This window comes from Dapis brunnea BLCC-M229, assembly GCF_050015995.1.
In the GTDB taxonomy this organism is placed as follows: Bacteria; Cyanobacteriota; Cyanobacteriia; order Cyanobacteriales; family Microcoleaceae; genus Trichodesmium.
Window position 1 is genome coordinate 1 of sequence record NZ_JBNHEP010000313.1, and the last position, 57,671, is coordinate 57,671.

A 57,671-nucleotide genomic window follows, 5' to 3' on the forward strand; every position below is an offset into this window, starting at 1 on the left:
TTTTAATTATTGTGACCTACGCAATAGTCGGAAAATTCCACTACTCATCCCCTCGCCAGGGTGCTTCAGAAAATGATTTAATTAGGGTTTGCTGAAAAAAGCAGAGTGTCGTCTGTTTGGGGAGACAGAGAAAGTAGGAGGAATAATTGTACCTTTATCTTTACTCAGCTTGTCTACCCAAAGTCCTAACTTTTTGGTTACTCAAGCTAAAAAGTTTGCACTTTTTTTACCTCCAAAAAAGCTCAAACCTTTACTTGTCAATGCTTTTAGATTTAATCAGCAAACCATAGTTAGGCAAAATAGGAATTATAGAGCAGTCCGTAAATGTCTATAATTTTTATTGAAATTAAAAAAGACCTCTAGTTCCAAATTGTAGGCAAGCTTAACTTGTCACTCGTTTCCTACCTGTAGTTTGCCGTTGACAACGGATGTACATTCATCGAATAGTTCATAAGTAATATTATTAGGGTTTTTAGGACTGCAAATAACTACCTTTTGTAGATTTTCTTGAGCTAAAGTTCGATCTATATGAGCAACTTCAAGACAAAGAAAAAATAGAAAACTGCCATGCAAGTTAACACGATAAATTGTGCTTTACGAAGAAACATTTTATCAAAATAATTGAGTCTAAAACCCCGCTTTTTAAGGCGAAATATTTTTGGAGAGTTGCTCAAATCCCAGTTACAAAAATAACTTCTGACTGTCAGATGTGTGTCTTACATTCTGTTGGCGAAGCCTTTCCGCAGGAAATGGGAACCTCAGAATTACACACTCGCTTCTGACTTCTGACTTCTGACTTCATTAACTCCTTGTTATTTATTCAATAATTTTACTTAGTATAACAAGCATATCTCCCTACTCCCTTTATAACAGTTTGCACACACGCCCCAGAGAGCAGACTTTCCTCCATTACCAAAAAATCAAGGTATAAAGCATCTCCATTCACGGATAAAAAAATTCCTTTAGCTAATCCTCTTACTTATAAATAAAAGAAGAGGTAATAATTAATTATTAATTATTATTAATTATTAATTGTTGAACTACTCCCCAAAATACTTTCAAAATTCGCCAAAATTACCTTAGCTGCTTGCTTACCAGAAATAGTTGCCCCCTCCATACTGTCAATATAATCTTGTTGAGTATAACTACCCGCCAGAAAAAAATTAGGCACTGGAGTCTGTTGGTTTGGGCGATATGGATCCATACCAGGAGCTTCCCGATATAAAGACTGAGCTAATTTCACCACACTATACCAAGTCATATTTAATTCCCGCGACGAAGGAAACAACTCATGGACTTGTTTTAAAACATGGTCAGCGATCGCCTCATTATTCTCCTTAATAAAAGGATCGCCAGGCGTCAATACCAACTGTAATAAAGAACCCTCCCCTTGACGATAATAATCTCCCGGACTTGTCAATGCCAAATCAGCAAAACACGAAAAATCAGCATCTGGAGTATAAAGTAAATTATCAAGACCAACAGCACGATCTAATTGTTGACGTTCGTTTTTATCATGTAGCTCCGTCACCCAACCATCAAATCTTAACTGTACCGTTGCCACAGGTACCGCATCTAACTTATAAATATTGTCAAACTCCGGCCATTTTCGCCAAGCTTCAGGTAGAATCCGCTTAATACCTGGTACATCGCAGGCAAAAACATAAGCATCAGCAACAATAGTTTCTTCTGTATCCCCATTAGCAACAACTATTCCACTAACAAGAGTTTCTCCATCATTCTCAGAAAACTGAATTTCCCTAACTTGTCGTCTAGTAAAAATTTTAGTACCCCGTTCCTCCAAATAATCAATAATAGGTTTGTGGAGATACTCATAAGGAGAACCTTCCAACATCCGCAACACAGACGCTTCAGTTTTTGCAGCAAATAATTGGAATATTGTCAACATACATCGAGCAGAAATATTATCCGCATCAATAAACCCCAGAGCATAAGCAATAGGGTTCCACATCCGTTTGATACTTCCATTAGATCCACCTTGGCCACGAAACCAATCTCCAAAACTTACCTTATCCAAATCTCGAATAGTCTTCATTGCCCCATCAAAATCTATCAACCCTCTGACTATAGGACTGGTGCCTAGGGCAATTGCATTTTGTAGTTTATCTTGTACAGATAGCTGAGATGTGGTAAAGAAAGCTTTTAATCCATTAAAAGGCGCTCCAGTCAGGAAGCGAAAATCTAGGGAACCTGTTTTGCCTCCTTTATTAATAAAATTGTGAGTATGTTCCTTGAGGCGAAGGTTTTCCAAAGCTCCCACTTTTTTCATTAACTCAAAAAGTTGGTAGTAACAGCCAAAGAAAACATGCAAACCCATTTCTACATGGTTTCCATTTCCATCTACCCAACTACCTACTTTTCCTCCAACAAAGGGACGAGATTCAAATATTTCCACTTGATGTCCAGCATCAGCTAATTCTACAGCCGTGGCCATTCCTGCTAAACCTGCCCCTGCGATCGCTACTCGCATTTTTTACTTCCTTACTAAGTTTTTTTACAATTTTTAATAATTCTACCAATTAGGAAACCCTTTTGAGGTTGGAGAAAGTAATTTGCTCTGAAGAAATAGGGAGTAGGGAGTAGGGAGTAGGAAGTAGTTAGGAAAAATGGGAATTATAGAGCAATACGGTTCAGACTAAGACCAAAACTTATGGGGTGTAGAGAAACTATACAACCTTTGTAGAAAAATTTGTCACATAATAATTGTGTATCAGTCATCTTAGGAGTTTCTTACTCCCCACACTTCCCACACTTCCCACACTTCCCACACTCCCTATTCCCTATTCCCTATTCCCTATTCCCCATTAATAAGATACTGGCATCAACTTTAACGGCCCAATTCCCAATTCTTGAGATGACAGGAATCTCATTTCAAACAAAGCCATCATATCCTTAAATTCAGGTTGACCACGGGAAGCACCTGTAATACCTCTAGCAATAATCAAACCACACCAACCACCAGTCGCAATGCAACGCTCATCCCATTTTTGTCTAGCTTCCTGGTGTACGGGGTCATTTTGCATAAATTCACCAAATAAATGCAATACACCATCATAAGTTTTCAATATACCCAAATCGTAAGTTTTTTCCTCCAGAGGGTCTTCACCTGGATTAAATCCTATACCATGAAGTCCCTGAGCTTCTTCTAAATCTGCTATCAACTTAGTTGCTTTTGGCAAAGAAGTTTGAATTAAAATTATTGGTAGACCTTCTCCTGATAGTTCAATATCTTCCTCTGCTGCCTGATATTGTTTAGTATTATCCCTTAAATATTCCACCGTCTCCCAAGGTACTACTCCCAAACTTAAGAAAGAATTTTGTGGAACCAAATCATCTTTAAGCATGGGCATTTCAATTTCTAATTCTTCATCTCCTTCCGAATCAGACTCCACAGCTATTTCATATAATTCTTCTGCTACTTCTGGCATAGTTGTTACTTTAATTGAGACCACTCGATCTGATTTAGGTATAGGAATGCGGTAGCGACTACTAATGCTAGGGAACTTATTACCTGTCATTTTCTTGCGGGAAGCTCGCAAAAAGCGATGTAATGCTTCTAAAGTAACTAATGTCGTAAGTGCTTCCTCTTCATAGAGAACTGACCTTAAACCTTCCAAAGGATGTAAATTACCAAAATTTGCCTGAATTTCTGATACTGATAAATTTTCTAGGTTTGTATTCCCATTGTCATTATCCTCATCATCTTCCTGAAAACTATCGTAAGTAATAAAAAGGCAGTCTTGCCCTAGAAAAGCTTCTTCTAAATTTTCATAAGATTTTTCATAAGTTACTCTTTCTCTAAACCTTTTGAGAGAATCTAAAGAACGATACAACAAAATTCCATAGTCCATGCCCAATTTACCCAAAACACAGACATATAGATTTTCAATATCCCATTGATTAAGTTCTATAGAGATGATTTGATGCTCTCCTAATATTTCCCAGGGGGCATCATCCCAAATTTGATCTGCTTTTTCCACTAAAGCTTCTGCATATTCAGGAGGTAACTGAGGCGGACGATTATCTGATACTTCCTGTAATCCCCGAAATATTTCATCAATTAGAGGTAAATCTGGTACATAATCAATTGCAATTCCTAAGTTTTGTAAGACACCCCTGAGAAAAAATTGAATTTCTCGGTCTTTGACTACTATCTTTTGTGGCCTAATTGCTGGAGCTGGACTTTGAGGATTTTCCATAGCCCGCAGTAATGTCCTCACAATTGCTTCTGGGCCTGTATCTGGCGTTACCATATCCATTGCTCTGACCATTCCATGGGAGCCATCTACCCAGATAATACATTCGTTTGTTGTTTCCGACTCTAATTCTGGATTAGAGCTGGACTCTGAATATATAGGACGGCGATCGCCTTCCCACACACTAGGAACTTGTTGTAATTTTTGTAACCTACGAATTGTTGAAGGATTGAGAGCTACCATAGACTAAGCCTGTGAAAGTGAAGCAACCAGTGGATCTTTTTTCCTTTGACCTTAAACCATATTTCGATCAATGTATTTTTACATACATTTTTCTGGAACGGCCTTGCTAGGATGAGGAGAATCGTCTCTTTGACTATCTGAAAGATTGCTAGGAGCAAGTGGGCGATATAATCATACAAAAGTTTTTAGACTTACCATATATTTATACCCATCTTTGAATGATTCTACCATTATTAAGGAGAGTCTTTAAACAACTATAGATAAATATAATCAGTATATGGGATGTTTCTTGGACTAAATATTTATTGCTCGTAATTATAATCAGAAGTCAGGTACAAAATTATTAGTTCTTGGTTTTAGGGTAAAGATAAAATAAAAGCAGAAAAATTATATTATTTTAAGTTATTGTTCTGTAAATCTCAGCTTTTAAACCACAAAATTCCTAATCTTGAACAAAAAATTTTGATTGATGATAATTATTTAAGGTAGTTATAAGTTCGATTTTCAGAAATATATATAAAATATATGTAAGTAGTTATAAATAACTATTAGACAGCTATAGCAGTATAAGGAGCTAGAAACAAATGACACAAGCTACTCAGTCTCAACAAAAAGGGATTATGATGAGCGAATCTGCTGTGAAGCAGGTTCTATCTCTGAGAGAAAAACAAGGAAAAGACCTTTGCCTGCGAGTAGGGGTACGTCAAGGTGGATGTTCTGGAATGTCTTATATGATGGATTTTGCCGATCCTAGCACAATTAGAGATGATGATGAAGTTTTTGATTATGATGGATTTAAAGTAGTTTGCGATCGTAAAAGTATCCTTTATCTCTATGGTTTAATGCTTGACTATAGTGACGCTTTGATTGGCGGTGGGTTCCAATTTACTAATCCTAATGCAACTCAAACCTGTGGTTGTGGTAATTCCTTTTCAGCTTAATATTAATTAAATTAAACTACATCTTTGAAAAACTAGAGAGATGTGGTATATTATCCATCTGGATTAGTAGGGGTACAGTATTTACTGTGCCCCTAAATATTGTTGTGTAAATTGATTTTCTTAGTGTCCAATCTTCAACTTGACTTTTTGTGATTAATTTTTTCAAGTAGAAAACCTGGAATATTATGACCAAGAAATAAGGTATCAAACCTTCCCTTGGAAAGGGATAAAAAGCAGAGCTTCCCCTAGGGTGGGATGGCAAGGAAACCTCACCATCCCTAGACCAAGAGAAAGGAAATTTCTGATTTTATTGCCTCCTAATTCAGTAGGAGATACTGATAACTGATAATTGATAACTAATAACTGAAATGACTCAAACACCCGAAGAATTATATAAAGAAGGATTAGAAAGATATAAAGCTGGAGAAGACCCAAAGAATTTAATTCCATTATTTAAAGAAATTACTAACCGCTCTCCTAAAAGTAGTAGTAGTTGGATTAGTTTATCGTGGTTATATCTATTAGAGCAAAAACCTAAATCAGCCCACAAAGCAGCTAAGACAGGAGTTAAACTTAATCCAGACGATCCACAGGGCAGAATTAATTTAGCTTTAGCAATGCTGGAAATAGGAGAAAAAGGTGTTAGACCTCATATAGATAGAGCACAGCAAATGATTATGGCTGACTCAGATTGGCTCGAAGAAATTAAAAATAATATTAAAGATGGTTTTGATAGAAGAGCTGAATGGCCTAGCCTTAGTAGAGTTAAAAGTTGGTTATTTGATGTTTAGACCAATTTTTTGGATAAATCAAATAATTGACAAATGTATAGTCGTTAAAAAACTTAATGATTCATATAAAAACTTTACGATAAACCAGAAAAAATCATGTTATGATTTTTAGAACTTCAGAGATTACTTAATCACCATCAAGTATAAAATCCCTAAGAGCTGAATGGCTCTACTAACTATCTAGATCATAATTGCTCAAAAACTTGAAAAATGCTAATTTGGCAGAAAATTTCAAGTTCAAACTCAAACAAGAAGATTGACTTAAAATATTAAGTATAAAACTTAAATTCTAAGTCAATCAATATTCTATAAAAGTCAGACTAACTAAGGAAAATTATTTGCACAATTCTAGGTGAAGATGAAGTGTATTGGTAATATTCTATGAAAACCGAAAAAAATTGCTCAAAGTCAAAAAAACTGACTAGGCAAGAACAAAAGTAGGTTAACTAAACACAAATCAGTCAAAAATGTTTTTTTAGGATGTGAGGTTGATATTAAAGTAAGCCTAGGGATGCTCAACCAGTTTTTTAGTAGTTAGTAAGCTGAGTTAGAAGACTAAACAGTCTCTTGTATAAATCTCGATTAAGAGAGTCAAACCTAATTTTAGATAATGCTAAGGAGTTGAAGTACAATGACATTTAATAACCAAGTTAATAACCTAGATGACGTTAATGTAAAGCCTGACACTCGTAACCATAAAGGATTTTTTGTTCAGGAAGGCGATTATAAACTGATGAGTATTGATGAGTCTGGTTGGGCTTTAATTTGTCTAGATGATGCAGTATGTCATTATGTAGATCCAGATAACTTGCAAGAAACAAAAGAATTAATCGAAGAATCGGCAACTGTTCAGAAATAAAAGTTTGAACTACCTATAGATTTATTGAAAAATGATTTGGGCAAGCTGCCGTCACAATTATGGCAGCTTGACTCTTTATTAACAAATTTGACAAATTTCAAGAAGCCAAAATATTTTTTAGAGCAGACTTAACAGTAGGATACTGATACTCAAAACCAGAAGCTTGAGTTTGTTTTGGTAAAACTTTTTGACCTTCCAATACAACTACAGCACCATCTCCCAATAACAATTCAATGGCAAAATCAGGCACGGGTAACCAAGAAGGTCGATTTAAAGCTGCTCCTAAATCTTGACAAAATTCTCCCATTCGTACAGGATTAGGAGAAGTAGCATTAAATATTCCTTGAATTTCTGGATGGCGTAGAGAATGCAAAATCAAACCAACTAGGTCATCAATGTGTACCCAAGAAAACCATTGCCTACCACTACCAATAGGCCCGCCAGCGAATAACTGGAAGGGAGTCAACATTTTCGAGACAGTACCCCCCGTACCTAATACAATACCAATCCGTAAAATAACCAACCTTACCCCTACATCTTTTACAGGTTGGGCTGCAGCTTCCCAAGCTCGACACACTTGAGCCAGAAAATCATTGCCACTATTGCTAGTTTCATCAAAAGTTGCCGTTTCACTCGTGCCATAATAACCAATAGCTGACCCACTAACCAATACCGATGGTTTAGAATTAGCTTGGGCGATCGCCTCAACCAATTTTTCAGTAGTTAGCTTGCGACTATCCATAATTTCTTGCTTCCGACTAGCATTCCAACGCTCATCAGCAATACCAGCACCTGCCAGATTAACTACACCGTCGCAGCCATCTATAGATTTTTGCCAAGCACCAGACTGTTTTGGCTCGTAGGCAACTATTTCTAAATTAGGATAAGCTGAGTCAGGAAAAATTCGTTTTGCTTTTTTTGTGTTGCGGGTTAAAACTAATATTTGTTCACCCTCCGAATGTAGACGCTCCACTAAGCGACTGCCAACAAACCCTGTTGCTCCTGTAATAGCTACTTTCATTGCTCAAAAATCTATTTACGATATTTTTATCTTTATATAGTAGGTTACAGCGCTTTTGAGATAGATGACTTCACGTCACAATCAAAACCTTGTAGGGACGTTCCATGGAACATCCCTACTGTGGTCTACCTAAAAAAACGCTGTAAAGGCCAGGGAAATCTAAGAAAAACCCAGATAATGCAGGGTTTCTATTTTTCAACCAAACCTACTAAGATGTCTAGACTAAAATTGTGGGTAAAACCTAACCCCCCAACCCCACAACTATCCCCCCTTACCCCACGAGTGAAAGCTATGCTTTATAAACATCTTTCTTAACATAAAACTTAGACATTAGAAAAAGGTTATGTTTATTACCATTCAATGGATATTTCGGGAGAGTAAACGTATTTAATTAGAGGCTAAACTCCCCCCACCTCCCCATCTCCCCACCTTTACAGGGGTAGGTTTTTAACAAAGGAGCGATCGCTCCCTTTAATTCAGTATAAAATTCTCAAAACAATGTACTTTTTTATACAATAAATACCTATAAACTCCCCCCTCCTCCTCCTCTTCCCCCTCTCCCCACACTTCTTTTAGATCAAAGGTAAAAAACCTACCCCTGTGAAGGGAATATTCTCCCCTCTCGGAGCAGGAGAGGGTTCGGGGAAGAGGTCTTCATTGACTCGCTCTTTACCCAGATTTGAAAGCTAGACACGCAAGTAATAGCGTGTCCAAACTAATATTGTGTAATACCTCTCGTCTCCTCTTTCCTTGCAGGAGAGGGCTTGGGGGAGAGGTCTTCATTGACTCGCTCTTTACCCACATTTGAAAGCTAGATGCGCTACTATCCAGTCTGCAAAATTAATTTAACATTTATCAGCAGAGAACAGGAAACAGAAAAAATAAATAGGTAGTAATAATGAAGATAGTTTTGCTCAAGTAGCAGGAAATTATTTCACATATATAGTTTGAAACTATTTGTGACATCTCTCAAGTGTATTGGTATTCTACCATTTTGAAAAAATAATGTTACGAATAATAAAGGCGATAAAAAGACTTTACAGGAGATATCCTTTTGACAAAAAAGGTGATTTCAGACCTAAAAAATGGTATTAAAACCATTCATTCTGACTCCTGTAGGGGCGAATGGCCATTCGCCCCTACGACTCCTGACTCCTAAAAAATCCCTTAGCTATTTGTAGCAAACATTTATTAAATTGGTATTACTTCATAAATACTAGGTAACAAAAAAAGATATATGAAAAAATCAAATTTTTTAATTGGTGGTGCAGCCCTCATTGCAGCAGGCAGTATTGCTACATATCTTTACTTTAAAAATATAGCAATCAAGGTGTCTAGTCCTCTCAACAGTGCTCAAGTTGTGCCAGAATCTGCAATTATGGCCACTTTTTTCCATCCTAATCAAGAAGCTATAACTAAATTACAACAATTTGGTACTCCTGAAGCAAGAAACTTGATTAGTCAGAGTTATGCAGAATTTCAGCAAGAAAATTTAGCTGAGACTAATATTGATTGGGAAAAAGACATTAAACCTTGGTTGGGAGGAGTAATGTTGGCTTTTGTACCTGGTGAGGAGGGGCAAGATAACGAACCTGTAAATCTTTTGATGGTAGTGGGAATTAAAAATAAATTAAATGCTTTGAGATTTGTTACTAAGTTGAAAGGGGAAGATGAGAGCAAGGTAATAAAGAGAGAATATCAGGGGGTGACTATTCGAGAAGTTACTGATGAGACTGGGAAAACTTTTAATTTAGCAATTTTGGGAGATTATTTGGCGATCGCTCCCATAGCAGCAGCAGTAGAAGATGCTATTGATACATTTCAGGGTAAGAGTATTTCTCTGAGTAAAAATGCTACTGAGACTTTACAGCAGAGTGCGGGAGTTGAGAATACTATTGCTAGTATTTTTATTCCTAACTATAGTCAGTTTATCACAGAATTTGCGGATGATTTGCCGGAGAATCAAAAGTTTTCTGCTGCTAGTTTGGAGCAGTTTGAGCAAATAAATTCTATGGTGATGGGAATAGGGGTTGATGATGCAGGTGTGAGGTTGCGAGCGGTGACTAAGTTGGTTTCTCCATTGCCTCCAGAGCAGACTCAACCTGTGTCGGGTGAGATTTTGCAACGGTTTCCGGTGGAGACAATGATGTTTATCAGTGGCATGGGTATTAGTCAAAGTTGGTCGCAGCTTGTGACTCAAGCGCAGGAAAATGAAGATTTACAAGATTATTTGGATATGGTGAGGAAGACTTTTGAGGAAGTAGGTTTGGATGTGGATCGAGAAGTGTTTAGTTGGATGGATGGAGAATTTGCTCTTGGTTTGATTGCATCAAATCAGGGAATATTAGCCACAACTGGAGTTGGTGGGGCAATGGTTTTCGAGACGAGCGATCGCTCTGCTGCTGAGGTAACATTGAAAAAGTTAAATCAAATGGCGATTAAAAATGGGGGTGTGGCGGTTAAGGAGAAACAGATGGGAGCGCAGTCGTTGACGGAATGGCAGATGGTTGGTATTGGTACATTTTTTGGATATGGCTGGTTGGATGATAATGCTTTGTTTGTGGGGGTAGGAAAACCGTTAATAGAGGTGATAATGAGTATTCCTGATGATGGTTTGATTGATAGTGAAGGTTTTGAGGCAATTTTGGGGTCTTTGCCCAAGTCGAATCAGGGTTATTTTTATTTGGATATGCAGCAGGCGATGGTTTGGGTGAATCGTTATCCGTTTGTAAATGTGGTGATACCATCGGAGGTAAAGACGATTTTAGATTCTATTCGAGGTATTGGGGTGACCGGGAGTTGGTCAGATGAGTTGACGAATGAGATGGAGATGTTGTTGGCTTTGTAGGAGGATATTTTTCGGGTGCGTAACGCTCGACTTTGTTCCGCTAACATACCCTACTAGACTAACTGTCACCTTTCAATATTGGATTGCCCATCGTATTCAACAATTAATAATTTTCATGTCGGCCACAGCCGAAACAATTAATTAAGACCAATTTGAAAAAAGAATGCTATCCCGATATCATGTCTGGATGAACAGTTATAAATAATTAGGGAGTTCTTAGAAGTTAGGAGGCGCTTAGGTGCGGAGTCAAGATAAATCAAGGATTTGAATAAAAAGTTTGCTATATATCCTTGTCATGAGAAGATGGGGAGATGGCAATCAAATATCGCATTATTATTGATAAATGGTATATCATATCATGTATCTTTGAATACCCACAATAAAAAATTGAGGGAACAGGGAACACTTAACTGGGAACAGGGAGAAATTTATCAGAGAAAAGATTTTTATTATGGCTAATTAATGAAACTTGATATCAGCCCATCATCCCTATTGTTGCTGTCTTTGGCACCACAGAATAAGGCTGCGTTGATCGCCTGAGGACCGTCTTGAGCCTGCGAAACGAAAAGCGTCTCCAAAATGTAGATTTTGCCGTCCAGGCAGATGGCGCTTAGGGTGGTTATTTTACTGCCCTGTTGTGGGATAATTGGGAGGATGGAACGTATCGAAAGCACCGAGGCAGGGTTACTAATGAGGGACTAAGTCACTGAGCATTATCAAAATCTCAACGACACAGATACAATCACGATAGACCCACTAATTGTTTCATATATAAACTATTGGTGATTATTTGTCAACTATCATCTCTAATTTTTAATCAAAAATAAACTGTTGACAATAAAAAAGGATGTGATAGTATTTTGAATAAAGGCAATAATTGCAAGCAACGAATTAATATATTATTTGATTGCAATAGCTTTCAAAGCAAATAACAGTTCTGATATTCAACTTCACTCACCATCATCTATTGTAGAAACAGGAATCAGATTTATGGAAACAAAAAAACGTTTTGCTTTCAGTTTTCTAATAACGTGGGTTTTTACCTGCTTCCTAGCAGTAATTATTGGACTGACCTCCAATGCTACTCCTGCTAAAGCAGATGTTATCTACCACGCTTTCGATGAGTGTTTTGCCAATGTCACAGCAGAACTGCCAGAAATTAAAGCAGCAGGATATAACTATATTCAAATTTCCCCTCCCAATCAAACACCCTCACGGGAAGATGATGCTTGCACTTCAGACAAATATTGGTACTTTCAGTATCAGCCATTTGATTATGTTCTGGAAGGAAATTTAGGAAATGAGCAAGATTTAAAGAATTTGATTGACGCAGCTCACGAACGAGGAATTAAAGTTATTGCTGATGTGGTCTTTAATCACATGGCTAATTATCGTTTTTACAAAGACGTTGCACCTTTCCCCGAAGCATATCCTCTCTACCCAAAAAAAGAATATTTCCACGAAGCAAAATGTATCGCCAACTATAATAATCCCTACGAAGTTGAAAATGATTGGTTATGTAGTCCCAATGACAGGGAAGGATTGCCAGATTTAAGGACTGACTTACCTTATGTGCAACAGAAACAGCATGAGTATATGCAAAAACTGATGGATATTGGAATTGATGGTTTCCGCTTTGATGCTGTCAAACACATTTCTGTTGAAGATTTGGAGAAGATCGTCGAAGTTATCCCTGAAGATAAGTTTTACTATGGTGAAGCTATCGGTCGCAACTATGACGAGAGCATGAAATATATTCCAGTGTTTCCCAAAGTAACGGATTTTCAACTGGTTAATACCTTGAAAAGTGCTTTTACTTACGGGGGAGACTTACGCTCTCTAGTTAATCCAGCAGATACTCAGCGTGCTGTACCTGGAGACAATGCGGTTACCTTTGCTCGTAACCACGACACTTGGGCAATAGGACAGTTTGATAATTGGAAATTTGACAAGAACGATTTAGTTTTAGCAACAGCTTACGTTTTAGGGAGACAAGAAGGAACGCCCTTGATTTTAACTTTTGATGCTTTTGAACCTACAATTGTTGCTGGCACAAAATTCCACGAACAAATGATGGGAGAATCTCAATACTATCGCAATGGTAACGAAATTGCTGACAGTGCAGACAACCCAAATTTACTCTTTATCGAGCGTGGAGATAAAGGTTTAACCATTATTAATAAAGCTGGTGAAACATTTGATGTCACTGCTGCTAAAATGCCCGGTTTAGGAGTAGGTTGTTACAATGAGCTACAGTACGACTTTGAAATGTGTGTAGACTACGGTGGTGACGGTCAGAAGTACATTAATAAATGGGGTTCCCCTAATCGCGGTGGAATTGAAATCGGTCCTCGTACGGCATTATTCTTTGTCAAAAATGAGGCTTAATTCTTCTATTTGATGACCAGACAAGATTAATATTGGTGAGGATAGCGATCGCCGGATAATGAATTTATTCATATTTGATGGCGATCGCTTCCTGCTTCGATCTTCTAAAAAGAAATGCTCTATAACTCATATTATGTTCGGTTCAAGAGTTATTAATTAAAGTTCGTAGTATAGCTCTCAGCCCTATCTACAGTTCGGGCTGAGAGCTATACTACAAACAAAAACTTTAGTTTCAAATTATTTGACATTTTAAAGTTTGAAACTATTTGTGACATCCTTACAGCGGTTTTCCTGCACGGTAGACCACAAGTAGGGACGTTCCATGGAACGTCCCTACTTAGTTTTGGTTGTGACAATGTGGTTTATCAATCAGGACTTACGCATAACCACCACATCTAGTAGCGCGTCCAGACTAAAATTGTGGGTAAAACCTAACCCCCCAACCCCCTTCCCTGCAAGGGAAGGGGGGAAGAACATTCCCCTCTCCTTGCAGGAGAGGGGTTAGGGGAGAGGTCTTCATTGACTCAAATTTACCCACATTTTCAAGCTAGACGAGCTAGTAGGGGCAAATGGCATTTGCCCTCTACGAATAGCGTATTTTCTAATAATTTGCGTAAGTCCTGTCAATTTCAAAAGCGCTTTCAATAATTAATAATTAATAATTAATAATTAATAATTAATTATTACCTCTCCTTGAAAACGGATAGGATTGACTAATCATGAAAATTTTTATTTATTATCCCCTATCCAAGGGGAGGCGCATACCCAAAATTTTTCGGTAAAGTAAATTGGTATAGCGCTACTTGAATCGGGAATAGGGAACACTTAACAGGGAACAGTTGACTATCAAAAGGTTTCAGGATTTAGAAATGTCCGCGCCCTATTTGCGTAGTGCTATATAAGTTTTGGTAAGTTTAGTATAACGGAAATTTAGGTTATGAGGAAATGATTGAGGCAGAATCTCCATGGGAAGACGAATAATATCAAATTTAGTAGAATCAGTATAAAAAAGCAGACAAACCGGGTTGGTATCAAATGCTCTAACCTTCTACAAACCCGGTTTGTTATAACGCTTCCATTGCCAGCGAATTTGATCTCAATTATCCCAAATTCTAATATTGCTGTTAAAATTCATAGATAGCCTATCTGGGTTTCATATCAAATCCGGTAGTATCGGTTAAAAAAGCAGAGAAACCGGGTTGGTATCAAATGTCCTATAATACTGACATCGACCTCTGACAAACCCGTTTTCTTATATAGCAGTCGAAGCAAAGGTTAGGACATCTCTAAATCCTGAAATCCTTTGACAGTTTACTATTCCCTATTCCCTATTCCCTAGCGCAGAGCGCTATAACACTCCGAAGCTAGCGAATTTGAGATCGCAACAGTTCGAGCAAAACCTGTCCTCAAAAAAATTAGGCGTTGCTGAAGACTGGGATGATTAAGGCTGACACACCGGACACGGGGATACGGGGATTATGTTCGATCCTTTCTAACAAAATCATCCCACAATTATGCAATGCCAACAACTCTAGTAATTAAAGACAAAAATGCTTTCAAACCAGGAAAATAATCAAGAAAAAATAGATATAAATCAACTCAATAATTTAAAAGATAATGAAGTAAATACGAACTTCATGTCAGATAAACAAACAATGGTCAAATCAAATTGGATGGGATTAATACTCTTGTCAACTGCCGTTTTGATTTTATCTTCGGCTTCAATTTTGATTCGACTTAGTGAAAACGAACTCGGCCCTTTTGCCACCATATTTAATCGTCTTTGGATTGCAATTGTTGCTTTAGTCGCTTGGAAAGGATTTACAAAAGCACGCTCCCAAATCATTTCCGGTGTTTCAATTCAACCCGAAATATATACCAAGAAAGATATATTTTTGAATGTAATGTCTGGTCTTCTAAGTGTACCTTGTGTATTATTATGGGCTTGATATTTAACAGAAACTAGCGTTACAAATTCTAACTTACTTCATAATTTAATGCCATTGTTTGTAGTTTTAAGTGGATGGTTATTTTTAGGAAAAATTTTTGATAATTACTTTTTAATAGGTTTATTTCTAGCATTGGGAGGAACAATTTCAATTAGCATAGAAGACTTCCAAATTTCTCCAGAGCATCTGATAGGGGATCTAGCTGCTCTACTTTCTGCTTGGTTTTATGCAGGTAATTATATGGTTGTTGAAAAGCTACGAGAAAAATTTTCCACAACTACAGTGATTCTTTGGGTTTGCAGTATAGAGCTATTAGTTGTTATTCCGGTAACTTGGCTAACTGAAGATCAACTGTTTCCTTCTTCATTCAACGGATGGTTAGTAGCTATTGCACTGGGTGTTTTATGTCAAGTTATTGGTCAAGGAATTATGGCTTATACCTTGAAGCAATTCTCATCAGGATTTGTTTCTCTTTTTATATTGCTTGAACCTATTTTTACAAGTTTTTTAGCCTGGATTATTTTTGCAGAACAATTAACTATTATGAATGGGCTAGCTTTCTTAGTTGTATTAACAGGAATTTACTTAGCTCAGTTGAGTCAAAGTGTAAACAAACAAATGTCTGAATCAGCATGAAATTATTGAACAAATAGGCATTGCTGAAATAAGGTATAAAATTCGTATTGAATAGTGATAATTAATTAAAGTTCGTAGTAGGGCTTTAGCCCGAAGTATAGATAGGGCTGAAGCCCTACTACAAACAAAGACTTTTTTATGACTAATTATCCGGACATGATATGACTCCTTTTCCCAAAACATATACCTTTGTAAAGATACCTAATAGGTTATATAAATTATACTCATCAGAAAAAAAGTTAGAATTTTCGTATATTCGTTTTTCTGAGATTATTGTATTATGGTAAAGACTGTTAGAAAGGCGTTGGTGAACCGAGCTATGAAATCTAAAGAGTGTGTTATGAGAAACTGGGTTTTTCGATACAGATGTGAATATGTACCCGCATCTAATACAAATCTGGTTTCTAGAATGCCAGAAAAATCATAGCCACGTATCACCAAAGCCGTTAGAAGATATTATTCGGACATGATATAACCGCCAGTCCATTAGACTGTCTACATCTAAACTTTTTGATTTATGCACAAACAAAAGTATCCTAGTCAAGTTCGTTCGATCCAAAAATTGAAACTTGCCTATTTCGGACGTGTTCTCTCTCATAGTCGTTTGGCAGAGGTATACAAACTCTGCTGCCATTCACAGGGAATTGACCTTGATTTTCAACAATTTGAAGTGGAACCGAGAGAATTAAAAGCAAAGATGTTAGCTCTAAAATCTCAATCAGGCACCCACATTTGCATCACCGTGCCTTATAAAGTTCAAGCCTTTGAATTGTGCGATGTTTTAACAGAGCGTGCCCGTAAAGCGGGTTCGGTTAATATTATTCGCAATGAACAGGGAATATTTTACGGTGATAATTCTGATGGAGAAGGTTTTATCAGAGATGTCAAAAGTAACCATAGACTATCATTTACAGATCGGAAATTATTGGTCCTAGGTGCAGGTGGCGTTTTGCGGGGTATGTTGATGGAGTTGATAAAGCAATCTCCCAAGAGTATCTTAATTTGTAATCGCTCTCAAAAGCGTCTTCAAGGGATTCAAGGAGATTTTCCTTTTGATATTATCAGCACTTGCACTTATGAAAGTATTCCTCAAGAACCTTTCGATTTTATTATTAATGCCACATCAGCAAGTATTCAGGGGCAAAACTTACCCTTAAATTCTGCTATCGTTGGACAAAATACTCACTGTCTGGAGTGCGCCTACAAAATTGCTGAACAGACTCTCTTTCAGAAATGGGTACTCGCTGCTGGTGCAAAATCATCAATTAATGGCTGGGGAATGCTCGTCGAACAGGCTGTAGTTGCCCTAGATTTCTTTTCTAATCTTTCTATCAGTTCTACTCCAATAGTGAGACATTATGAGTATCAAAAGTCCTAGTGATTCATGGCATCAACTTGCTGCTGAATACAATGTTTTTTTTATTGATTTATGGGGTGTGCTAATTGATGGCGAGCAATGCTTTCCTTATGCTGTAGAGTGTTTGACATTTTTAAATAATCAGGGAAAAGCAGTTGTCTTGATTAGCAACACACCAACAATTGGGGCAATCATGTCTGAGCAACTCTCATCTATGGGTATTAGCCGATCGCTTTATCAAGCTATTGTTACTTCTGGAGATACAACTCGATATCTGCTTTCTGCTGATACAGCACCTCACAAAACTATTGTTGGTTCCCGTTATTATTACATTGGAGAGACTCAACATGAGCAGTTATTGCAGGGTTTGCCCTATTCGCGAGTTAGCCAACCTGAGGAAGCAGAATTTATATTGCTAACGGCAACGGATTCTGCGTTTCAGTCTCCTCAAGATTTTCAAGTCTTTCTAGAAAAAAAAGTGACGATGCTGTGTGTGAATCCCGATTTACAGACTCTTTCACTGCAAGGAGAAAAGCAATTCTGCGCAGGTTCGGTTGCTCAAATATATGAAAAACTGGGTGGAGTGGCGATCTACATCGGCAAGCCTTTTCTAGATATATTTATCCTAGCTCATTCTTATGTTAACTTTGTAGATAAGGCAGGTATCGTTATGGTAGGCGATACGCTTCATACCGATATCAAAGGTGCCCTTGACTATGAGATTAGGGCAGCTTTAGTAAATAAAAAGTTGTCCTCATTTCAAGGTATTAAACCCGATTATGTATTTGTAAATTTTACTCAATAATCTGTATCTATGTTTAGCTTTGTTATCCCTTGCTACAACGGTAAGGCAGCTCTTAATAATACACTGCAATCCTTATTTTGGCAAGACAAATCTGTGCCATTCGAGGTAATCTTAGTAGATAATAATTCAAGTCTCGATAATCTTGATGAGCTTTATGAAGCTTACAAAGACAAGCTGAATCTCTACTTGCTCAAGCAGCCTAAGTTGAAAACAACCTACGCCCTGAGCAGAGCTAGGAATCTCGGCTTGAAACTCAGCCAATATCCTTGGATGATTACTCTAGACTCCGACATTATTTTACCTCCCCACTATCTAACAAACCTAAGTACATATATCAATATAAATGCTCAAGAGCGAAATATCTTGTTAACAGCAGAACGTATTTTTATCAGTCGTGCTGACATTGAACCACTGACATGGGACAAACTAACAGAGGCAGTTCCAATTGCTAGTTCTTCTAACTATAATCGCGTTGAAGATCGAAGACTTCCTTATCTCAAACAGTTAGCGACAACTCCTCATCCTTGGGCATTCTTTCATGGTTGTAATACCATTTTTCAAATAGAGAGTGCGATTGAAGCAGGTGGATTTGATGAAGAATATGATGGGCATTGGGGATATGAAGATATTGATTTTGCTTACCGCCTCATCACTCGAACCGACTGTCAACCCGTGTACTTACCCTCTATTTATTGCTATCACCAAGAAGAAGAACATTCTGCCCCAACTACTATTGATCGCTTCGATAAATCCAAAAATCCTAATTGGATACGCATCTGCGATCAGATTCCTGGTTTTAAAGAATTCAAGCGTCAACAATACAAATCTCTAACTTGTCAAGAACTCAAATTGGAGGTTGACTAATACCAATTTGAAAAAAGAATGTTACGAATGGTAAGGGTGAGAAAAGACTTTGTAGGATATGTCCCTTTGAGTAAAAAGCTCATTTATAAACTAATAAATGGTATTAAAGCTATTCATTCTGACTCCTGACTCCTAAAAAATTACCTAGTTATTTGTAGCAAATATTTATCAATTTGGTATGATTGATATGCTATACTTTCAAAGCAAAATGACTGTAACACGTAATCCAAATCTAGATATAACTACACTCTTCTGTCCTGAGCAGAAGGTGGAGAAAGATCCCAAAAATCCCCCGATTAGTCCTTGTCCAGATTGGTGGTGGACCGGGCAACGACCGATAGAAGTCATACGTGCCATGCCAATCCCAAATTTAGCCACCTGCACGCGCCGCGAAGTTCTGGACTACTTCGATAATGGCTGGCTGATGACCGAAGTTTTGTTGTCAGCGCTACAGGGAGAACGGGCATTCTTCGACCCACCCTACCACCAACTTCGTCATCCTCTAATCTTCTATCTATGCCATCCTGCGGTACTTTACATCAACAAACTGCGGCTAGCTGGACTCATCCATGAGTCAATTAATCCATACTTCGAGCAATTATTTGAAACTGGTGTTGACGAGATGTCCTGGGACGATATGTCCAAGAATGAAATGGATTGGCCGTCAGTCCGTGAAGTCGTTGAATACAGACGCAGTGCCTACAAAATTGTCCGAGAATTGATTGAAACCCTGCCCGCCCTCGAAGACGGCCATCCACCGATTGCGATGGAAAATCCTGCATGGGCACTATTCCTTGCCTTTGAACACGAACGCATCCACATCGAAACCTCCAGTGTCCTGTTGCGAGAGTTACCCCTGTCAGTTTTGCGTCGCCCAGAAGTATGGCCAAGCCTGCATCCTTCAGCATTTGCAGAGAGTCAGGCGGTGGAGAACAAGTTAATCAGCGTTTCCAGCAAAACTGTCTCCTTGGGTAAACCATGGCAAGAACCCTACTTTGGTTGGGACAACGAGTATGGTTCGCGGCAAGTAAGAGTTCGGAGTTTTCAAGCCAGTCAATACTTAGTCACCAATTATCAATTCTACGAGTTTGTTGTTGCTGGCGGATACCAGGAATCAAAATATTGGACAGAAGAGGGCTGGGCTTGGAAGCAAAATCGCAATATTAAATGGCCAACCTTCTGGGTGGCTGATGGACCAGCAGGACTGCACCAATACCGACTGCGGACAATATTTGAGGTGGTAGAGATGCCTTGGTCTTGGCCTGTCGCAGTCAATTGGTATGAAGCGAAAGCCTACTGTGCCTGGAAAACTGAGCAGGATAACAGCCCTACACCCTACAGACTCTTAACGGAAGCCGAACATCATTGCTTGGGCGAGGGCAACCAGCTAGTTAATTTGAATTTAACTTGGGGATCGGAAACCCCAGTGAATGCTTTCGTGCCTAACGAAGTTGGATTTTATGATGTCTTCGGCAATGTCTGGCATTGGTGTGAGGATGACTTTAATCCCTTAGAAGGATTCCGCGTCCACCGTATCTATGATGACTTTAGTACCCCTTGCTTCGATGGCGAACATAAGATGATTCTGGGCGGGTCTTTTATCAGTACGGGAGATGAAGCCACCCGGTGGGCAAGGTTTCACTTCCGGCCTCACTTCTTCCAACACGCTGGATTTAGGTTGGTGCGTTCTGATGATGGCGACGCTACCTGTGATGCGGTACTGATTTGTAGTAAAAACAGTGGGTTTAAAGCCTATGAAGGCGATCGAATTCTGGCAGAAAACCTGATGCTCCATTATGGGTTGGCTGATGAATTAATACCCTACAATTTCGGCCCAAAGGATGCGGTGGGATTTCCCCAACGCATTGCTAAACTAACTTTGGAGACAGCCGATCGCCTGGGAATTAAGAAGGAGCGGGCTTTGGATATTGGTTGCTCCGTTGGTGGTTCAACCTTTAAGCTGGCTAGGGGATTCGAGTCAGTGTTAGGGATCGACCTCAGTGCAACCTTTATTGAAGCTGCCCAAACCATCTGTCGCGAAGGCAGACTAGCTTATTGTCGTCGCGATGAAGGGGAAAACACCAGCCAAGCTGAAGTTTGCTTGCCAGAAGACCTGGATTGCCGTCGGGTGAATTTCCGTCGTGCCGATGCTTGTGCGTTGCCCCCCGAATTGGTTGGGTTCGATGTCGTGTTAGCTGCTAATATTATTTGTCGTCTAGCCAGTCCTAGAGCATTTCTCGGTCGGTTGTGCGGGGCACGAGGGCTAGTCAGGCCAGGTGGACTACTGGTACTAGCAACACCCTTCACTTGGGATGAGCGTTTTACTCCACGAGATGCTTGGCTGGGCGGGCATGATGGTGAGGATTCCTTTACTATATTACAAGCACAGCTAAACCAAGATTTTGAATTGCTGGAAACACAGGATATGGCCTTCCTAATTCGGGAACACGCTCGTAAGTTCCAGTATGTAGTTACTTTGGTCAGTTTATGGAAACGGCGTAGCGACTAAATATATATTATTGTTAATGTGCTTGTTATATAAAATCCGATTGAACAGTCGTCATTGCGACGATAGGAAGCAATCTCCGCGCATCCTTGAGATTGCTTCCTTCCACTCTGTTCCAGTCGCAATGACTTGAGTATAGTAATTATCCGGATTTGATATTATAGTAAAAAAAATTTAGAGGGTGTTAGAAAAATGAACAAATTCAAAAGTATAATCGACAGGGCTAGCAGTGAGGCAGATGAGGAACTTAAAACCCTACAAGAACTAGAAATCTTTGTTCTAGATAATTCTGTTCGTGAAACCACTGTAGGAACTGCTCGTGGTCATGTTCTAGAAGATAAAATAAATATCTTAAAAGCGATCGCTGAAACTGAACTAAATGAAGTGATTCTTGGCACTTATGGTTCTAACAGAAATGTTGACGATCAAATTCCCAAACATTGGATCGATCTAGGTGGAACCTTAGAGAATATGTGGGGATTTAGCGAAGCTTACAGTGCTTTAGATAAAGATGGAGTTCCCATTGATGAGCCAGCAGATGGATTGTTGGAAATGGTCAATGACCATAAGATGAGTAATGCGATTATCGAAATAGATTTATGTAGTCCTGCTATCAATTATCAGCAGTTCGATCTTAACCAATTTATTTTAAACCAAGTGGAGTGGGCGAATAAAAATTTGACTCCACGGGGCGAACAAAAACTTCCTCCACGTGTTCTGGTAAATTTGAGAGATTTCGCAAATTTTGCAACTGATACAGAGGGTTTAACCAGAGCGCTCCATCTCGTTGAAGCTTTGGGCAATCTGCCTAGCGATCGCCGTCCCTTTGGATTGATGATTGAGGAACCAACGGGTTTTTTGCTGCCAGAAACAGTAAGCAAACTGACTCGTATTATTCGTGAAACGATGATTTCGGCAAATTGGTCAAATGGTAAACTACTTGTCCATGTACATTGTGGTTTTGGTCTGGCAGAGTCAACCGTTTTAGAAGCATTGGCAAATGGTGCTGATGGAATATGGAGTGCTGTTTGCAAAGCTGGAGCAGCTTTAGGACATTCATGCTCAAGTATTACTTTAACAAATTTAGCCCGACTTGGCAATAAATTTGTAACTCGTACATACAACCTACCAGCCATTATTAAAGCTGCCCGCAAAGTACATACAATTACATCAAAAGAAGTTGTCCCTAGAGATCAGGAAGTTTATGGTAAGGAAGCTTTTGATCTAGTGTTCGGTGGATGGCATGGATTCATGGGAGATAAAATGAGCGCCGTTGCTAGCCTGATAGGTGTCAAGCAGACTGTAAGAATCAGTGATTTTGCTAATGCCGAAATGCTACGTCAAGCTATGGTTGAACGGTTTGGTGAACCTGAAAAAACCGGATGGGATGAAAACTTATGCAAAAAAATGGAAGAAAAAATTGATGAGCATTTAATTCTCGGACAAAGCTTTGACTACAATACTATTACTGGGTTAGCCCAATTATACGAATACAGCGGAGGATGTATTTCATCGTCTATGCTGAAAATTATCACCTTAGACAGCGATATTCCTGATGAACACCCACTGCTCGTTAGTCTGAAGCAACGATGGCAAAAGTTGTCAGAAAAAATTAATTCGCTATCTCATGAAAATATAGAAGAACTAACTTCAAAATCTAGCATATTCTGGCAAAACCCAGAAATTCCTGAAACGATGGCAGAGATACCCATCAATAATTTTCTTGATGATATTTTTACGGGTGTTCATGTCACAGAAAAACAAAGGGAGATGATTAGCAATTTGTTAGATGTTGACGGTAACGGTTATGTATCTTGGCAAGAGTTTTTATTTCGTTTGAAATGGGCTATACAACAGAATGGTGTACTTTTCTACCCAACACCGGAAGCATTAATTTTAGGAACTTTTGATTTCATCTTACAGCAGTTTTCATAAGGAGGTATTTAGTTAAGGAAAAATGTCCGCGTAAAAATCCTGAACTTTAGTCACCTAATATTTAATCTCTTTAAGAAAGTTTGAGGTAATAGGTTTAAGGTTTAATTGATAATTAAGATGGTAGGTGTTCAACAATTAATAATTAACAATTAATAATTAATAATTACCTCTTCTTATCAAGAAGAAGTAGGGGCTAAAAGGAATTTTTTTTCTTCTCTTGGTCAATTGGATATGGCGTACTTCGGGGCGGCTCTGTAAAGAGCGGGAGACCTTTCCCTCCGGGACGCTTCGCGTTAACGTAGTTGTGCGCTAGCAAACGCCATCCCATCCTACGGAATGCTCCGCATTCACGTCGGCGACAGCCGAAGTGCGTTTGCGTAGCATTCCGATAGGAAAGTTATGCGCCAGCTAAACGACAGCCTTTTCTCTATGAATGGAGAGGCTTTATACCTTAATTTTTCGGTAAGTGATACTAGATCCGGTTTAGAAAGAAGTTTTATTATAAAGGTAAGGCAGAAGGCAGAAGGGTTAGAGAAGAATTTGAAAAACCTGCTTTTGATAACCGGATTTGGTATGAGACAGAAATACCTGAATATTACCACCTAAAACACAAGAACTACAGGACTTACGCATGAGGTACGAAAAACTAGGATTTGAGATTGCTTCCCTATCGGTCGCAATGACGAAAATACTTTGTACTGCGTAAGTCCTAAACTATTTATCTTTTAGCAATAATCCAAACAGCATGAACAATTCCTGGAATATAACCCAGTAAAGTCAAAAGAATATTCAACCAAAATTGACCACCAAAACCTACTTGCAGAAATACGCCAAGTGGTGGTAAAAAAATTGCACAAATTAAACGAACAATATCCATTGTTAAACTCCTTAATAAAATGGTTCTTTGGTATACATTTTAGATATAGGGAAAATAAGAAAATGCTCTTCAGCTTTAACGTAAAGCCCCTATTTTTTTAAGCTTATCATCTAATTGTCTCAAAAACTGTAAATCTGTGCTATCGGATAAGTACGTTATAATAAAGTTTTTGTTTGTAGTTGGGCTTTAGCCCCTCCAATATTTATGCTCGGGCTAAAGCCCAACTACGAGCCTAATTATAAGTATTCTAGCAAACATGATATAACTTATTCATATTTGAGGCGATCGCCTGAAAAAAAACAAGGCTGAGGTAACTAAATTACCTCTATTTTAACTTCTGAAAAGCGCTGCAGATCAAAATTGCCAGAAGTCTCTAATAGTTGAGCGATCGCTTCTGTATCTGCTGTTGGTTTAATCAAGTTTCGGGGTTGAGCAGAGCTATCTTTCAGCAAAGGATAATAATTGGATACCTATTACTAATGCTTCTCGGTTCATGCACGGTAGCCCATTTTAGTTTATAACTGATCAAATATATTATAATACCAATTATATCTTAGGCTGCACAGAATTATCAAATTCACGATCGGGACTCTAGTTCCTTTGCGTTAATAAATGTTAAAAGATTGCCAATTTTCAGAATCGGTAAAAGCATGATTTATTTAGGAAATACTTTCGTGGCAAAAGCAACGCCGGATACTGCCTCACAATTCAAGCAGCCCTTGAACAGAACTTGTTCTGCCAGACCTATCCCAATACCTTCTATTTTAACTATGTTACTGAGCAGACCCGCCCTGGGGTTTTAACCAAATACGAAGTTCCCGAGGCGCTGATGAATCCATTTATGATTCCCCCTGCCATGTATCAGGGAAGCAAGGTGTTCGACAAACCCTTCTATGAGGGATTCAACTCATCAGACTGGTGGTCTAATGACGGCTTGGTTTCCGCCTACAGTCAAATGTATCCCCACATAAGCGGTAACCACTCAGTCGGTGGAACCATCGAAGAGCAGAAGGAACAGTTTACGCCGGGTAAGTGATTCTATCAGATGGTCAACAGCACCGATCACCTTGACATTGTGTTTATGCCAGATGCACTAAACATCAGGAAACAAATATCCTTCTACACTGAACTGTTCCAACGGCTTGCTTCCCTATGATACGGATTAGATGAGGAGATGGGGAGATGGGGACCCACCCCTAACCCCTCCCAGGAGGGGAGAAATATTTGGTAATGGTTGAAATGGAACATTACACAGAATGTTGTTAACGCAAAATCCCTCTTTTCTTCAATCCTTCATCTAATTGTCTCAAAAACTGTAAATCTGTCTCTGGTAAATACCCGCCACTATCCTTTTCTAAAAAACTAAACGCTTGCCTAAACTCATACCCACTTGCCTGAATAGGCGCATCAAAATGACAAGGAATAATCTGCCGAAAATTCCAACTTGCCACCTTCTCAACCCACTCCATCACCTGCTGTGGATCGCGATTTAAAATTAGAGTTTGCAATATAGGCGCTACTAACAACCGCCCATCCTGTCGTAACTGTGAAAAAGAACGCTGCCAGTCAGACTTCCACCGCCACGGTAAGAGACCAAAATATGCACGCTTCGAGCGATCGCTTGCTTTCCCCACATTCTTCAACACTTCCCCAGTAGGAACTACATCCAGAGCATCCACCTGAAAATACAATGCAAACAAACATATTTTTTGCCACCCTACACGTCTATTTGTCGGAGTATCTTCTACTACATCAAACACATCATCTTTAGCATGAAACAATAAAGGATAGGGATCTAAATGCAAAACCTCCGGCGGTTCCACAGGTACAGATAAAACAGTATCAACCGCCAGTAAAGTTTGGGATGGACTATGCCAGAATACTACTTCTGCAAAAGGTTTGAAACCAATATCAAGAGGTCCGAGAGTTGCGTAGTCAAATTCTGCTGCAAAAGGTGCATCTCCACTATTCACAGGGAGTAGGTAGGTACGGTTTCTTGGCAAACCCAACCAACTCAGGGGTAAATTTACAGGAAAACTCCATTGGTTGGGCGTGACAAAAACTTCCGCCGTGGGAAATTTTCTCGCAAAGGGTCCCACATATACTTTATGTTCTAAGCCAGAAATAGTTGGTAAAATAATGTAGCGAACTTCTCCATATTTTTCTACCAATTCATTGACAAGACGGACGCATTCCCGGGTTGGTGCTATTGGAGCGTAGACAAACAAACCGCCTCCGAGCATTCTGACTACTGTCATCCTAATTGGCACAGTGACATAAAAGATGCCCTGAAGTTGGTCAAAAGTCCAGATTGTATCTTTAACTATTTCTTTTCTTAATGTCCGCCGCTGCCCATAGGGATATAAGGGTAAAATTGGCCATAGTGGCCATGACCAATCCCTAGAGTTAGAATTTTGTTGTTGTTTTTGTTTCCCTGAAAGCACCATTAATGCAGTTATTGACTACAATTACTAATTTATCAGGACTTACCGAATAATTAATAATTAATTATTAATTATTAAATACCTTGGTTTAAAGCCTCCCCTTTTTCAGGGAAAAAAATTAAAATTTTTCCAAATAGTATCAATCTTCTCCCTTTTAGGGAGAGGTAATTATTAATTGTTAATTGTTAATTGTTAATTGCTGAAGCACCCAAACAAGAAATCGGGTTTACTGCCCTGATTATTGTTGCGAGTTTAAGAGGATGTTTGAAAAGTATGAATTTTGATTGATATCCCCCCTAGCCCCCTTTTTCAAGGGGGGAAATACAACAGAAAGTCCCCCTTAATAAGGGAGATTTAGGGGGATCGATGACTTCTAAAACAACCTCTAACTTCTAACTTCTGACTTCACATTGGCAATTCCACTGTAAAAGTTGTCCAACCATTACTGCTAGTGACAAGTATATTGCCATGCAACTGTGCTACTAATTCTTTGAGTAGAGCTAAACCTAACCCAGTACCTCCTTGTTTCCAAGGATCGGCATTAGGCACTCGATAAAATTTAGTGAATATTTTAGGTAACTCAGATTCAGAAATTTCTGATGGATTACTAACTATAAATTTGATGGGAGCAGGCGTTTCTGAGGTGCTTTTTTTGCTGTTTTTTTTCTGGTTACATTCAATTGAAAATTTGATGTCTCTACCATCTTCAGTATACTTGCAAGCATTATTCAGGAGTTCTGCTAAAATCCTGCCTAAACTATTATGATTAGAACGGATCTTAGGTAGTTGTTTAGAATATTTAATCTTGAGAGTTTGTTGGCGTTCTTTCACCCGCGATTTAAAAGGTTCCATGATAGTAGGAAGCCAAGTTGTTAAATCTATTATATCTAAAGCAATAGATTCTGTACCTGCTTCTAGGCGCTGTAAATCTAATAAATCAGTAATTAATTCAATTTCTCTTTTGCACTCTGTATCTAAAATATTCAAATATTTTTGACCCTTTTCTGAGACAGGAAATACTTTCAACATATGAATAGCCATTTTCATATTTGATAGAGGTGTTCTTAATTCATGGGAAACAGTGCTTAAAAAATCATCTTTGAGAATATTAAGTTGCTCCAATTCTTTGACTTTTTGTTCCAATTCCGCAGTGCGTTCTTTTACCTGTCTTTCTAAGTCTGTGTTGAGAGTTTGTACTTGTTGATAAAGTTGAGCTTGCTGGATAGCGATCGCTAACTGGGTTGCTAATTGTTGCAATAAATCAATTTCAGATGGTTGCCACTCTCGAATGCCTGAGTATTCTTGGGTACACATAATTCCCCATAATTGCCCATCTTGAGAAATAGGTACTATCAAGAAAGCTTTTACCTGCTTTTGCTGGAAACTCGTAATTTGTTCTATAGCTAAATCTGTTTGCTCAATATCCGCAACTGCCTGAATCTTATTTTTCTTGATTTTTAAACTTGACATTAAGCATTCAGATGAACTTCGATCGCCCATCCAAGAATTGCAATTACGATCTACTGACTCAGCTACTATCTTCGTTACTTTTGCCGATTTTACTTGAAATAAAACTACTCGATCGGCTTTCAGAAATTGTTGCACTTCTGTAACTGCTGCATTGATTATTTCATCTAGATTTAAGGATTGATGAATCCTTAGAGCAATTTTGGCCAGGAGGCGATCGCGCTCTAACTGTTCCTGTATTTCTGCTGTTCGTGCCTGCACTTCTTTTTCTAGTTCTGTGTTCCGATTATGTAACAGATTAAATTTTTCTGCTTGCAGTTGATTAACGTCTTTTCGTAATTCTCTGACTAACCCAAACATTACTGTGGGGTCTAAAACTTGTAGTAAGCTTGTCTGATTCACTGTTCCCAGCAACTCTCCTTGTTTGCTACATACTATCAATATTTGCACTTGTTCCTGCAACATTTTTTTATGAGCATTCCATAAAGAATCAGTTGGTTGCAGAAAATTCATTTGAGTTTTCATTACCTTCTTTACAGGTATTTTTCCCAAATCCATATCAAGAAAATATGCTTGTGCAATATCATCATTAGCAATTATACCGAGCGGTTTTTCTATACTTTGTGTTTGCACTTTTTTCTTCTGTGTAATAATCACACTATTCACTTTGTTTTCTGCCATCATTTGACTAACCTTCAACAATGATGCTGTTCCTGGGATTGTAACTGTAACACTGTCATTTTTTACTTCATTTACTCGTCTTAATCTCAGAATATTAGAAGGTTGCAGGACTTGACGAATTTTTTCTGGTGTCACAACACCAACTATTTCACCTTTACTATCTAGCACTGGTAGATGACTAACTTTATGTTTCCGGAATAGAGACAAAGCTGTAAATAGATCTTGATCGTCTGATTCTTTTAGAGTAATAACACTAGATGTCATTACCTCGCTAATATGCACATCTTCTGATAAATTTTGTAGATTATTAAATTGATCGGTGGCAATTAATTTGACAATATCGCTGGCAGTAAATATGCCTAATAAAGAAGATTGTGAATTATACTTTTGTTCTTGGTCAACAGGTATATTTTTTACGACTAAAACACTTGTTGCTTTTTCCTGGTTTGATAATATTGATGGATCGAGCTGCTCATTTTCAGATGTATTCAAATTGGGCAAAGCACAACTATTATGTAACTTGCTCATTAGTTTGAGTACATCTACCAGAGGAGTTTCTGGAGTTACTGTTAAGGGATGACGGTCAATAGCTTGTTGTAGGGGTGATGAATACATACTAGATTGAGCAACCATAATCATATTTCCTGATTTTATTAGGTAAGAGTAATTTAAAATATGATCTATATTTTTTAGGCAAATTCACAGCTTCTTTTCTTTGCTAGTTCTATGACAATGGTAATTATTACCTAAAAATATAGTCTAAAGTTTATCACAAAATTAATTTTTTATCAATATTTGCAAGTGATAAAATTATATATTGTATTGTTAAATAAAAACACCATTATCAAAAAAGTCTATGAACTTAGGAATTAAATTAAGATACAAGTATCTTCATTATTTTACATTAGCCATACTCCTGCTCATAACTGCCTGTGGGGGTGGAGAGAAAAAAACAGAACCTCTTGAGACTCCCTCAGCAGCAACTCCAGAAGAAGAACAGACAAAAAGCTATGTTCTAGTTGATGGTTCAAGTACCATTTTTCCCATCTCCAACACAATGGCTCAAAATTTTATGCAGGATAATCCTGATATTCAGATAATTGTGGGAATATCTAGTTCTGGTTCTGGACTGAAAAAGTTCTGTATTGGGGACACAGATATATCAAATGCTTCTCGTCCCATTAAAAAGTCTGAGATCGATCTGTGTCGGGCAAACGGAATAGAGTTCGTTGAAATTCCTATTGCCTTTGATGCTATTTCTATTATTGCTAACCAGTACAATGACTGGTCAGACTGTCTAACTCTAGAAGAATTAAAAAAAATTTGGCAGCCTGATGATACGGAGAAAGTTACCAACTGGAAACAAATTCGTGAGGAATTTCCTGAAGAACCCCTGGGTCTTTATGCTCCTGACACTGACTCTGGTACTTATGATTACTTTACTGATGCTGTAATTGGAGCAGCAGGTAAAAGCCGAAAGGACTTCCAGGCTAGCGAAAATGATAATATCATTATTCAGGGCATCGACTCTGATTGGGGTAGTTTGGGTTTCCTCGGTCTTGCCTACTATGAAAACAATAAAGATATTTTGAAATTGATTGCTATTGACAATGGTAATGGTCAATGTGTGGAACCAAGTCAGGAGGCGATCGCCAATGGTACTTATACTCCCCTATCTCGTCCATTACTTTTATATATCAATAAAAATTCTCTAGAAAAAATGCCTCTTGTTAAAGCTTTTGTTGATTACCAAATAGATGTTACTAACAAAGAGGTAATTTCTGAAGTGGGTTATGTCCCTATATCAGGAATTATACAAGTCAAACTAAAGGAGCGTCTTAAGAAACTCACTACTGGCTCAGTTTTTGAAGGAGAATCTGCTGTTGGTGTTAAGCTTATTGATAAATATTTGTCCGAAAAAGAAAGAAAGAAGATGGGTGGTAGTTAAAGCAAGTCAAAAATCAAAAATACGATATTATTTATGAATCAAGTGGCTTGCAAGACCGAAAACGTTTTTCTCTATTGATGATTCTACGCTAATAGAGACAACTTAGATTGGTATGGGTTGCTATCACGCGCTCCAGAGGTCTGACTCTCCCGTAGCTTTTCCTTCGGAATGCTACGCAAACGGCTCTCCCCCAGATTCCGTTAGCGTTAGCGTAGCTCCTCTGTAAGAGGCAGCTCCTCCGTTAGCGCAGCTCCTCCGCAGGAGGCAGGAGGCGTCCCCCTTGGTACAGTTGACTATTGCTCCTAACATTTCTAAGCCTTTAGCTAGAATGTTCCTTGCTGCATTATGGTCTCTATCAGCAATATAACCGCAGTGTGGACATTTGTGAGTTCTAACAGACAATGATTTCTTAACTGTTTGACCACAATTTGAATATTCTTGAGATGTGAAATGGGGAGGTACTGCTACACAAACAATTCCGTGCAACTTAGCATAATATTCAAGCCAAATTGTGAATTGATACCAACTTACATTAGATATTGATTTGGATAAATGGTGATTTTTAACTAGATTAGCAATCTTCAAATCTGCCTTCGGCGGGCCGCTCCGCGTCTTGGATTAACGCCCTTGCAGTATTTAGCGCGTGGTCTTTACGTTGTCTACTGATTTTCAGGTGCTGCCTAGCTAATTGAATTCTTGCTTTGTGGTAAGGGGAGCGGTCGGATTGGCGACGTATATTTGATTGCAGTTTTTTACCTTTTTCATGGCGACGTGATACTCTCCGTTGTAGCTTTTTAATATCATGTCTCTTTGAATAACCACAATAAAAATTTAGGGATTAGGGAGTAGGGAGTAGGGAGTAGGGGAAAATTTAAAAAATATTCTCGCGCGAGAGAAAAGAACGTTTTTATTACGGCTAATTAATGAGACTTGATATAACCCACATTCCGCACGTCAAATTATAACATTAAAAGTAGTATTAAAATCGGTAGCTTGCTAGGTATTTATACTATGTAAATCATCTTCATTGACCTTTCTCAAGAGTCAAATTCTGAGGAGATATTAAGTATAAATGCTTACTTAATTGTTGATTTATTAAGTTACCACTATGATTTATTCCTAAATTCTGACTCCTAACTCCTAACTCCTGACTCTTGTAAAATCATACTTTTATTCACCAACGCCGAAAAAACTAATATTTATTCCTTCACTTCCAGAATTTTTGTTTCAAAATATTAAGTAAAGATGAGTTGAGAGTATTGTCCATGTTTCCATTCTTTACTAAGTCCTGCTGTGGTTGGGACTTTTTTCAACCAGAATCTCGTAAGGCCCACCAGGAGAATAAACTCAAATTCCTCAAGTGGATGCGAGATGACCTAGAAACCAGATTGGCTGGACTTAATGCGGCCATTCAGACTATAGAACGGCAAATAAATCAAGATCAAGATCCAGCTTCCTAAGCTATCTTGAGTAGACTATTTTTAGTTCTTGCATTTTAACTACAGTTATATGTTTTTCTGGGGCGTAATATTTTGCGCCCCTTTTTATCAGTTATCAGTTAGAGGCACGGCAGTGGGAGCATCTTGCTCCCGTGCTAGGCATTCATTGTTCCTACCTACATTCCGCACTTCAAAACGTAGCATAAAAAATAAGGAATCAGGAGTTGTAGGGGCGAATGGCCATTCACCCCTACAGGAGTTAGGAGTAAATAATTAAGCATAAATACTTAATATTTTTCTGAGAATTTGACTCAGGAGAAAGGTGAATAAATAGGAGCTATATAGTATAAATACTTAGCCAGTTACCGATTTTTATACTACTCTTAATGTTACAACTTGAGGTGCGGAATGTGAGTTCCTATATACCATTACTATATAGGACTACCGACTTTTAACTTCCGTGAAACTGTATTAGCAAACTATGATCGAAGCTATTCATCAAATACCTACTTTCCAAGCTTTGGCCCTCCAAGTCAAAGCTGAGGCAGTAAATAAGGCCAATGACCGCTTAGAAGCGCGATCGCTCATCGAAGAAAGTATTAACCGCATCGCCCAACAAATAGCGGCCAGTAAAGCATTTATTGGCCCAAACTGTAAATTGGTCTTGTTACCAGAATATTTCCTCACAAGTTTCCCGATGGCGGAGTCTTTGACAATTTGGGCAGAAAAAGCTTGTTTAGAAATGACAGACCCCATCTACGATCGCCTGGGAGAAATTGCCCAAAAAAATGCTATTTTTCTGGCTGGCAATGCTTACGAACTTGACCCCAACTTTCCGGAACTATATTTTCAAAACTGCTTTGTTTTTGACCCCAATGGCAATATGGTATTGCGCTACCGCCGTCTCAACTCCATGTTTGCTCCTACCCCCCATGATGTTTGGGATAAATATCTTGACTGTTACGGTTTAGAGGGTGTGTTTCCTGTGGCCAAAACAGCGATCGGCAATATTGCTGCTGTCGCCTCTGATGAAATTTTATTCCCAGAAGTGACGCGATGTTTGGCGATGCGGGGGGCAGAAATTTTACTCCATCCTACTTCCGAAATTTATGGGCAAGCGCGATCGCCTAAAGAAGCAGCAAAAGTTTCCCGTGCTGTGGAAAATACAATGTATGTTGTCTCTGCTAATACTGCTGGTATTGCCAATACTCCTATTGCTGAAGCTTCGGTTGATGGAGGTTCCAAAATTCTCGACTATCGAGGTTTAATTTTAGCAGAAACTGGGCAAGGAGAAAGTATGGCAGCTTATGCAGAAATTGATATTACTGCTCTGCGCAACTATCGCCGTCAAGTGGGAATGAAAAATTTGTTAGCAAGACAACGGTGGGATGCTTACGCAGAAAGTTATCGTCAGTTTCATGGTTATCCTGGTAATACTATGAATAGTGGAGTTGTGGAACGAAAACATTTTATTGAAACTCAAGTTGCAACTATTGAAGAGTTGGCAAAACAAGATATTATCTAATAGATATCTCCGAAAAAGATATAGACTTTTTACATATAGTAGGCAACAGGGAACACTTAACTGGGAACAGGCAAGATTATTTTTACGAAAAAGTTACGGAAAATGATTTTGTGAGAAACTTTTACTTCTATTACTTATGTTAAATATAAGGGCAAGTTTATTTTCTGGATATGTCTAATACCATTTCTGGTAGTCCTGCATGGTAATGGTGAGGATATATATTTTTTAATTTCTCCCCATCTCCCTATCTCTCTATCTCCCCATTTCCCCACACTCCCGGTGCTTCCTTTACCATTACTATGCACCACCACCCCATTTCTCAGAGACTGTTTGTCAAGGAAATATAAAGAGGAGATAGGGAACAGGGAATAGGAAACAGGAAGGAAGAAATAAAGACAACTAATTTGTCAGTTAAAAATCTAGGAATATATGTACCTTTCCACCTCTGGCATTTACCAAATTTTAATCTCTTGAAGTACTACCGCTTTTAGATTTTAGCCACTATTTGCTCTCTTATATCATGTTCGGTTGAATACTTATAAATCATTAGACCTCTCCAGAAAAGAGGGAACAGGGAACACTTAACAGGGAACACTTAACCCACCCCTAACCCCTCCCAGGAGGGGAGTAATTGATAATTTATCGATAAGAATTGATTCTATTTTTAATTTTTGGAGATGTCTATTAGGAAGAAGTCAGTAATCAGTAGTCAGGAGGCAAAGACTAAATTTAGAAGGAAGAAGGTTTATTATAACTAATTATCCGAACATGGTATTAATACTTAATTTTACAAACAGTCTCTCAAAAACTTTTCTACATTTTATTGAGCGGGGGAGTAGGGGAGTAGGTAGGGACGTTGCATGCAACGTCCGTACGCAGAAGTAAATAGAAGACGGGATTAATATTAACTTGCTAATTATTAGCAAAAAAATTGTTCAGTTCGTGCTAATTATTTAATAACTGAAGTATTATTCAAGTATAGCATTAATGTATGGGAATTGGTATAATATGTAAGCATTCAGTCTTCAACTAGCCTCTTTTAGAGGAACTGCGTTAACAGCTATTGCTTTTATGGACTTCCAAATAAAAAATTATTCTATATAACATTACCAAATAAAATTTTCATCTCAAAATCCTGGCAAATTAATCATAATTTTGTTCCTGATGCTACTAAAGCAGACATAGGTAAAAGCAATTTATTTTTATTAAAATAAGGTTGTGATGTTTGACGAATAGCAGCCCTAATATCTGCAAGATTTTCCTCAGTTTGATTGCGAAGCAAACCACCTGTTCTTGCCGTGCCTTGATAAAAAGCATCAAGCAATTCATCAGCATTTGTTAATTCCCAAATCAAAGAAAATTTACTTACTAAAGGATGAGAAAAACCTGCATTTTGTAATGCATAAATACAGTTTTGTTCTTCACTAAAATAAAAGAATGGAGGTCCTTCAGGAAGATCTACTTCTAAATTACCATAAGCTTGAATTGCTTCATAAACTAGCTTCATTCCAATACATTTATCCATTACATCCCAGACAGTAAAAGAAAATTTTCCTGGATGACCTAGCACTCGAAATGCTTCATTAATTGCTTTTTGAGGTTCAGCCAAATGTAAAATGCCAAAATTCATCACAACAGCATCAAACTCTTCATTTTTAAAAGGTAAATATTCGGCTTCTCCTTGAATAAATTCTAGCTCAGGATTAAGTTGTTTAGCCTTCTTTAACATAGCATCAGAAAAATCTAATCCGATCGCCTGACATTCACGTTTAGCAGCATCCGCAGCTACATAACCAGGTCCAGTAGCAATATCGAGTATTTTAGTTCCTGTTTGAGGGTTCACAGTATTTAGAAGTGGTTCAATCATTTGATTAGTTAGAGAACCAAAAGAATTATCATATTGGTCTACAGATTGTTGCCACGCATTATACTCAAAGTCTCTAAATTCTTTGGCTAAATTAGTCATTTATTTTATCTTATTTCGACAGTTGTTTTTATTCTATCATACTACAGTAAAGGGAATAGGGAATAGGGAATAGGGAATAGGGAACAGGGAGAAGAGTAGGGACGAATCATAGTTAGTCTCAATTCAAAAGAAATTTAATTATTAATTATTAGTTATTCAACTATACTATAATACTAATTTGGTAGATACTTGCTGAAAACTGATAATTGAAATGGCATACCCTATTTCTAATAACCATAGTTTTTTCATTAATTGATAATGGATAATTACCTCTTTAACAATTGATAATTAACAATAGATAATGGATAATTTTTATAATAGACATCTCCAAAAATAAAAAATAAAATCAATTCTTATCCATAAATTATCAGTTATTTCTTCCTGTTCCCTGTTCCCTGTTCCCTCTTTTCTGGAGATGTCTAATGGATAATTATTGAGAGTTGAAAAATTTTGTACTATTGAAAAACTTTCACCTTTTTTATATATAAAAGAAATATAGCAATCCGCGCATAGGTTGCGGGTAATCAAAAAGTAGATAAAAAAACGAAACTTCCACCTGTTCCCTGTTCCCAGTTAAGTGTTCCCTAAAAGCGGTAAGATTTTTATACACAAATATACAGGGGATTGCTATAGTTTCCTTTTTGTCCAAAGTTTAGCAAAGTAATTAATTATCAATTAAAAAGGAGAGGCTTTAAACCTAGATTCGATTAATTATCAATTATTAATTATCCATTGGTAAGATTATTTGATGCAATTGGTATAATATTCTCCTAACTCCTAAAATTTACTAAATCAAAAAAAAGAAGCATAGTTTATGGTTAATCAAGTTCAAGTGCGCAACCCACATACAGGAAAAATAGATTATTTTATTACTCCTCCCACAGCAACAGAAATTGGGGCTAAATGTGTCAGTTTACGCACAGCACAAATTGAGTGGCAACAGTTAGGAATAGAAAAACGAATTGAGAAAATCCAACAGTGGAAAAAAGCTATTTTGTCTGACAAAGAAAAGTTAACAAAAGCATTAGTAAATGATACAGGTAGACTGAGAGAATCAAGAATAGAAATTGACTCTGTAATTAATAGTATAGATAGATGGTGCAATTTAGTGCCGGAACTCTTAGCAACTGGGGAAACAAAAACTACAAAAATTCCATTTATTCAACTTAAAAATCAGTTAGTACCTTATCAGTTAGTTGGTATTATTAGCCCCTGGAATTTCCCTCTATTGTTATCTTTAATAGATGCAATTCCAGCTCTACTTGCTGGTTGTGCTGTTATAGTTAAACCCAGTGAAATTACTCCTAGATTTATTGAACCTTTATTAGAAACTATAGTTACTGTTCCATTGTTACAGGATATTTTTACTTATATTGAAGGGGCTGGAGAAACTGGTGCAAATTTAATAGAATATGTAGACTTTATTTGTTTTACTGGTAGTGTTACCACAGGTAAAAAAGTTGCCGAAGCAGCAGCAAAAAAATTTATTCCAGCTTGTTTAGAATTGGGAGGAAAAGATCCAGCAATAGTTCTTGATTCAGCAGATTTAGAGTTAGCAACATCGGCACTTTTATGGGCTTCAGTTGTTAATGCAGGGCAGTCATGTTTATCTATTGAACGTATTTATGTAGCCGAGTCAATTTTGACAGAATTTATTACTAAACTTACTGAAAAAGCTAAAAGTCTGAAGTTAAATTATCCTCATATTGAATCTGGAGAAATCGGACCAATTATTTCAGATAGACAGGCAGATATTATTACCGAACATTTAGAGGATGCAGTGAGTAAAGGTGCAGTTATTCATTGCGGAGGAAATGTGGAAAAATTAGACGGTGGTTTCTGGTGTTTACCTACGGTTTTAACTCAGGTAAATCATAGTATGAAAATAATGACTGAGGAAACTTTTGGACCGATAATACCAGTAATGTCTTTTGCTACTGTAGAAGAAGCAGTTAGATTAGCAAATGATACAATTTATGGTTTAACTGCTGCTGTATTTACAGGTTCTGAAACTGAAGCTTTAGCAGTTGTTAGTCAGATAAATGCTGGTGGAATTAGTATTAATGATGCAGGTTTAACAGCGTTAATAAATGAAGGAGAAAAAAATTCTTTTAAGTTTTCTGGTTTAGGTAATTCTCGGATGGGTGCTGATGGCATGAAAAGATTTCTACGGAAAAAAGCGATTTTAAGTAAAGTAAATTCTGTTCCTAATCCTTGGTGGTTTGATTAATACCAAGGGTGATATAATGATAGATAAAAATTTTTTTTCCGCAACATTGTCATTCTCAATATTAGAGACTTCCAAATAAAAAATTACCCATTCTGATGAAAGTAAGGTAGTAGGGAGTAGGGAGTAGGGAAGAAATTGAAAAAGTCAGGGAGTGGGAACTAACAAGTTAACTATAGGAGTACAAAAATTGGGATAATTTATTTTTTGCTATTCCCTTAAAATTCAAAAAAATTATTAACTATTCAAAAATTACTGATGTTGTAGAAAACATTGTTGGTTATTCTAATGGTTATCCTTTTTTGTAGTATTAGTATTAAATATGGTAATGGTCAAGGAATTAGTTTCAATAAATTTTTACCGAATAATTAATAATTAATAATTAATAATTAAATAATTCACGCCTTGAAGCCTCCCCTTAGATAGGGGAAAAAGCGGTCGTTTGCGGAGCATGATCTTAGGATGGGATGGCGAGGAGACCTCGCCATCCCATCGACCAAGAGAAAAGAAAATATTCCTTATATTCAATCCTCTCGGTTTTAACCAGAGGTAATTATCAATTATCCATTATCAATTAATGAAAGGTGGCACTAAATTACAGTTTCTCCAGCATTTGCTATGTCCAACGTGCAAGAAAATGCACGTCCACTCACAGGAACAAGGTTTTTTGTGATGACTTATGCACATTATCCCACTTCGCCAAAATTTAGGAGATGATTAAAACATAGAGATTAGCAATTAAGGAGTACCTCAAAAAAAGTATCAATAATTTCTACTTTTATTTATTTATGTGTTTGTGTGTGTTTCATTACGTTGTAGCCCCTAAGTCTATAGGGGCTATTTTTTTTGTATAGCGCGTAGTGCTAGGGAATAGGGAATAGGGAATAGGGAATAGTGAACTGTTAAAAAGGGTTTCAGGATTTAGAAATGTCCTAACCTTAATGCGTAGCGCTATAGATACCCCCTAATATCATGTGCGGAAATCTTGTTTCTTTAATTATCAATTATCCATTATTAATTATCAATTATCCAACCAAGCTTTCATTTTTCCTGGATTTAATAAACCATAAGGGTCTACTTTTTGCTTAAATTCTAACTGTTCAAAATCTGTGGTTTTCATTCCCCCATCTTCCAAAACATAGGTATGAGGATTAAAAATAATTACCCCATTTTTTTCGTGATATTCAATAATTTCATTCAGTCGTTCTTCTGAATTATAACGTACAATTTGTAATCCAACTGGTGTAGTTTTACCATCCATTCGCACAAACTCTAAGTGCATAATTACTTCATCACCAAAATGTCGATACATTTTTTCTACAAGTGCTAGATTTTTATCAGTTGGAAAACCACTTTGTAAATATGTCAAACCTAAATCTACACTCCGCGCGTGTAATGTCGTATGGTTCCAAGTAAACTCATATATTGGCGTACCCTTACTTGCCTCTTGAGCAGTTTTTTCATAACAAATTTCGCTCTTAAATTCTTTAAGCAAATCTTGCAAAGATTCTAAACTATATTCAGATATCATCAAAAAAGCACAATGTTTTCCTTCAGGAATTGAATTTTTTAAACCAGCAAAAAAACTAGGTATCGGCCAAGCAAAAATTGTAATTAATTTTTTGACAATTCCATCACTATCTCCTAAAGCTTGAGCGAATTTTGCACAGGTTATAAAATCATCAAAAGTTACTATTAATTCTGCCCAAGGATAAATAGGAGCTAGAGGTATTTCTAATTGAGTAATAATTCCATTTGTTCCATAAGCATGATTAACTTTTTGTACATCATCACCCCGCAATTCTATAACTCTTGGTTCGTCTTCCATAGTCACGACTCGGACAGCAGAAACATTACCTCTATCTCTCAATCCACCATAATTAATTGAACCAATTCCACTACTACCACCGCCGATAAATCCGCCAATTGTAGCAGTACGATAAGTTGAAGGAAACATTCTAATTTCCCAACCAATTTCTCTAGCTTTTTTATCTAATGCCATTAATTTTATTCCTGGTTCGACACAAGACAAACCAGGTTTTATCCAATTAATATTATTCATTTTTGTAGTGTCGAGAACTACCCCTCCCTCCAAAGGAATACATTGCCCATAATTACCAGTTCCCGCACCTCTAACTGTTAAAGGTGCTTGATATTTAACGCAAGTTTTAGCTATTTGTAAAACTTCGGATTCGTTGGTAGGACGAACAATTAAATTAGCTCTTTTGTCTTTAAGTTGGGATTCTAAAACAGGGCTGAAATGATAATAGTCTAAGGAGAGTTTAATGACTTGATTTGGGTCAGTAATAATTTCTATATTTGTTAGTTCTGATGCTAGGGCATCCCAATTTATTTGTTTTGTTTCAGTTGTTGTCATTAGAATTTTGAGTAAAAGATTATTTTAACATTATTATATAGAATTGCCTGAAAAGTAGTTATTGTGATAATAAGAAGTTTTTTGAAAGATATTGTGATATAATTAAATAACATCAATAAGTAGCGATCGCTAAAATGCGTATTATCAGTCGGAGGACACTGAGACAATATTGGGAAAAACATTCTAATGCTAAACCTGGAATTTTGCTATGGTATAACCGGGTATCAGATGCAGAGTTTCAAAACTTTAATGATTTACGGCAAATCTTTCCTTCAGCAGACTTAGTTGGAAATTTTACTGTCTTTAATATTGGAGGAAATAATTATCGACTCATTACTTACATTGATTACGAGTACAAAATAATTTTTATCCGTGCTGTACTAACGCACTCCGAATATGATAAGGAAAATTGGAAAAATGACGACTGGTTTCAAAACTCCTAACAATTATTATATAGAATTAATCACTACATTTCCCCCTCGCCCCATAACTAACGAAACTGAATTAATAGCTACTCAAAATCGGATTAATTCTATTTTAGACAAAGGTTCCCTGACAAAAGAAGATCGCGACTATCTAAAAGTTTTAGGAATGTTAGTTTATGAATATGAAGAAGAACACGAACCAATTCCTACTATTCGTGGTGTTGAACTTCTGAAAGCTTTATTAGAAGAATCTCAACTTTCTCCTCAAGATTTAGTTCCTATTTTAGACAGTGAATTTATAGTTTTAGAAGTATTGAATGGCAAATGTAAACTATCAGAAAATCAAATTCAAGAACTAGCTAATTTTTTCCATATTTCTCCATCTTTATTGATAGATATTGCATAATTATTGAGATATTTATTTTTGTTGGGTTTCCTACGTCAACCCAACCTACATAATTTCCCTAATTCCAAAAACAACCTCCGATAAAATTTCAAATTCCTGCTCTACATTGAGTAAATTGAAAGGTTTTGAATGTCAGAAATGTCTCTGAAATATAAGATGTAAAAACATTCAAATTATTTAATTTATTTTGTCTTTTGCCAATCTTCCAACGCTGCAATAACAAAACTACTAGCAGGATGATTTAGTAATTGTTCAACGGCAGAAACTCCACCAGCTTTTATCGCACTGAATATTCTTTCTGCTTTAGTTGAATTATTATCAATTTGTGTAATTACTTCTGTAGCAATTTTCATTTTGCCTGCCGTTGTATCTGAGGGGTAAGTTTCATCTAGTTGCTCTAATAATTCTTGAATATCTTTTGCTGCTTGTGCTAAATTTTGTTCTTGAGATTCATGAATTGTACGAGCAATTTTTGCAGAGTCTTTAATTTCTCCTCCGCTACCAGCTATACCATAAATTTCTCCTTTGTTGCCAACTGCTCCATGAATTTCACGAGCATGAATTTGGTCTCCACTACTTTCTGCCATTTTTGTATCTCCTTGATTATGATAATTTTCTGCATATATATTTGGCGATTGTATCACACTATCTACCCAACCTTCCAATCGTCTAATTTGTCTATCTTTTTCTGCTAATACTAATTCTAACTCACTTGGTGGAAGTGCTTTTAATCTATCATAAGTATCAAAATATTCTGCGTGTAACTCTGAATGCTCTGCTTCAGGAGCAGTGTCAGCTTTTACCAATAATCCCTGACGGTTTTTCCCGCGTTTTTCCATAGAAATTATTTCTAAATCTGCTTCTGGATGTTCTTCTTGTAACTGCTGAAATGAATAGGCAACTATTCTAGGGTCAACTTTTTCCGCATGATAAAAGTTGAGGGTTTCCATCATTGGAGTAATAAAATCAACAAATTCTCCTTCTTGAAAATTCCTATTCCAGTTAGCAGGTTCGCGACGAGGATTATCATTTAAACTATCTTTCGCTGGAAGTTTGAGAAAGTCAGGTCGTTTATCTGGAGGCAGACGCATATAAACATAATCGCATTTGATACCATCTAGTTTAGTTGTGGTTGTTATCCCCCAGTCTTCAAGAAAAGCTCCGGTTAAAGTTGCTCCTGTGAGGTCAGCTTGGTCTAAAAATGTTCCTACTAATTTGGCACGAGAAAGGTTTGCATCTTGAAGGTTGGCTAAGTTGAGATTCGCTTCTATGAAACTGGCATTAGTTAGGTTAGTTCCCTGGAGATTGATTCCTTGAAGATAGCTTAAGCGATCTAAGTTGATGTTTTCACCTTTACCAGTTTTTACTAATTCTCTGACTTTGGCATCTTTTAGATAAGTCTTTCCTGGTCGTATGCGGTCTAGTTTTATAGTATTTTTCCAACAAGCATGGGTTATGTTAGCTTCTCTGAAATCTGTACTTTTGAGGGTAGCATTAGTGAAGTCAGCATCAGTTAAATTTGCATCTCTGAAAGAGGTTCCACCTATGGCAGCAAAAGCAATAGCTATATTGCGAATCAAGGTATATTTTTTATCACCTTTGATTGATTGGTGAGCGATGTAAGCACTTAACGATGTTTGAGCTGCAACTAAGACAAAGATTAAGACAAGGATAAAAACTAAGGGTAAAGTTTCATTGAACGCAGAATCTAACCTATCTGGAAATGCTCTGTTGATGAAACCCGCTAAGTTTCCTGTCATGGCTCCCGCTAAAGTTAAGGCTAAGACTCCCACTAAGGCTAAAGTCCCTGCTAAAGTTAAGGCTCCCGCTAAAGTTAAGACTAGGGTTAAGATTAAGACACTACCCCAGGAGGCTGTAAAATTGATGCTTAACGCAGTTAAGGTTATGACTAAAAATAATGCTAGGGCTAAAACTTCCGTTCTCACTCCCTGAAAAATTATTATCATCCAAAAACCACAAACTACTAAAATAATTCCTGCCCAAGTAGCAATTTGATTTGCTAAATAAGGTTCAGATATTAGTACTTCACCCAATTCTAGTATTAGACTGCCAGAAATAAAGAAATTAAAAAACCCTAGAACTCCTGCAACAATAAATAAACAAACAAGCAAAACCACCACCCAACGTTTCTGTAACCCTGCCTTAGCTCCACAAAACTTAGCACCCGTTAGATTTGCCCCACTAAAATTAGTACCTCGAATATCCGCTTCACTAAAATCAGCATCAGACAAATCTTTTCCCTTAAAAGACAAACCTCTAAGATTAGCTCCTTTAAAATTTCGTTCACCTTGTTGATATAATTGCAATATTTTACGTTTACGCCGATTCATATTTTGTATCTATTAAAAAGGATTTAGTAAAGGAAAATTGGCAAAATGACCACTGGTTTTAAAACATCTAACAATATAATATTATATAAAATTGATTACTACATTTCCTCCTCATATCCTGTTTATTTATCTTAATAAATTTCTACCTAATAACTTATTCAACTTCATCACCTAAAGGTTGACAAAATTGCCCCCAATATTCTAATGATTCAAAAGTATTATATCGACCGTAATTATCATCAATACTCATAAAACGTAAAAAATTACAAATGGCTTCTGATTGTTTCCTGGTAAAAAATTCTCTACGAGATAGATTAAAAGAGGATGGAATTAAAGAAAACATTGTAGAGTCAATAGAAGTGTTATTGGAGGTCTCATAATTATTGATTGTCCATAAAATATAAGCAGGTAGATAGAAACGATAGCCTTTTTCATCAAAAAAGCTTAAAATATCAGATAAATTTTCAATTAACTTATCATTAGTATCCTGCCAATTATTGGGTAATAATTCTTCAACAGATAAATTTTTAACTAAATCTTGGGAAATATATACTCCTCCATTTTTAGCTAGAATATTATGGTAAATTTGTTGTTGCCGTCGCTCGTACTTATCTTCTTTTTTTAGATAACAATCAAACATATAATCATCAATCATCCGAGCTTCAATTAAAGTAATTCCATCCTCTAGTTTTACTCCAGCAAATGCTTCCTGAATAGCCTGAATAACTTGTTGTTTAAAAATCTCTAATTTTTCGTCTAAAGTTTTCCAATTAGGCAGTCTAGCTTCACTTTCAGTCGGATTTCTTACCAAATATCCCCATTCTTCTTCACAAACTCCCCAACGATTAAAATTTTGCTGTGCTTGTCTCAAAGTACAATAATTTGTGCCCCATTCCTCAAAATTATTAGTATCTTCCCAAAAACAAACTGGGCAGATTTGATATGTTCCTGGTGGTGGTTTTTCAAGAGTTAAATAACCACAACAAGGGCAAGGATAAAATTTTGTTATTTTCGGTTTATTCATCAAAAAAAAAGTTTTTATGATTAGATAAAGTATATGTTGGGTTGCGCTGTCGCTTAACCCAACCTACTAGCGTGTCAAGCTTGAAATGGTGTGTTAGGAGCGAGTAACGAACGAAGACCTCTCCCCCAACCCCTCTCCTGCGATGCGAGGAGAGGGGAAAAATCCCCCCTTCCATTGCAGGGAAGGGGGCTGGGGGGTTAGGTTTTTTTAATCCACATTTTCAAGCTTGACACGCCACTACATCTGTCAAAATTAAATTTTTTAACAGTGGGAGCATCTTACTCCCGTAAATTTTTTCCTATTCAAATAAACTATCTAATTCACAATAATCAGGTAAAGTTGTATCAATAACTCGACCATTTCTCAATACCACCCTATCATGTTGAGACCGTGACAAAAGTTCGCTAAAATTCCTACCTTTAAACAGAATTAAATCGGCAGACAACCCAACTCTAATTCTACCAATATTAGGCAAACCAATTAAATCGGCAGGAGTCTTAGTCACAGCATTCGGCCAATCTCCATAAGGCATATCTAAATGAGCAATTCTCACCGACATATTAAACACTTCTAAAACATCATGGTCGCCAAATCCAAAAAACGGGTCGCGACAATTATCACTGGCAATAGCAACAGAAATTCCCTGTTTTTTCAATTCATGTAATAAAGTCACACCCCGCCATCTCGGAGTATAATTATCTTGCCTATTTTGGAGATAAAGATTACACATTGGCAGACTCACAATACTAATACCAGCTTCCTTAACTAACTCCAGAGTTTCTGTTACTTGTTCGGTAGTTTGTACAGCCAAACTACAACAATGTCCGCAGATAATTTTGCCAGAAAATTGATGACTAATTGCCTTCTCAGCAACCTTGTGTAAAACCCTAGAATTAGGGTCTCCATTTTCATCAGTATGTAAGTCTAAATTTAATTGTCTTTCTTTCGCCAAACTAAATAATTTATCTAATTGATTATCTACATCTGAACTCATAAATGGAACCGCTCCTAATATCCCACCAAGATCGGCAATTTTATCCGCTAATTTTTCTCCAGCTTGAGTAAGATAATAATCCCCAGTCACCAAAGAAACAGGTTGTAATATTAATCTATCTTCCCACTCTTTTTGTAACGCTTGAAATACCTCCAAACTAATATTTGCCTGTTCTGCAAAACAGTCAAGATGAGTCCGAATAGCCTTTGTACCATGAGCATAACTGCATTTGAGACCAAATTCCATCCGCCGATAAATATCTTCAGCATTCCAATATTGTTCCGCATCCCTAGCACCCGCATCCAAAGCGCCATTAAAACTACCATCTGGGTTAGGCGATCGCTCCCAAATATGTCCTTTATCTAAATGAGTGTGCATATCCACAAAACATGGCCATACCATACCACCCTTCAGGTCAACATTAGGAATGTCCCCAGTTGTCAGAGAAGGCAAGTCTGCTGAGGAATGGACAATTTGTCTGATGACTCCCTGTTTAATCTCTATATTTACTAAAGACAGACCTTCTCTAGTTTGACTTAGTATCTCTGAGTCAGTTTCTATAAGACACACAGGTACATGAGCGTTTTTTAGCCAATAGTTAGAAGTATCAGGGATTACTGAAAATTGTCGATTGTTCATAATTTATTTTATCGGTAAATTTCATTAAGACCTCTCCCCCAACCCCTCTCCTACAAGGAGAGGGGAGAGTCATAGGTTGGGTTGAAGAAACGTAGCTTGCTTCCCGTAAGGGTAACCCAACACCAATTACAACACCAAAATTTGTAGTGGACAGACACATATTCTAGATTTATGTTGTCGGTAAGTCTAATTAAGACCTCTTCCCCAACTCCTCTCCTACAAGGAGGGAGGGGTAAATATTCCCCCCCTTCCCTTGCAGGGAAGGGGGCTGGGGGGTTAGGTTTTTTTACCCACAATTTTAATTTAGACACGCTACTACAGATACTATCTCCGTGGCACAATAATGTAGAGAAAATTATAGGTTAAAGGATTAAGTTCAATGATGACTGAATCTAGATTACAGACTGCATTAAAAAATGGCCAAGCTCTAAAAGTTATTAGTGGTTTGACTAATTTCGACAAAGATAGAGTCGCAGCAACCGTTAAAGCGGCAACTTTGGGTGGAGCAACCTTCCTTGATATTGCTGCCGATCCTAGTTTAGTAGAAATGGCACGCAGTTTAACTAATTTGCCTATTTGTGTGTCTGCGATTGAAGCTGCTAAATTTGTACCAGCAGTAGAAGCGGGTGCTGACTTAATTGAAATTGGTAACTATGAGGCATTCTACGATCAAGGTATGCGCTTTGAAGCAGAGGAAGTTTTACAGTTAACTCAAGAAACTCGCAAACTTTTACCTAATATTACTCTTTCTGTAACTGTTCCTCATCTTTTAGAGTTAGATCGCCAAGTACAACTAGCTACTGAGTTAGTAACAGCAGGTGCTGATATTATTCAAACTGAAGGTGCTGTCATTGCTAAACCAACTCACCCTGGAACATTGGGTTTAATTGAAAAAGCTGCTCCTACTATCGCAGCAGCTTATGAAATTTCTCGTGCTGTCAGTATACCTGTGTTGTGTGCTTCTGGTATTTCTAATGTTACTGCTCCATTAGCTATTGCTGCTGGTGCTGCTGGCGTTGGTGTGGGTTCTGCTATTAATAAGCTGAATGATGAAGTAGCGATGATAGCTGCCGTTCGGAGTTTGGTGGAAGCTTTGGCAAGTGTTAGTCATGTGAAAGCAGATGCAATGTCTGTTTAATTTGCTTGACTTGGAAAGTTTCCAGGTTAATGAACTACATTAAAAAATGATAACTCTGTAGGGGCGATTCGCGAATCGCCCCTACAGTGGTTTACCCACGAATAGCGCGAATTAGTTTAGTCGCAGCATGAGAAACAGCATAAATAATAATGGCAGTACCATAAGCTCCTGCAACTATCAAACCTGCTTCTTTATTTTCTATTGCTACGTCACTCATTTTATCAATTATTTTCATGGGATTGTTTTTTTGGATTTCTACACAAGTTAATGTTATGTCAGCTTTTTAGTTTTCCCTGTCACCACTCCAGTAAAAAATCACTTTTACTAAGTAAATACTACTATTGCTAGTAATAGTTTCAAAAGTTATAATTACATCCTATTAAGAAATATTAAAGAAACTTCGTTTCAAGGAGAAATTGTGGGCTTTAATAATGGATATCAGACATCTCTAAAAATGAAAATTTAACCCCTGTCACACCCTGGCCAAAACTGAGTTTCTGAAGATGTTCAATAGACATATACAGAAAAATCTGGTTTCTCCGTTTAGATTTGTGTATTTCTAAGTATACGATCGATAAAAATTATGAGTAGAGTCCAAAAAATTACTTCTATTATAGAACAGCGCCAACCTCTAGTAAACAAAATTGAAGGTGTTAAGAAAAATCTAGAATTGCTTTCTTCAGCACTTAATAGACTTGAAAATTATCGGGATGAATTAGTTGATCGAGTAGACAATCCAAAAGTAATTGGACAACTTAAGGAAATTAATACATCTCCCATTCAACTTAATATTTCTAGAGAGTTAGATACTCTTTACAAACTCAAAACTCGCTTCTCTCGTGATACTCTCAATATTGCTGTAGTTGGACGAGCAGGACAAGGTAAAAGTAGGTTATTGCAAAGTTTGACTGGACTAACGGCAGCAGAAATTCCCGATGGCAGTGGCCAGCATTGCACGGGAGTCCGCAGTACAATTCATCATAATGCAGAATTTGAAACTTCTGGTGAAGTTTGGTTTTATACCGAGCGCTCGTTTTTGGATGAGGTGATAATGCCTTACTACAATCAATTACAATTGGGAGGAAAACCAATTACCTTAAACGAATTTGCTAGTAATGCTTTACCAAAACTACCTGAAAACCAAAAAGGTGCAGTAGTTGAGGCTAAATATGAACACTTACGAAAATATCATACTCATCTCGATCAATATCGAAACCTGTTGCAGGAATCTTCACCCCGTCGAATTACTAGAGATGAAATTCGGGAATATGTAGCTCAAGATAATCTTGCAGGACAACGAATATACCATAATTACTTGGCAGTTAAAGAGGTTAAAATTACTTGTAATTTCCCCAATACTGAAGTCGGGAAAATTGCTTTAGTCGATCTTCCAGGACTAGGCGATACAGGAATTGGAGATGAAGAAAGACTAATTAATACACTAAGTCAGGATATTGATTTAGTTCTTTTTGTCCGAAGACCAAATGTTGGTCGTGACTTTTTAGGTGATGTAGATGTAAGTCTTTATGATATTGCTCGTTCTGCTTTGGTAGACCTACCCTTAGAAAAATGGTCTTTTATGGTTTTTAATAGAACAGATAGTAATTCTCGCTTAGGTGATAACTCTTCTCTATGTGAACAATTAGCAGCAGACCTGGGAAATAAGCATATTAATGTTTCTGAGTCGGTTATCGCTGACTGTGCAAACCCAGATGAAGCTAATGAAAAGATTTTGGATCGAGTTCTGAGTTATTTAGCAGCAAATATTACTTCTCTTGACCGGGAGTATGCTTCTTCTTGTCAAGAGCGTTTGAAAGAAATTCAAAGTACAGTAGATGCAGAGGTACAGAAAGCGAAAAATGCTCTGGGACAGGCAAGACAACCAGCAGAAACAGCGCAGTTTGAAGTCTTGTTTGAGAAGATTTGGAAACAACTTACCAGTGGTCTTGAAGGGTTGTTAAGGCGTTTAAGTGAAGAAGTAGATAAATACGATCGCGACTTTCAGGAGTCGGTGGATATAGCTCTCCAAGAGTGTAAAGATGATACAGGAATTCCATCATCCCTAGAAGAGATAGAGGTCAGGCGTGATGAGGAGAAAGCCTATGAAATTGCCTACAATATGTATCTCAATGAAATTCGTGCTCATTTGTCGCAAAAATTTCTGTCTCTAGATGAAGGTTTAAAGCGTTCTTTAAATCGAGTTAAATCTATGGTAACAGAGGTGCTTGTTGAAAAAGGGCGTTTAGGAAACTTGGCTGAAGCAAGAGGAGCAGAGTTTCTTGAAGCGATCGCCACCTTACTCCCAGAGCAACTCATTGAAGGGGAACCCAGCAAACTCAAATATGGCTTTAAAATTCTGGCAGAGTTTGAGCTGTCTTATCGCGGATTTGTGCAGCACCGAATTCGTAAGTGTCTGGATGGTATGACTCCAGATAAAAAGAGACTTAAACTTTCTAGCTCTTCATCAGCTCAAGAAATAATGAATAGTCTGAAAACCTTGCAAAGCGAAGCCGTTTTTGAGTGTGAAAATGCCTTAGAAGATTTACTTTCTGAACCTTCTCAAGCTGGTTTTGCAATTGTTGAAGAATTTCTCGATCGCGTACTTAGAGCAGAAGGAGTAAAGATTGAATGGCGTATCTTTCTAAATCAAGAGCGTTCTGCCGTCTGGCCAGAAGAATTTGAATTACTCGGAGAACGTACTAAGTTGAGACAAGATTGGTTGGCAGCAGTGGAGTCTGTAAATCAAGCGAATCAATTGGATGCAATGCAGTTTATTAGTTAATAAAGTAAGGAGATTAAAATGGTACAAGAACTGAAAATTGCGATGATGGGAGCTAGGGGTGTGGGTAAAACTAGCCTCTTGACAGCTATGTATGAGCAGTTCGGTAAAACTATTGGTCAGACTGGCTTACAACTCACACCCGATCAAGAAAGTAGTGCTATTTTACAAGAACGTCTAGGGGAATTGAAGGCATTAGTGGACAATTTTGAAGCAACGGGAGGATTAGAGGGCGATAGCGAACTTCGGTCTTATATTTTTGATCTAGGAAAGAAGGGAGCCAAACCATCTTTAAGATTAAACTTTCAAGACTTTCCTGGTACTTGGCTTTCCAGTAAAGCTACAAAAGAGCAACAAGAATCTGTTACGAAACTTCTAGAAAATTCTGTAGCAATTTTGATTGCGATTGATACTCCTGCACTAATGGAAGTAAAAGGAAAGTGGCATGAACTTCAAAATCGGCCTAAGCAAATTAAGGATTTGTTTGCAAGTGTTTACCAAGAAATGAAATTACCACGTCTAGTGATATTTGCACCAGTCAGGTGTGAGAAGTATATGCAGACCACAAAAGATGCTACCAGTCTACTCAAAAGTATTAAAGAGGGATATGCCGATCTGCTTTCTCTTTTTGGCGCGGAAAATCTAAATCCTTGGGTAACAAGTGTAGTTACTCCTGTTCAGACTGTGGGAACGGTTGTTTTCTCTAGAATTGAGATCGAAAAGGATGGACCACATTTTTATTTTCGTAAAATTAGTAACGAAGTTGAATATGATCCTCAAGATAGCGATCAGCCTTTGCGGTATCTTTTAAGATTTGTTTTGAAGCTACATCTGGCTCAAAAAAAATCAAGATGGTTAGGTTTGGCTGGTATTTTTCAAGAGTTTTTGGGAATGAATGAACATCTTAAATCAGCAATTATTCAGTCTTCTCAAGGATGCAAAACTACTACTGGTTTTACTGTATTACAAGGACAAAATTGGTTAGATATTAAATAGGAGTAAACTATGAAAAGGATTTATGTTCAAAGCGGTGGAATTTCGCAAGATGACGACTATCAGTGGAAAGAAATTAATTTTGATAATGACACCCAAGATATTGTAGACTGTCCCCTATTGGTTAAAAGTTTTAAACATTTGCTGGACTCTAAAGCTCCTTCACTATTATTAGCAAGGAGTAACAAGCAACTACTTTTGCTAGTTACAGATATACCAAGTCAGCGAAGGGATTATATGAATCGAATAATCCGTAATTCTGTGGCTTGGATTGGTGAAAATAAAGATGAAGATGAACAGATATTGAAAGCTTTAGCAATTCGAGGGTTACAAAGTCTTCTAGGGGAGGATTATTCATTTCCTCTGGAAATTAACAATGCAGTAAAGTCGGATGCAAATAAAGGTTTTATAGTGAATCGAGAAGGTCTTCAAGCTGAGATTTTAGCTCAAGATTTTCAACTGGAAGATAAATCTCAAAACTTACCCCCAAGGATAGAATATAAAATAGCTACAAAAGGTGAACAGCGAGTTAATGAGCTAATAGATGAGCTAAAAAAACACAATCTTCCACAACATGATGGTGCTTTAGTAGTTGTCACAAAAAATAAAGCAGAATTAGCATTGAAAAATGCTAAAGTGTGGCGTGGTTTATCAGCGCTTGTTGAATCTAATGATTGGCAGAAATATTCAGTATTTTCGGAGGAATTATCAGGAGTAAAAAAGCGCTCAAAGAAAAACTTAATGAGACCGTTAATAATTTTATTAATAATCCTCTTAAGTAGCGGGATAATCGTTAGGTCATTAATTAACTTTTTTGGAAATAATCCACCAAATACACCTCTGACTTTAGATACTAAAATAATCCTAACAGCCAAAAATAGTGGCGATCCTACAACTTTAGAAAGTTTAGAATTTGGTATTAAAAAAACAATACCAGTACAACCCTCTGATACACCTAATAATATCGCTACTACATCTAATATTGGTATTACTGTAGGCAATGACAAAGAAGATGACAGTCTAACTCCTGTAATTATCAGTGTTCCATTGGGTATCAATGAACAGACAACTTATAGCTTTACTCCTGTGATCGGAAACTTAAAAAGTCAAAATCTACAATTCGCGATCGATCAAAAACCTGATTGGGCAACTTTTGATTCCAACACAGGGAAACTCTCTGGTACTCCTAACAAGGATGATGTTGGTAAAAAATATAATCTCATTATCACTGTGAGTGATAAGAAAGAAACAATAAACCTACTACCTTTCAGTTTAACTGTCAACCAATAAATAATGAACAAGTTTGATTAACAGTAAATTAGGATAGGGGTATTTTCCCTCATAATTTAGCAGTGGGAGCATCTTGCTCCCGCGAGTGAGTGATATCATTTCCAATAGCATCCGTATTGTATAGAAAAGTTAAGAAAGAACGAAGAAACTGTCAGAGAAGGAAAAGCCTAACATTAGGATAGATGTTTCCCTTTTACACTAACTATACCAACGGACATGATATTACCTCTATCAGTGTCTAGCCATCCCTGCCCAAATCAGTGTCTAGCTCCCCTAATTCAACAATCTAATTTGGGCCAAAACAAACACAGCAGGAATCACACGACCATAATTTGTGGCGATCGCTCTCCAACCCAAATCGGCCAAAAACCAAGTCCACAACATAGGACCTAAAAATCCTAAAGCTGTCCGTACTGCTCCATAACGAGCTGCACTAAGAGCCATCCCTCGGTTAGCCATTTGCATAGTGATGTGACTTTGAAATTGAGTTGCTGCTGTTGCTCCACCTTTGACTAATGCTGCTTTTGCCACTTCATATTTAGCAAAATGAATGGCAAATTGACGGGCTAATTGCTTTAGTAATATTGGTTTCAATACCGAACTTACGGCAAAAGCGGTACTACCTTTAAATAGTAAACTTAATGGATTTTTTTGTATTGATATTGGTATAGGCTGAGGAAAGTTATACTCAGCGAGGGAATTTTGTATATTTTGGGCTAAGATATCTTGTTGGGATCTAGGCAAACGTTTCCAGGTTCGACCTAAAACATGGAGAAATACCTCTGCTTCTAAATCTGTGGTTGAAAGCTTTTGAGAATAGGGAATCTTTAGATAACCACAGACCTTGATTAAAGCTTGCCGATAACTTACCTTCCGAGTCTTTCCCCGTAATACCGTCATACCATCTGCAGCCAGATAACGAAATCTTTGGTCTAGTGCATCTAACCAAGCTTCGCGATCGCGACTTTGTACATCTATTGGTAGAGGAGTCTGGAAATAATCCAAAGGATTGATCCCGCGCCCAAACAAAAGTCCTGTTAACTGTTGTAACTCCTCTTCTGTTGCTAATTCCAGTGCTGCTGTTAGTTCATCCAACTTACATTCCCTCCACGCACACAAAGCACTACGATTATACTTTAATTTAGTTTAACTAAGCCAACTTTAAGATTAACATTAACCAACTAATTATTATAACATAAAATATTTATTCTAATCTTAAAATTTATGAACAACTCCCAAAAATTTGATATTGCCGTTATTGGTGCAGGTATTGCTGGTTTAGTCTGCGCTCAAGAAGTACAGAAAGCTGGTTATTCGGTGGTGGTGTTGGAAAAATCTAGGGGAGTGGGGGGTCGCATGGCAACTCGCCGAGTATCGGGAAGTCGCGCCGATCATGGAGTACGTTACCTCGAACCTACAGGTAAATTTTTGCAACAATTAATTAATAATCTAAAAACTAAAAAAAATAGCTCCGATACCGAGCCTATTCTGCAACTTTGGACAGATAAGATTTATGAACTAACTCAACCCCAGGGACTACTACTCCCTATTCCCAAAAATTGTTATATTGCGCCCCAGGGAATGAACTCTGTCGGCAAATTTCTTGCCCAAGATTTAGAAATTTGGTTTAGTCGGCGAGTACAGACTATGCAACCAGTGGCAGAGAAAAATTGGTATTTGAGTCTGGAAATTACTAATGATGCTGTTACTGAAAAACCAACAGAAGTAATGGCAAAAGCTGTAGTTTTAGCTATTCCTGCACCCCAAGCTTTAATGATTTTGGAAAAACCTGTTGCGGAAATACAGCCAGAGTTTCTTAAGCATCTGCGTTTTGTAGAATACGATCCTTGTATTTCTGTGATGGCAGGATATTCTCCAGAATTACAGGAAAATTTACCAGAATGGCAGGCGATCGCCTTTCCCAATGATGAGTATCTCGACTGGGTAGGTATTGATAGTAGCAAAAGATCCTATGCTACTCAACCTGTATTTGTCATTCAAAGTAGCGCCAAGTTTGCTACTACCCACCTTGATACCCCAGACTTACAACCAGTAGGGAAGGAATTACTAGAGTATACAGCACAAAAGTTATTGCCGTGGTTAAGTAACCCAGAATGGTTGCAAGTTCACCGATGGCGTTATGCTTTTTGTCGTCAACCTTTGGATATTTCTTGTCTGACTACAGAGTTGCCATTGCCATTAGTGGGTGCTGGTGACTGGTGTGGTGGGAATAATATTGAAGGTGCTTTTGCTTCTGGGTTAGCTGCAGCAAATTGGTTGAGTCAGATGGAGTTCCTTAATGGATAATGAATAATGAATAATGGATAATTACCTCTTTCACAACTGGGGATTAATGATCAATTATCTATTGTTAATGAAGAAGTTTACAAAAAAAAGGGCATTACTGTTTGTAACGCCCGAATAAGTTAATAAAAAGCTGGTTTAATCTACACAAATACTTTTAAAAAAAGTTACCCAAATCTAGGCTATCACCAATATTGCTTGGTGGAGTTGTTGGAGTAGAATTCAAAGTATTTATCAGAGAAGCTACACCTGCGGCAGTGCTTGCTCCAGTTGCTATACCGTTGCCTACTCGCTTTTCATTTTTTTCACCAGCAGATAGACCTCCGGAGATGGCTCCGGCAACAGTTGAAATTACAAATATACTGATTGGATCGATCATTTTTTTTGTACCTTTGAGGTTCAAATTTGACATTTTTAATCTAACAAAATTACCACTAACTGTGAAGTAAAAAAAGTAGAATAATGTAGAAGTAGAATAATGTATAAACAAGTAGAATAACCATTTATAAATATCTATTGATATGGTATTGGCATGAAATAATTTGTTAGACTATAACAGTAATAAAAATTATGGGAAAATTAAAACTATGGCCAGTTCAAACTATAAGGATAATGAAAAAGAATTTCTCCAAAATATGGCAGTTAAGTTTTGCTTTTCTGATAATACGGAAATAGCTTTTTTTGAACGTCTCTACAATACAGACGTGGGAAGTTGGGAAAAACTGGCAAATTTGGTGGGTGACACACTGAGAGAAAATTCTAAAAAGAAAACAAATGAAAATAGAGATAATTCTAAAAAAGATGAAAATGATAATGAAAATAAAGATAATTCTAAAAAAGATGAAAATGATGTGGATGTTGTGAAATTGCTGAGAGACCGCTGGGATAAAAAAATCTGTCCAGACCTCGCTCCAATAATGGCAAAAGATGGCTATCAATTTAATGGAAAAAATAAGTGGCAGCTTGTCAGAAAGTGGTTGATTGAAGTTAAGTATCCAGAGTGGTTGAAGGAAAAACAAAAGTTGGAGGGAATTTTACCAATACCACAGTTGTTGACAGTTTATAGTCTCTGGGAAGAATTGAAATTTAGAACAAACCCAACTGAGAAAATGGGACCAAGAGTACAGAAAATAAGTGACATGGATATGTATGAAGCTGATTCTGATTATCCTAATTCTGTACCTTTAGGAAGTCACATTAAATTTGAGGTACAGTTGGAACGTCTGGGATATTTAACCCTATTAGAAAAAGGTACTTCTGGCAAATTGTATTGTCTGTCTCCTTCCTTTTTGGCACCTGCTCCCCATTTTAATCAGACTGGTGTCATATCCCTACCACAAGAAGGAGCGCCAAAAAATTCTTTTAAACTAACTGGTAAACCAGGCGTTGAGGAGATAATAGCAGCGATCGCTCCTGAACGTCCAAAGTTGGATTGGTTGCCGAAACCAGATCAACCACCTTTGTTGTTACAGGGAAAGCATTTACAGGAATTTTTGGTATATTTTGAGGGGAAGTCAGATTGTACTTTGTGGTATATGGATTATCAGGTGGTGTAGTTATGGAGTTGACCTCTCCCCCAACCCCTCTCCTCCCAGGAGAGGGGAGAAGAGTTGTTAATTTTAAATCAAAAACTTCCCCTTCCCTTGCAGGGAAGGGGGTCGGGGGGTTAGATCTGATACGTCCGCTGCTTACACTTTCTCTTAAGGTCTGTCTGTCCACTACCAAAGTGTCTGGACATGAGGATAGTTCAAAATCTTGGCATCACAAGTTACTAATACAATTCCGTATCGTCTAGCGATCGCTACTAAAATTCTGTCTGCTGGATCTTTATGGAAGGTCTCAGGTAAGGATGTACTGGCAATAGCATCTAATGGAGACAGGGGTTCAATTACAATACCGGAATGAGTTGAGGCCAAATTGTACCATTCATCAATGGGTAAAGGTAGTACCAATTTACCAATGCTTGATTTAACCGCAATTTCCCAAACCGAAATTGCCGATACTAGCAGACCATTATTGGGTTCCTCCCTATCAATTGCTATCTTGGCAGGTTCTGATAATTGACTGGGGTTATGAAGTAGCCATAACCAAACATGAGTATCAAGTAAAATCATTCTCCTAAAGCATCCCAAAGTTCAGACATCGGTTCATCAAAATCAGCAGCAATTTTGATTGGCATTCCCCGTAATGGATAATTTTTTGTAGATTTGTCAGAAATAGTATAAGGAACAATACGAGCAACTGGCAAACCTTGACGGGTAATGACAACTTCAGACTGGTTAGCAGCAATTTCGTCAATAATTACTGTTAGGTTAATATTGGTTTTGTCTAAGTCTAGATGTTTCATATAAAAGGAGCAAATTAATTATGTACAAAATTTTACAAGCAATTTGTCAAAATGGCAATCTGATATTTAGATGTAGGGTGTGTTTGAGCGAAGCGTAACGCACCAGCAGAAATTATTGTGATTATTGACAACGGGAGCAAGATGCTCCCACTGACTCCTTAATTAATCATAATAAATCAGCTACCTGTGGTTATGAATGCAACCTGGTATAATCAATTTATTGAGAACTAAATTAAGATGAAATTAAAAGATTTAGAATCCCAACTTTTGGCATTAACTCCCGCAGAAAAGTTTCAAGCTATCCAACTTTTGGCTCAAACTTTTACTAATACTTGGTCTGGTATCGAAAAGACTCCCGGTGTCTGTGGGGGTAATGCTTGTATTGCTGGTACTCGTATTCCTGTCTGGGTATTAGTTAATGCTCGTCGTTTGGGTGTGAGTGAGTCGGAGTTGCTGCAAGACTATCCTAGTCTCCAAGCAGCGGATCTGGTTAATGCTTGGAATTATGCTGAGGTATATTCTCAGGATATTGAGTTAGCTATTCGAGAAAATGAGGAGATTTAACCTGTGGCACGTCTCTATGCTGACGAACAGTTTCCTAGACGGGTTGTAGAATTGCTTAGGACTTTTGGTCACGATGTTCTCACAGTACAAGAAGCAGGATTAGCTA

Annotated in this window: 47 protein-coding genes and 1 pseudogene (1 of these 48 running past the window's edge); 29 read left to right on the plus strand and 19 right to left on the minus strand. The window is 37.5% G+C overall.

The window, feature by feature from the left end; all coding sequences use genetic code 11:
• The first annotated feature begins 88 nt into the window (after positions 1-88).
• Positions 89-334, plus strand: coding sequence for a hypothetical protein (locus ACP6PM_RS35855; RefSeq protein WP_426591641.1), 246 nt, complete (start codon positions 89-91; stop codon positions 332-334).
• Positions 335-390: 56 nt separating this feature from the next.
• Here ACP6PM_RS35855 and ACP6PM_RS35860 read toward each other — a convergent pair whose 3' ends face one another.
• The 3 genes from ACP6PM_RS35860 to ACP6PM_RS35870 form a co-directional block, all read right to left on the minus strand.
• On the minus strand, positions 391-573 hold the full coding sequence (locus ACP6PM_RS35860; RefSeq protein ID WP_426591642.1) for a hypothetical protein: 183 nt from the start codon (positions 571-573) through the stop codon (positions 391-393).
• A 448-nt stretch (positions 574-1,021) separates the two neighbouring features.
• Entirely contained in the window at positions 1,022-2,491 is a 1,470-nt protein-coding gene (gene zds / locus ACP6PM_RS35865; protein WP_426591643.1) for a 9,9'-di-cis-zeta-carotene desaturase, read from the minus strand.
• 334 nt (positions 2,492-2,825) lie between these two features.
• Entirely contained in the window at positions 2,826-4,460 is a 1,635-nt protein-coding gene (locus ACP6PM_RS35870) for a DUF6930 domain-containing protein (RefSeq protein ID WP_426591644.1), read from the minus strand.
• 584 nt (positions 4,461-5,044) lie between these two features.
• On the opposite strand from ACP6PM_RS35870, the gene ACP6PM_RS35875 reads away from it, so the two are divergent.
• From ACP6PM_RS35875 to ACP6PM_RS35885, 3 genes are all read left to right on the plus strand, one after another.
• Positions 5,045-5,401 (plus strand): HesB/IscA family protein, encoded by a 357-nt coding sequence (locus tag ACP6PM_RS35875; protein WP_426591645.1) that lies wholly within the window; start codon positions 5,045-5,047, stop codon positions 5,399-5,401.
• Positions 5,402-5,769: 368 nt separating this feature from the next.
• Positions 5,770-6,192 (plus strand): hypothetical protein, encoded by a 423-nt coding sequence (locus ACP6PM_RS35880; protein ID WP_293097264.1) that lies wholly within the window; start codon positions 5,770-5,772, stop codon positions 6,190-6,192.
• A 631-nt stretch (positions 6,193-6,823) separates the two neighbouring features.
• Positions 6,824-7,051, plus strand: coding sequence for a hypothetical protein (locus ACP6PM_RS35885; protein ID WP_426591646.1), 228 nt, complete (start codon positions 6,824-6,826; stop codon positions 7,049-7,051).
• Between the two features lie 97 nt (positions 7,052-7,148).
• Here the strand turns inward: ACP6PM_RS35885 and thyD are convergent, their stop codons facing one another.
• The gene (gene thyD / locus ACP6PM_RS35890; RefSeq protein WP_426591647.1) at positions 7,149-8,072 is read right to left on the minus strand and encodes a thylakoid membrane protein ThyD; all 924 of its coding nucleotides are present in this window, start codon (positions 8,070-8,072) and stop codon (positions 7,149-7,151) included.
• Between the two features lie 1,237 nt (positions 8,073-9,309).
• Between thyD and ACP6PM_RS35895 the strand changes: the two genes are divergently transcribed.
• The 10 genes and pseudogenes from ACP6PM_RS35895 (at position 9,310) to ACP6PM_RS35940 (ending at position 23,360) form a co-directional block, all read left to right on the plus strand.
• On the plus strand, positions 9,310-10,920 hold the full coding sequence (locus ACP6PM_RS35895) for a DUF3352 domain-containing protein (protein WP_426591648.1): 1,611 nt from the start codon (positions 9,310-9,312) through the stop codon (positions 10,918-10,920).
• Between the two features lie 990 nt (positions 10,921-11,910).
• Entirely contained in the window at positions 11,911-13,308 is a 1,398-nt protein-coding gene (locus ACP6PM_RS35900; RefSeq protein ID WP_426591649.1) for an alpha-amylase family glycosyl hydrolase, read from the plus strand.
• A 1,550-nt stretch (positions 13,309-14,858) separates the two neighbouring features.
• Positions 14,859-15,257 (plus strand): hypothetical protein, encoded by a 399-nt coding sequence (locus ACP6PM_RS35905; RefSeq protein ID WP_426591650.1) that lies wholly within the window; start codon positions 14,859-14,861, stop codon positions 15,255-15,257.
• Between the two features lie 15 nt (positions 15,258-15,272).
• Positions 15,273-15,401 (plus strand): annotated as a pseudogene (locus tag ACP6PM_RS35910) (EamA family transporter); the annotation flags it as partial.
• Positions 15,390-15,893 carry a DMT family transporter gene (locus tag ACP6PM_RS35915; RefSeq protein ID WP_426591699.1) on the plus strand — a complete coding sequence of 168 codons (504 nt, stop codon included), beginning with the start codon at positions 15,390-15,392 and terminating at the stop codon, positions 15,891-15,893. The pseudogene ACP6PM_RS35910 and the gene ACP6PM_RS35915, both read left to right, overlap by 12 nt.
• A gap of 517 nt (positions 15,894-16,410) precedes the next feature.
• Positions 16,411-17,271 (plus strand): shikimate dehydrogenase family protein, encoded by an 861-nt coding sequence (locus ACP6PM_RS35920; protein ID WP_426591651.1) that lies wholly within the window; start codon positions 16,411-16,413, stop codon positions 17,269-17,271.
• The gene (locus tag ACP6PM_RS35925; protein ID WP_426591653.1) at positions 17,252-18,055 is read left to right on the plus strand and encodes a TIGR01459 family HAD-type hydrolase; all 804 of its coding nucleotides are present in this window, start codon (positions 17,252-17,254) and stop codon (positions 18,053-18,055) included. Before ACP6PM_RS35920 ends, ACP6PM_RS35925 begins: the two co-directional genes overlap by 20 nt.
• Positions 18,056-18,064: 9 nt before the next feature.
• The gene (locus ACP6PM_RS35930) at positions 18,065-18,919 is read left to right on the plus strand and encodes a glycosyltransferase (protein ID WP_426591654.1); all 855 of its coding nucleotides are present in this window, start codon (positions 18,065-18,067) and stop codon (positions 18,917-18,919) included.
• Between the two features lie 355 nt (positions 18,920-19,274).
• Positions 19,275-21,428, plus strand: coding sequence for a 5-histidylcysteine sulfoxide synthase (ovoA, locus tag ACP6PM_RS35935; RefSeq protein WP_426591655.1), 2,154 nt, complete (start codon positions 19,275-19,277; stop codon positions 21,426-21,428).
• A 189-nt stretch (positions 21,429-21,617) separates the two neighbouring features.
• Positions 21,618-23,360 carry a hypothetical protein gene (locus ACP6PM_RS35940; RefSeq protein ID WP_426591656.1) on the plus strand — a complete coding sequence of 581 codons (1,743 nt, stop codon included), beginning with the start codon at positions 21,618-21,620 and terminating at the stop codon, positions 23,358-23,360.
• Between the two features lie 718 nt (positions 23,361-24,078).
• Here ACP6PM_RS35940 and ACP6PM_RS35945 read toward each other — a convergent pair.
• Together ACP6PM_RS35945 and ACP6PM_RS35950 are read right to left on the minus strand one after the other, a co-directional pair.
• A complete protein-coding gene (locus ACP6PM_RS35945) occupies positions 24,079-24,237 on the minus strand; it encodes a YqaE/Pmp3 family membrane protein (RefSeq protein ID WP_202224214.1) in 159 nt (52 codons plus the stop codon).
• A 314-nt stretch (positions 24,238-24,551) separates the two neighbouring features.
• Complete coding sequence (locus ACP6PM_RS35950) at positions 24,552-24,689, minus strand: hypothetical protein (protein WP_426591657.1); 138 nt, start codon at positions 24,687-24,689, stop codon at positions 24,552-24,554.
• A 278-nt stretch (positions 24,690-24,967) separates the two neighbouring features.
• Between ACP6PM_RS35950 and ACP6PM_RS35955 the strand changes: the two genes are divergently transcribed.
• On the plus strand, positions 24,968-25,273 hold the full coding sequence (locus ACP6PM_RS35955) for a hypothetical protein (RefSeq protein WP_426591659.1): 306 nt from the start codon (positions 24,968-24,970) through the stop codon (positions 25,271-25,273).
• Between the two features lie 226 nt (positions 25,274-25,499).
• Here ACP6PM_RS35955 and ACP6PM_RS35960 read toward each other — a convergent pair whose 3' ends face one another.
• Positions 25,500-26,684 (minus strand): DUF4336 domain-containing protein, encoded by a 1,185-nt coding sequence (locus tag ACP6PM_RS35960; RefSeq protein WP_426591660.1) that lies wholly within the window; start codon positions 26,682-26,684, stop codon positions 25,500-25,502.
• A 402-nt stretch (positions 26,685-27,086) separates the two neighbouring features.
• Positions 27,087-29,462, minus strand: a complete 2,376-nt coding sequence (locus ACP6PM_RS35965; protein WP_426591661.1) for a CBS domain-containing protein — start codon at positions 29,460-29,462, stop codon at positions 27,087-27,089.
• Positions 29,463-29,685: 223 nt separating this feature from the next.
• Here ACP6PM_RS35965 and ACP6PM_RS35970 point away from each other — a divergent pair, with 223 nt between their 5' ends.
• Positions 29,686-30,777: a PstS family phosphate ABC transporter substrate-binding protein gene (locus ACP6PM_RS35970; protein ID WP_426591662.1), complete on the plus strand. Its 1,092-nt coding sequence runs from the start codon at positions 29,686-29,688 to the stop codon at positions 30,775-30,777.
• A 171-nt stretch (positions 30,778-30,948) separates the two neighbouring features.
• Here the strand turns inward: ACP6PM_RS35970 and ACP6PM_RS35975 are convergent, their stop codons facing one another.
• Entirely contained in the window at positions 30,949-31,362 is a 414-nt protein-coding gene (locus ACP6PM_RS35975) for an RNA-guided endonuclease InsQ/TnpB family protein (protein ID WP_426591663.1), read from the minus strand.
• 680 nt (positions 31,363-32,042) lie between these two features.
• On the opposite strand from ACP6PM_RS35975, the gene ACP6PM_RS35980 reads away from it, so the two are divergent.
• Positions 32,043-32,237 carry a hypothetical protein gene (locus ACP6PM_RS35980; RefSeq protein WP_426591664.1) on the plus strand — a complete coding sequence of 65 codons (195 nt, stop codon included), beginning with the start codon at positions 32,043-32,045 and terminating at the stop codon, positions 32,235-32,237.
• Between the two features lie 460 nt (positions 32,238-32,697).
• Complete coding sequence (locus ACP6PM_RS35985; protein ID WP_426591665.1) at positions 32,698-33,741, plus strand: nitrilase-related carbon-nitrogen hydrolase; 1,044 nt, start codon at positions 32,698-32,700, stop codon at positions 33,739-33,741.
• A 1,147-nt stretch (positions 33,742-34,888) separates the two neighbouring features.
• On the opposite strand, the gene ACP6PM_RS35990 is transcribed toward ACP6PM_RS35985, so the two are convergent.
• A complete protein-coding gene (locus ACP6PM_RS35990; protein WP_426591666.1) occupies positions 34,889-35,707 on the minus strand; it encodes a class I SAM-dependent methyltransferase in 819 nt (272 codons plus the stop codon).
• A gap of 814 nt (positions 35,708-36,521) precedes the next feature.
• Here ACP6PM_RS35990 and ACP6PM_RS35995 point away from each other — a divergent pair.
• On the plus strand, positions 36,522-37,937 hold the full coding sequence (locus ACP6PM_RS35995; RefSeq protein WP_426591668.1) for an aldehyde dehydrogenase family protein: 1,416 nt from the start codon (positions 36,522-36,524) through the stop codon (positions 37,935-37,937).
• A gap of 1,018 nt (positions 37,938-38,955) precedes the next feature.
• On the opposite strand, the gene ACP6PM_RS36000 is transcribed toward ACP6PM_RS35995, so the two are convergent.
• Entirely contained in the window at positions 38,956-40,311 is a 1,356-nt protein-coding gene (locus ACP6PM_RS36000; RefSeq protein WP_426591670.1) for an FAD-binding oxidoreductase, read from the minus strand.
• Between the two features lie 134 nt (positions 40,312-40,445).
• Between ACP6PM_RS36000 and ACP6PM_RS36005 the strand changes: the two genes are divergently transcribed.
• Together ACP6PM_RS36005 and ACP6PM_RS36010 are read left to right on the plus strand one after the other, a co-directional pair.
• Positions 40,446-40,754, plus strand: a complete 309-nt coding sequence (locus ACP6PM_RS36005; RefSeq protein ID WP_426591671.1) for a type II toxin-antitoxin system HigB family toxin — start codon at positions 40,446-40,448, stop codon at positions 40,752-40,754.
• Complete coding sequence (locus ACP6PM_RS36010) at positions 40,729-41,142, plus strand: helix-turn-helix domain-containing protein (RefSeq protein WP_426591672.1); 414 nt, start codon at positions 40,729-40,731, stop codon at positions 41,140-41,142. The genes ACP6PM_RS36005 and ACP6PM_RS36010 overlap by 26 nt, the downstream gene beginning before the upstream one ends.
• Positions 41,143-41,324: 182 nt before the next feature.
• On the opposite strand, the gene ACP6PM_RS36015 is transcribed toward ACP6PM_RS36010, so the two are convergent.
• The 3 genes from ACP6PM_RS36015 to ACP6PM_RS36025 form a co-directional block, all read right to left on the minus strand.
• A complete protein-coding gene (locus ACP6PM_RS36015; RefSeq protein ID WP_426591673.1) occupies positions 41,325-43,493 on the minus strand; it encodes a pentapeptide repeat-containing protein in 2,169 nt (722 codons plus the stop codon).
• A gap of 154 nt (positions 43,494-43,647) precedes the next feature.
• Positions 43,648-44,517, minus strand: coding sequence for a DUF6714 family protein (locus ACP6PM_RS36020; protein WP_426591675.1), 870 nt, complete (start codon positions 44,515-44,517; stop codon positions 43,648-43,650).
• A 298-nt stretch (positions 44,518-44,815) separates the two neighbouring features.
• Positions 44,816-46,150, minus strand: a complete 1,335-nt coding sequence (locus tag ACP6PM_RS36025) for a cytosine deaminase (protein ID WP_426591676.1) — start codon at positions 46,148-46,150, stop codon at positions 44,816-44,818.
• Positions 46,151-46,529: 379 nt separating this feature from the next.
• Between ACP6PM_RS36025 and ACP6PM_RS36030 the strand changes: the two genes are divergently transcribed.
• A complete protein-coding gene (locus ACP6PM_RS36030; protein ID WP_426591677.1) occupies positions 46,530-47,288 on the plus strand; it encodes a DUF561 domain-containing protein in 759 nt (252 codons plus the stop codon).
• A 91-nt stretch (positions 47,289-47,379) separates the two neighbouring features.
• Here ACP6PM_RS36030 and ACP6PM_RS36035 read toward each other — a convergent pair whose 3' ends face one another.
• Entirely contained in the window at positions 47,380-47,523 is a 144-nt protein-coding gene (locus ACP6PM_RS36035; RefSeq protein WP_426591679.1) for a hypothetical protein, read from the minus strand.
• A 348-nt stretch (positions 47,524-47,871) separates the two neighbouring features.
• Here ACP6PM_RS36035 and ACP6PM_RS36040 point away from each other — a divergent pair, with 348 nt between their 5' ends.
• Genes ACP6PM_RS36040 through ACP6PM_RS36050 form a run of 3 tightly spaced genes read left to right on the plus strand, consistent with a single transcriptional unit; the run spans position 47,872 to position 52,350 of the window.
• Complete coding sequence (locus ACP6PM_RS36040) at positions 47,872-50,070, plus strand: dynamin family protein (RefSeq protein WP_426591680.1); 2,199 nt, start codon at positions 47,872-47,874, stop codon at positions 50,068-50,070.
• A gap of 18 nt (positions 50,071-50,088) precedes the next feature.
• On the plus strand, positions 50,089-51,063 hold the full coding sequence (locus ACP6PM_RS36045) for a TRAFAC clade GTPase domain-containing protein (protein WP_287287119.1): 975 nt from the start codon (positions 50,089-50,091) through the stop codon (positions 51,061-51,063).
• Positions 51,064-51,072: 9 nt separating this feature from the next.
• On the plus strand, positions 51,073-52,350 hold the full coding sequence (locus tag ACP6PM_RS36050) for a putative Ig domain-containing protein (RefSeq protein ID WP_426591682.1): 1,278 nt from the start codon (positions 51,073-51,075) through the stop codon (positions 52,348-52,350).
• Between the two features lie 273 nt (positions 52,351-52,623).
• On the opposite strand, the gene ACP6PM_RS36055 is transcribed toward ACP6PM_RS36050, so the two are convergent.
• On the minus strand, positions 52,624-53,445 hold the full coding sequence (locus tag ACP6PM_RS36055) for a YaaW family protein (protein WP_426591684.1): 822 nt from the start codon (positions 53,443-53,445) through the stop codon (positions 52,624-52,626).
• Between the two features lie 129 nt (positions 53,446-53,574).
• Here ACP6PM_RS36055 and ACP6PM_RS36060 point away from each other — a divergent pair, with 129 nt between their 5' ends.
• Positions 53,575-54,657: an NAD(P)/FAD-dependent oxidoreductase gene (locus ACP6PM_RS36060; protein ID WP_426591686.1), complete on the plus strand. Its 1,083-nt coding sequence runs from the start codon at positions 53,575-53,577 to the stop codon at positions 54,655-54,657.
• A gap of 154 nt (positions 54,658-54,811) precedes the next feature.
• On the opposite strand, the gene ACP6PM_RS36065 is transcribed toward ACP6PM_RS36060, so the two are convergent.
• Positions 54,812-55,033 (minus strand): hypothetical protein, encoded by a 222-nt coding sequence (locus ACP6PM_RS36065; RefSeq protein WP_426591688.1) that lies wholly within the window; start codon positions 55,031-55,033, stop codon positions 54,812-54,814.
• Positions 55,034-55,241: 208 nt separating this feature from the next.
• Here ACP6PM_RS36065 and ACP6PM_RS36070 point away from each other — a divergent pair, with 208 nt between their 5' ends.
• The gene (locus tag ACP6PM_RS36070) at positions 55,242-56,210 is read left to right on the plus strand and encodes a DUF4384 domain-containing protein (protein ID WP_426591690.1); all 969 of its coding nucleotides are present in this window, start codon (positions 55,242-55,244) and stop codon (positions 56,208-56,210) included.
• Between the two features lie 162 nt (positions 56,211-56,372).
• Here the strand turns inward: ACP6PM_RS36070 and ACP6PM_RS36075 are convergent, their stop codons facing one another.
• Together ACP6PM_RS36075 and ACP6PM_RS36080 are read right to left on the minus strand one after the other, a co-directional pair.
• Positions 56,373-56,768, minus strand: a complete 396-nt coding sequence (locus tag ACP6PM_RS36075) for a type II toxin-antitoxin system VapC family toxin (RefSeq protein WP_426591692.1) — start codon at positions 56,766-56,768, stop codon at positions 56,373-56,375.
• Positions 56,765-57,001 carry a type II toxin-antitoxin system Phd/YefM family antitoxin gene (locus ACP6PM_RS36080; protein ID WP_426591694.1) on the minus strand — a complete coding sequence of 79 codons (237 nt, stop codon included), beginning with the start codon at positions 56,999-57,001 and terminating at the stop codon, positions 56,765-56,767. The genes ACP6PM_RS36075 and ACP6PM_RS36080 overlap by 4 nt, the downstream gene beginning before the upstream one ends.
• Before the next feature lie 237 nt (positions 57,002-57,238).
• Here ACP6PM_RS36080 and ACP6PM_RS36085 point away from each other — a divergent pair, with 237 nt between their 5' ends.
• Complete coding sequence (locus ACP6PM_RS36085; RefSeq protein ID WP_426591695.1) at positions 57,239-57,565, plus strand: DUF433 domain-containing protein; 327 nt, start codon at positions 57,239-57,241, stop codon at positions 57,563-57,565.
• Positions 57,566-57,568: 3 nt separating this feature from the next.
• Positions 57,569-57,671: the 5' end (the start) of a DUF5615 family PIN-like protein gene (locus ACP6PM_RS36090; RefSeq protein ID WP_426591697.1), read on the plus strand. It continues 239 nt past the right edge of the window; only the first 103 of its 342 coding nucleotides appear in the window; the start codon lies at positions 57,569-57,571; its stop codon lies beyond the right edge, outside the window.

What these genes read in the sequence shown, in the direction of transcription:
- zds (WP_426591643.1), bottom strand. Translation starts at nt 2,491, where the DNA reads ATGCGAGTAGCGATCGCAGGGGCAGGTTTAGCAGGAATGGCCACGGCT.
- ACP6PM_RS35870 (WP_426591644.1), bottom strand. Translation starts at nt 4,460, where the DNA reads ATGGTAGCTCTCAATCCTTCAACAATTCGTAGGTTACAAAAATTACAA.
- ACP6PM_RS35875 (WP_426591645.1), top strand. Translation starts at nt 5,045, where the DNA reads ATGACACAAGCTACTCAGTCTCAACAAAAAGGGATTATGATGAGCGAA.
- ACP6PM_RS35880 (WP_293097264.1), top strand. Translation starts at nt 5,770, where the DNA reads ATGACTCAAACACCCGAAGAATTATATAAAGAAGGATTAGAAAGATAT.
- ACP6PM_RS35885 (WP_426591646.1), top strand. Translation starts at nt 6,824, where the DNA reads ATGACATTTAATAACCAAGTTAATAACCTAGATGACGTTAATGTAAAG.
- thyD (WP_426591647.1), bottom strand. Translation starts at nt 8,072, where the DNA reads ATGAAAGTAGCTATTACAGGAGCAACAGGGTTTGTTGGCAGTCGCTTA.
- ACP6PM_RS35895 (WP_426591648.1), top strand. Translation starts at nt 9,310, where the DNA reads ATGAAAAAATCAAATTTTTTAATTGGTGGTGCAGCCCTCATTGCAGCA.
- ACP6PM_RS35900 (WP_426591649.1), top strand. Translation starts at nt 11,911, where the DNA reads ATGGAAACAAAAAAACGTTTTGCTTTCAGTTTTCTAATAACGTGGGTT.
- ACP6PM_RS35905 (WP_426591650.1), top strand. Translation starts at nt 14,859, where the DNA reads ATGCTTTCAAACCAGGAAAATAATCAAGAAAAAATAGATATAAATCAA.
- ACP6PM_RS35920 (WP_426591651.1), top strand. Translation starts at nt 16,411, where the DNA reads ATGCACAAACAAAAGTATCCTAGTCAAGTTCGTTCGATCCAAAAATTG.
- ACP6PM_RS35925 (WP_426591653.1), top strand. Translation starts at nt 17,252, where the DNA reads ATGAGTATCAAAAGTCCTAGTGATTCATGGCATCAACTTGCTGCTGAA.
- ACP6PM_RS35930 (WP_426591654.1), top strand. Translation starts at nt 18,065, where the DNA reads ATGTTTAGCTTTGTTATCCCTTGCTACAACGGTAAGGCAGCTCTTAAT.
- ovoA (WP_426591655.1), top strand. Translation starts at nt 19,275, where the DNA reads ATGCCAATCCCAAATTTAGCCACCTGCACGCGCCGCGAAGTTCTGGAC.
- ACP6PM_RS35940 (WP_426591656.1), top strand. Translation starts at nt 21,618, where the DNA reads ATGAACAAATTCAAAAGTATAATCGACAGGGCTAGCAGTGAGGCAGAT.
- ACP6PM_RS35945 (WP_202224214.1), bottom strand. Translation starts at nt 24,237, where the DNA reads ATGGATATTGTTCGTTTAATTTGTGCAATTTTTTTACCACCACTTGGC.
- ACP6PM_RS35960 (WP_426591660.1), bottom strand. Translation starts at nt 26,684, where the DNA reads ATGGTGCTTTCAGGGAAACAAAAACAACAACAAAATTCTAACTCTAGG.
- ACP6PM_RS35965 (WP_426591661.1), bottom strand. Translation starts at nt 29,462, where the DNA reads ATGGTTGCTCAATCTAGTATGTATTCATCACCCCTACAACAAGCTATT.
- ACP6PM_RS35970 (WP_426591662.1), top strand. Translation starts at nt 29,686, where the DNA reads ATGAACTTAGGAATTAAATTAAGATACAAGTATCTTCATTATTTTACA.
- ACP6PM_RS35980 (WP_426591664.1), top strand. Translation starts at nt 32,043, where the DNA reads ATGTTTCCATTCTTTACTAAGTCCTGCTGTGGTTGGGACTTTTTTCAA.
- ACP6PM_RS35985 (WP_426591665.1), top strand. Translation starts at nt 32,698, where the DNA reads ATGATCGAAGCTATTCATCAAATACCTACTTTCCAAGCTTTGGCCCTC.
- ACP6PM_RS35990 (WP_426591666.1), bottom strand. Translation starts at nt 35,707, where the DNA reads ATGACTAATTTAGCCAAAGAATTTAGAGACTTTGAGTATAATGCGTGG.
- ACP6PM_RS35995 (WP_426591668.1), top strand. Translation starts at nt 36,522, where the DNA reads ATGGTTAATCAAGTTCAAGTGCGCAACCCACATACAGGAAAAATAGAT.
- ACP6PM_RS36000 (WP_426591670.1), bottom strand. Translation starts at nt 40,311, where the DNA reads ATGACAACAACTGAAACAAAACAAATAAATTGGGATGCCCTAGCATCA.
- ACP6PM_RS36005 (WP_426591671.1), top strand. Translation starts at nt 40,446, where the DNA reads ATGCGTATTATCAGTCGGAGGACACTGAGACAATATTGGGAAAAACAT.
- ACP6PM_RS36010 (WP_426591672.1), top strand. Translation starts at nt 40,729, where the DNA reads ATGACGACTGGTTTCAAAACTCCTAACAATTATTATATAGAATTAATC.
- ACP6PM_RS36015 (WP_426591673.1), bottom strand. Translation starts at nt 43,493, where the DNA reads ATGAATCGGCGTAAACGTAAAATATTGCAATTATATCAACAAGGTGAA.
- ACP6PM_RS36020 (WP_426591675.1), bottom strand. Translation starts at nt 44,517, where the DNA reads ATGAATAAACCGAAAATAACAAAATTTTATCCTTGCCCTTGTTGTGGT.
- ACP6PM_RS36025 (WP_426591676.1), bottom strand. Translation starts at nt 46,150, where the DNA reads ATGAACAATCGACAATTTTCAGTAATCCCTGATACTTCTAACTATTGG.
- ACP6PM_RS36030 (WP_426591677.1), top strand. Translation starts at nt 46,530, where the DNA reads ATGATGACTGAATCTAGATTACAGACTGCATTAAAAAATGGCCAAGCT.
- ACP6PM_RS36035 (WP_426591679.1), bottom strand. Translation starts at nt 47,523, where the DNA reads ATGAAAATAATTGATAAAATGAGTGACGTAGCAATAGAAAATAAAGAA.
- ACP6PM_RS36040 (WP_426591680.1), top strand. Translation starts at nt 47,872, where the DNA reads ATGAGTAGAGTCCAAAAAATTACTTCTATTATAGAACAGCGCCAACCT.
- ACP6PM_RS36045 (WP_287287119.1), top strand. Translation starts at nt 50,089, where the DNA reads ATGGTACAAGAACTGAAAATTGCGATGATGGGAGCTAGGGGTGTGGGT.
- ACP6PM_RS36050 (WP_426591682.1), top strand. Translation starts at nt 51,073, where the DNA reads ATGAAAAGGATTTATGTTCAAAGCGGTGGAATTTCGCAAGATGACGAC.
- ACP6PM_RS36060 (WP_426591686.1), top strand. Translation starts at nt 53,575, where the DNA reads ATGAACAACTCCCAAAAATTTGATATTGCCGTTATTGGTGCAGGTATT.
- ACP6PM_RS36065 (WP_426591688.1), bottom strand. Translation starts at nt 55,033, where the DNA reads ATGATCGATCCAATCAGTATATTTGTAATTTCAACTGTTGCCGGAGCC.
- ACP6PM_RS36070 (WP_426591690.1), top strand. Translation starts at nt 55,242, where the DNA reads ATGGCCAGTTCAAACTATAAGGATAATGAAAAAGAATTTCTCCAAAAT.
- ACP6PM_RS36075 (WP_426591692.1), bottom strand. Translation starts at nt 56,768, where the DNA reads ATGATTTTACTTGATACTCATGTTTGGTTATGGCTACTTCATAACCCC.
- ACP6PM_RS36080 (WP_426591694.1), bottom strand. Translation starts at nt 57,001, where the DNA reads ATGAAACATCTAGACTTAGACAAAACCAATATTAACCTAACAGTAATT.
- ACP6PM_RS36085 (WP_426591695.1), top strand. Translation starts at nt 57,239, where the DNA reads ATGAAATTAAAAGATTTAGAATCCCAACTTTTGGCATTAACTCCCGCA.